Genomic DNA, 57,671 nt, shown 5'->3' on the forward strand with positions numbered 1-57,671 from the left:
TGCTAAAACCAAAGGTAATTACCCTGCGCCGGGTTATATTATCGACGTTATTGAAACAGGCATGAACGAAGGCATGAAAGCGGGCCTTAGAGCCGAAGCAGAAGCCTTTGGTAAGCTAGTGATGACGCCAGAATCTTTCCAACTTCGTCAGATTTTCTTTGCTACGACTGAAATGAAAAAAGAAAATGGTGTTGAAGGTGTTAAACCTGAAAAGATGAAGAAAGTCGGTGTGCTTGGTGGTGGTTTGATGGGCGGTGGTATTGCCTATGTAACGTCGACTAAAGCCGGTGTACCTGTGCGTATTAAAGACGTACGTGCCGATGGAATCGCGAACGCAATGAAATACAACTACGACATCTTAAATAAAAAGGTGAAGAAGCGTTTCATGCGCAACAGCGAAATGCAGAAGCAGTTAGCGCTTCTTACCGGTACACTGGATTACAGCGGCTACCAAGACGCGGATATCGTGGTTGAAGCGGTTTTTGAAGATTTAGACCTTAAGCAGAAGATGGTGGCGGATATTGAAGAGAACTGCAAAGAAAGCACGATCTTCGCTTCGAATACTTCGTCTATTCCAATTACACAAATTGCAGCAAAAGCAGCACGCCCTGAAAACGTGATAGGCCTTCATTACTTTTCGCCTGTAGACAAAATGCCCTTAGCTGAAGTTATCGCTCACGATAAAACGTCGGACCAAGTTATTTCATCAACGGTAGAGTTTGCTAAGAAGCAAGGCAAAACGCCAGTTGTTGTTAAAGACGGTGCGGGCTTCTACGTAAACCGTATTTTGGCCCCTTATATGAACGAAGCGGCAAACTTGATTCTTGATGGTGAGCCAATTGAGCACATCGACAAGTCTTTGGTTAAATTTGGCTTCCCTGTGGGACCTGTGAAACTACTTGATGAAGTGGGCATTGATGTTGGTACTAAGATTATTCCATTCCTTGTAGAGGCATTCGGCGAGCGCTTCACTGCGCCAAGTGCTTTCGATAAAGTACTTGCAGACGGCAGAAAGGGTAAGAAGAACCAGAAAGGGTTCTATTCTTATGAAGGTAAGAAGCCAGGTAAAGAAGTGGATGAGTCAATCTACGAATTACTTGGGCTATCACCATCTGCCAAGCTAAGCGAAAAAGAAGTTGCTGAACGTTGCGTGCTTATGATGCTAAATGAAGCTGCACGCTGTCTAGACGAGGGTGTTATTCGCAATGCTCGCGACGGCGACATTGGCGCTATCTTCGGTATTGGCTTCCCTCCATTCCTAGGCGGCCCATTCCGCTACATGGACACATTGGGCATTAAGCACGTAGTTGCTCGTTTAAACCATTATGCTACAGCAGTAGGTGATAAGTTTGCGCCTGCTGATGTGTTAGTAAAAATGGCGGAAAACGATCAAAAATTTTATAGCTAAGTTTATTAAATGTTAAAAGCCGGGCTCTGCCCGGTTTTTTTATGTCTAATATATGTTTTTGCTGGTTTATTGTTCTATTTTGAGTAGAATTCGCGTGATTAAAAAATGAACGTGTCAAATTGTTGGCGTCAATTATCAATGGGTTAACTTCGATAATTGATGGAAACAAGAAACTTCGCATAACTAAGTTAAACATCTGGAGGCAGTGTGATTTCACTCGTGGTACTAAGCGTTATCTTTTCTCTGTACTTTTATGTAGAAGCGTTTAAATGGGGAATGAACGCGAAGAAGTGGGCAATAGCGGGTTTTGCGTTAGGTCCAATCTTATTACCTATGTTCTCTATCTCTCGCCACATGCATTGGCGCAATGCGGTTGGGTTTAATAATCTTTATATCGCAGCGTAGTATAGCTATTACGCTCTATAGACCTACCCTATTATCTTCAGATATAAAAAAAGAGAGTATGTACTCTCTTTTTTTGAAAATCGTTTCAACTTCAATTAGAAGCCAATACCGCCACCATGGCCGCCACCAGTTTGAGGTCTTACATACTCTAATTGAGTAGTGGTTTCTTTTTGCGACTCAGGAGTTTGTTTAGCGCCTTCTTGAGTGTCGGCAGCAACTGGGGTAGCGGTAGAAAGTACTAGTGCAACTGCGTACTCTTTTAACATGTTGATTTCCTCTGATTATTATTTTGAACGAACAAACAAAGCCGATTTTTTATATTTGTTACCGGCACTTTAACCATTGCTAGTTACGTGCCAATATGTCTAATATTAAATTTAATTCTTTAAAAACAATTGCTTGCTTTGTGTTGAATGTTATTTTGAAAAAAGAGGGAACACTAGTGCCATTATAATGACACTAAAGTCTAATATACGAAGGTTTAAAGGGAAGGGCTTTGCCTCAGCTTGCCGTTTTAGGGGAGCTAAAGGGACAATTAACTCCTCTTATAAAGTGGCAGTGCCTTTTAGAACTGGCTATTACCTAAAAGCGTATGCAGCTTTTGATTTTCTGTAAGCAGCTTTTCAAAACGTTCTGCATTTAATGGGCGGCTGTATAGGAAGCCCTGCAACATCTCGCAGTCGTAGCGACGCAGTATCTCTAGTTGAGACTCTTCTTCTACACCTTCTGCTACAACTTTAAGGCCTAAGTTGTGCGCAATGTTAATAATGGCAGCAGCCATATGTCGGTCTACATTGCTTTTTGCAATGTCATCAATAAAGGCTTTATCGATTTTTAAGGTATTTAAAGGGAAGCGTTTTAGGTACGCAAGTGATGAGTAGCCAGTACCGAAATCGTCTAGTGCTAAGTGAATGCCCCGCTCGCGCAGTCGCGTCATCATTTGCAGGCCGTTTTCAGGGCTTTCCATCAGCGTACCTTCGGTAATTTCGCACTCAAGATGCAGTGGAGACAGACCGACATCGCTTAGTATTCTATTTATTCTGTCGTCCAAATCTGGCAGTTCGAACTGTTTTGCCGAAATATTGACGGCAACGCGCCCGCTAAACAAACCTTGCTTAACCCAGCGTTTAGTATCGGCGCAGGCCTTGCGAAGTACCTGCTCGCCAATCTCAATAATTTGGCCGGTTTGCTCTGCTAACGGAATAAATTGCCCCGGACTTACTATACCTTTTTGCGGGTGTTCGAAACGCACTAGGGCTTCCATACTGACTAACTTACCAGAGGCTATATCCACTTTAGGCTGGTAGTAAACGGTGAAAAGGTCGTCTTTAATACCTTGACGGATCAAGTTTTCAATTTGCAGACTGCCTAACCGCGTTTTGATTCATTTCACCACTAAAGAACTGATAGCTATTGCCGCCATTATTTTTTGCAAAATACATTGCTGTATCGGCATTTTTCAGCATTTCCTGTGGGGATTCACCATCGTCAGGGTAAAAGGCGATACCAATACTCGCGCCAAGCACAAACTCTTGTTTATTGATAATAAAGGGGCGCGACAAGGTATCTAACAAGCTTTGTGCGTAGTGGGTCACCGTATGAATATCGGCGTTATCTTCCATTAAAATACTAAACTCATCACCACCTAATCGATAGCAGGTCGCATTTTTTCCGGTAATGCGCTGTAGTCGCTTAGCAATTTGCTTAATTAAAATGTCGCCGGTTTGATGGCCCAAGGAGTCGTTAATCTTTTTAAAGTTATCCATATCCAAGCAAAGCAAGGAGTGGGCGCTAGATTTACGTACAAGATTCTGATGACTCGCTTGGAAGAACGAACGGTTAGGGAGTTCGGTCAACGGGTCGACATTGGCAAGTTTTAAAAGCTCTTTTTCAGTACTCTTACGAGACGTAATGTCGCTGAATACCCCTACAAAGTGACTTATTTTGCCGTCTTCATCATGCACGGCATCAATATTCAGCTCCATTTCGTAGCGCTCGCCGTTTACTCGCACGCTCTCTACTTCACCAGACCAGTTGCCTTTTGATTTGAGGGTTTTCTTAATTTCCTCGGTAAAGGCATCTGGGTATAAATGAAAATGCATAAAGCTGGCAAGGGCCTGGTCACGCGTTTCACCGGTATAGCTGCAGTAGGCATTGTTAACGCTAATAAACTTGAATTGGGTATTGGTAATAAATACCCCTTCTGAGATGTTCTCTATAGAGCGTTTAAACAAGTTAAGCTGCTCTTCAGCTTCTTTTAAGTGGTGAATGTTTTTGAGCGTGCCCGTCATTCGCACCGGCTGTTCGTTGTGGTCGCGCTCTACCACTTTTCCGCGATCAAGGATCCAAATCCACTGATTTTTGAAGGTTTTAGCGCGGTAGGCCAGTTCGTAAAAATCACTGTTGCCTTCTAAATGCTCTCGCAAAGCGGATTTAACCCGAGTAATGTCGTTAGGGTGAATGTTGGCATCATAAGCGCCAGTAGTACGAATATCGTCTTGAGGGAAATCTAACGTACCCCAAGTGTTTGCTCTGTATACCTGCCCTCGATATACATCCCAGTCCCACAGTTCATCGCCAGAGCTCCACAGGGTAAGCTTTAAACGCTCTTCCGACTCTTTTATGGCCAGTTGGTTCGCCTTTCTTATTTGGTACTGGCGAACAATAAAAGCAAAAATAGCCAATGCAATTAAACCGTAGAAAACAAGGGCTACGGTGTGAAGCCAAGGGGGGCGATCAATGGTTACTTTCAAATTTTTGCTTTCAGACCAAGCTTTACCCGGTTCTTTCGCTTGTACGGAAAATGTATAGTTACCGAAAGAAATATTGTTAAACTGAGCAGTACGTTCTTTGTCGACGTAAACCCAATCACTTTCAAAACCGGTAAGCTTGTACCTATAGGTTACTTGGTCTGGATAAACCGGATTAACAAGACCAAAGGAAATACTAAAGCGGCTTTCATCGTGCTTTAGTGCTAACTGTTCTTCGTACGTGATATTTTCTTTTAACGATAAGTAGCTTGAAGCCTCGTCATTTTCAACTGTTTTGCGTTTGGTCTTAGCCAACGAGCCAAACACACTAACTTGGTAAAGTTGCGGGGAAAGAGTGCGCTTTACTTGGTCACTTTCGCTTATAGCCTGCTTTGAAATTTTAACAAAGCCTTTGTTACCGCCAAAATAAATTGTCTTATCAGAAGTGGCAATGACAGCGCCTTCACCAAGTGAGTTAAATTCTAACTGGGCGTTAGGAATACTATCAGCCTCTCTGAGCGAAGGTAGGTGAACCTTGTGCACGCCCTTTGCATCGGAATACCAAATGTTGTTTTCTACCGCTGTTGTAGAGGTGATAAACCCGCTTTGATTGTCTCTCTTTTGTTTATGAAGTAGAGCGAAGCTTTTTTTATCTAACTGAATAACCCCATCGGAGCGCGTTGTTAACCAAAAACCAGATGACGTTTCATGTACGCCATAGACCAAAGAGTTGATGCCGTTGGACGAATCTAGCACTTGAATGGCCTTTCCCTCATTAACTGAGTATATGACTAGCTTTTCACCGGCCCTAAACCAAATGTTATTATTGTTATCCTCATATATCGCTAGAATATCTCTAGTTTTTTCAGTTGGTGCTGTTTTGATAACTTCTACGTTTCTAACTTCTTCAGAAATAGGGGGGGTGTTTATGGAAAAGACATGCCCAACCCCTACCTGCAACCAAATGGCTGAGTCTCCCTTGAATATATAATCGATAAACGATCCTTTGAAATACTCGCGAACTAAAGCCAAACCATCTTCCGTCTTTTGAAATACGAGTAAGCCAGCTGATGAGGCAATCCAGATATTATCATGGTCATCGATTTCAATATCCCAGTAGTGTATGGCGGGATCCATTTCTTCGAAAAAGTCGAAAAACGAGACATTTCCTGTTTCTCGGGATATTTTACCTAGCCCCTTTTGCTGAGAGATTAGGTAGAGTGTTTTATCGCTGCTTTCCGCAAAGCCCCACAATGTAGAAAAGTTATCGTCGCTATGGCGCTCGGAGTTGTAAACCGGTTGAAAGTGCACGCTTGCATATTCAGGGTGGTACTTAAAAGCGCCGCGATGAAAGGTTGCGGCCCACACCACGCCCGTACGGTCCTCAATTACTCGAAGTACGATTGCCGATGGAATGCCAGTAGAACTATAAATATCTGAATTTAAATGCAAATAATCAGGTCGATAATCAGCCGATATAGAGCTTTCAGCAGCATCTGACAATATAAACAGTCCGATATAAGTGCCCACCCAAATATCTTTACCTACGACAGAGATTGAAAAAGAATTAACCTCTTCGGTGACTCCCAAGTCATCGCTTTTAATGCGCTTTAAAATGCGGCCGTTAGAAGCTAAAACGATAAGGCCCTCATTTGTCGCTAACCAATAATTACCGTTAATCACGGCGATATCGTGAAGGGCACGTATATCTAGAGAAACCCCCCAGGGGTTGACTCTGCTCGCGTTGTGAATTTCCAGCGTTTCAGTATCTATTAGTGCAGCGCCGAATTTATTGGATCCAACCCATATACGGTTGGCCTCTTCAAAAATCACCTTTATAAAGCTTTCTTCTTTAAAGACTTGAGCAAGAACGCTTATTTGTGAAGTTTGTTTTGAATAGCGGTAAAGAAATTTGCGGTCAGCAAAAAGGATGTCACCATTTTTCGCTTCTGAAATTGCCGTGATTAAATCTGTCTTTATTACAGAGTTGTCTTTATTGAAGACTTTGAAGCTATCTGTATCTGGCTGATAAAGCGCCAGCCCTGAATGCGTTCCTACCCATAGTTGTCCTTCGGAATCGACAAATAGTGTTTGAATGTAACCGGAGGGTAAGGAATTGGGATCGACATCTGATGGGTGGTATTGCTTTACGTCATAACCTGAATAGCGATTAAGGCCATTTGACGTTGCCAGCCAAATAAAGCCCATGTCATCTTCCACAATATCTAAAACCGCGGTGTCTGATAGGCCGTGTTGCTTATTTAACTCTGTGAAATGAAGATCAGAAACTTCTATCGCCTTTGCAGGATTAGAGTAAATTCCTGACAAAGCCAACAAAAGAAGCAGCATTGAATAAATTAGGGTTGAGCGCACCTATACACCTTTGGCATACGCCATTTATTATTTTTTTATTTTTACTGGCAGCATCCCTAACGACCAGAATAATAAATATGCCGAATTAACTGAGTCTCCACAAGCACTTTTTAAGGTTTGCAGGGATGATGGGTTACTTATTGAGCAACCTCAGATAAATTCAGCGTCTATTTATCGACACCTCGGTCAAAAACTTGACGTTTATATCTTTTTTAAATCGCTGGTGAGTATGTGTTTTCTATAAGGTGTTGACAATAAAGGGGATATTCTGGAGAGGTTAACCGCGTTATTTAAGAAAAAGCAATGAAGTTAGCGCTAAACTAATGCATAAGATGGTCCTTAAACAAAAAGCAGAGTAGTTGGAAGTGTTTAACAGTGTGATAATTGAAAACTGTGCTTAATAGTACGGTATTTCTTGTTTGAAGTGGGAAATACTGTTTATTGTACGCTTCTCTTGGGTTGGAATAGCTTCGAACTTTCCTTTGGAAAACAGCACAAGTTCTCCACAGCGTTCACGCTTGGCAAGTTGCTGCGCAAAATCTTGAATTTCTTCAAAGCTCAGTGCTTTAACTCGCTCTGCTAGTTTTACGTTTCTATTAAACCCTAAGTCTTGGGTACCCAAGCTCACCCATAGTCGCTGAGATTTCATAGAAAGTGTTAGGTCTCGTTCCTCTAGCTGTTTTATTAGATTTTGTTGAATTGTTGGCCAGTAGAAGCGATAGAACTCAATTTCATTTAGCTGCTGAAACAAGAATTCTGTCATAGCATCTAGCAAATGTTTAGGGCTACATTGCGGGCTTTGAATATAAAACGCCATGCCGGGATGCTGGTTGTGCGGAACATAGCCGGTGCCTACGATATAGCCTAATTGCTGTTCTGTTCTTAATGCATTGAAAAATGGCGCGGCCAGCATTTGCTCTAAAATCATGCAAAGTGCCGTATCGGTAAAGCCCGGGGAGGGAGCTTGAAGATAGAGTACTACCGCAGAGTCATCGTGGTTACAAAGTACCTCATGGTAAAGCGTTCCCCCCACAGGCAGTTTAGACACCGCTCGTGAAAGCGGGCCGCCACCAGCATTAGGACACTGTTCTTGAAGCGCTTTTGAAAATACTTTTGCCTCTTCGCTAGACCAGTTCCCGTGCATAAATGCTTCAATGAAATAATGTTCAAAAGCACGTTTTCTGAAGTTAAGCATTTGCTCATAGGTGATACTATCTATTACATCTAACAGCTCTACTGGCGCTTGGGTGTTGCGCTGGATCAGCACGCTCAATCGTGAAAATAATCGGTTGGTGGGCTTATTTAATAGCGAATTGTGAAGACTCTGAATTTGCAGCGCTTTGTGGTGTTCAAAGGCTTTCTCATCAGGTATGAAATCAAGCACGGCCGCAAGAAGCTGGTTGGCTAATAAAGTTTGTTGATTAGTGAAGCCTCGTGTGTGGAGCGTAAACCCAGCCTGATGTCCGTATATACGATAATGCAGGCCTGCTATTTCAGCTCTGTAATATTTCGCCTGCAGGTAATCATTTAATGCGCCCAGCCAAATGCGTTTCGCAGCAACCGCTAGTAAAGAGTCAGAAAATTTTGCGGCGTCAAAAGAGATATAAATATCGCCTTTAGGGCTATGGAACTGCTGGTCTTGGGCAAACCAAAAGCGATAACCACCATTGTCCACCAATTTATTAGGAATATTAAAGCCAGTCTCAGGCAATATAAGGCTGTATTCGCTTGCTAAATAAGGGTTGGGTGGAGGAAGCTGTAATTCACTAATCGCCTTTGGTGAACCAAGTTCCTGCAATAACTTAGGATCAATTTTATCTACACTGTATTCGGCTTCGTAGAACGCACAAACCTGTGTGGTTTTCACGTCTTTAGAAATAACTTTAAGGCGAATGTTATCTGGAGCAAAAAAGGATAAAGCATGTTCAATAACGCCTTTATCATAGCTGCCTATGGTAGAGCGCAGTTTACCTAATTCGTCTGGCCCAAAAATAAACTGGTGCTGTGCGTATTCGGTCACCAGACTGAGTGGCTTAATATTTTCTTCGTACTCTAACGCTAAAGTATTTAACTTCGATTTTTCGTGAAAGCGCCAATCTTCGTGAGATGCTTCTCGAATTATTGAGATGTAACTAAATAGTGCTTCCAGTACACGGTTTTTGTTTTCCAGCCCGTTTTGGGTAAGCTGGAAACTCACGTTGAAGTCTTTAAATTTGTCTCCCTCAATACCCGAACCTGCAATAAGGTTAAGCGCCCAGTCCTTTTCTTTAAGGTAGGCAAGCAAACTCCCTTCGCCCTCATCGCCAATTAAATGGCTAATGTAATTCAGCGGCTTTGTTACATAATCATTTTGTAAAGCGGGTAGGGCGAATGTCACTATCATCCGCTTTGCCGACTGAAGCGGATGTATGTTTATTTGTATACCCAATTCATTTTGGGTGTAAAGGGCTGGCCAGTCATCTGACGCTAACTGTCCTGACGGCATACTGGCAAAACATTGATGCACTAATGCTTCAAGTTGAGGTAAAGGCATGGTGCTGGCAATACACAGGCACATGTTTTTGGCGCAGTAATAAGTATGGTGAAGTGTTTTGAGTTGTTGTTTCAGCGCAACGCATTCATGTTGAGAAAAGGTATCGCTGTTACCCACTGAGAACTTAGCGAAAGGGTGCTCTGGATTACAGGTTTCTTTGTGAATTTGGTAAAGGCGACGAAGGTCGTCTTTTTTCTTGAACTCAAATTCCGCATGAATGTTCTTTATTTCGTTAGTAAGCGATTCTTCCTCGAACAAAGGTTGCCTAAGCATGTCGGCAAAAGCAGGTAAGGTTTGCGCAATTGCGTCCCCACTACAATTAAAATGATAGTTTGCGTATTCGGTGCCAGTCCAAGCGTTTATGGTGCCCCCATGCTGTTCAATAAAGCCATTTATCGCATTAGGTTTAGGTAAGTGCCGGCTCCCCATGAAAAGCATGTGTTCTAAAAGGTGGGCTAACCCCTGACAATCGTGGGGGTCGTAGAAGTGTCCTGCTCGCACCGCTACAGAAACAAAAGACTCGCTTGCCTCGGGCGTATGACACAGCATAACACGCAAGCCGTTAGGTAAAGTTATGTGGTACGCGTTTTCTAAGTTGATCGTGTTATTCACATTTTCTCATATATGGTCAAAGGCACCTTACTGCTGGAGCATCTATTAAGATAATCTTCACAAAACATTAAATAATAGTCGAAAATTGCCATTATTCACGGTTTTGCGCTAGGCGTAGATTCAGCTCTCTGATATCGTTAGCGTACTTTCATTAATACTATGCGCAATGTTATGTCAGGTCAAAGTAGCAACGACGACATTTATCTTTTCATTATGCGTCACGGTGAAGCAGAAGCACCTCGACTCGATGACAAAAGTAGGCAGCTCACGTCAGTTGGCCGAGAACAAGCCAAGACCGCTGCACTATGGCTAAAAGATCAGTACTGCACCGAAGGCGTTGTTGATTTAGCGCTTGTAAGCCCTTATCGCAGAGCAAAACAAACGTTTGATATGGTGTCGTTAGATGTGGAAGCGAGCAAGGTTGAAAGTAACGACGATATTGTGCCAGAGGGCTCGCCGCGATTGGTAAGTGATTATATTGATGGCTTGCTTCACGCAGCAGTCAATTCTAAGAAGCCCATTAAAAAACTGCTTGTTGTTAGTCATATGCCACTAGTTAGCTATTTGGTTGATGAACTTTGCCAGTCCTACACCACCAGCTTGTTTTCTACAGCGTCAATTGCAGTAATTAAGTACTCTTTGAATGAGCACAAGGGCACCTTAGTTACGCACTATCAAGGTCTCTAACCCTGTCCATGCATTCTCATGTTAATTAATAAAAATTGAACAAATAATTGTTAAGTATATCCCTATCCGGTCGATAGCCTTTTTGAGAGTGTCAAAGTTTATTCTATTGAAGGGTTGGGAAATGGACAGCAAATCTATTCCTGAGCTCCTTAAGCGTTCATTGCAGTCGCATATGGCGGAGGCTGATTTACGTGAAGATGAGGAGACGCAGGATATTATTGCCAGGTTATCTGAACTATCAGATAAAGTCGCTGCTGCGAAAGCAAGAGCGCTGGCGAATCGTGCACAGCGTCTCGCTGACGAAACAAAAGGCTAGCAGATAAGGTCAAAGGAACAATAACCACCCCGTTGCTTAGTGGTCATTGTTTGACTCGTTCGGTGCAACATAATATTCCGGCATAATTCTGACGGTTTTTATCATGCTTTCTGAAATATCCACAATTTCAAGTGGGTAACCTGCCAAACGTACACTGACTTTGTTTTCCGGAATATCTTCAAGATACTCAAGCAATAGCCCGTTAAGGGTTTTCGGTCCTTCGGTTGGTAATTTCCAGTCCATTTCGCGGTTTAATTCACGCACGTTAGCACTACCGTCGACCAGTACCGAGCCATCTTGCTGTACGTGGGCTTCTTTACTGTGGTCGGGAACCATACTGGTTGTAAAGTCACCGATAATTTCTTCTAAAATATCTTCCAGAGTTACTAGACCCATGATATCGCCATATTCGTCTACCACTAAGGCGATGCGCTCTTTCTCTGCTTGAAACTTATACATTAGCGTATGCAGTGGCGTAGATTCAGGGGTGTAGTAAATTTCCCGTACTGCGCGAAGCAGGCTCGATTTGGTAAACTGATCTTTTGATAAAAGCCGCAGAGCATCACGTACGTGTACAAAACCTACCGCGTCATCGACACTATCGCGATATAACAACACTCGGGTGTGCTGAGCATGGGTCAAGGCTTTTTGAATTTTCTTCCAGTCGTCATTGATATCTATAGCAAAAATTTCAGCGCGAGGCACCATGATATCTTCGGCAGTGACGCTTTCTAAATCCAGAATGCTAACCAACATGTCTTGGTGACGCTTAGGGATCATAGCGCCAGCTTCAAACACTACGGTTCTCAATTCTTCTCTACTCAATGAATCATCATTGCCATTTGCCGGGCTAATTTTTAGCAGTGCAAGAATGCCGTTAGTTATACCGTTGATAGCTGCGACAAAAGGGTAGAGTAGGGTGAGTAATGGAAGCAGAATGATAGAACTAGGGAACGCTATCTTTTCAGGATAAAGTGCAGCCAAGGTCTTAGGGGTGACTTCTGCAAAAATGAGTAGAACTAACGTTAGGCCAAAGGTTGCCGCGAACAGCCCCCAATAGTCACCAAATAGGCGAATACAGAGTATAGTGGCAAGCGAAGAAGCCGCTATGTTAACAAGGTTGTTACCGATTAGGATGAGGCCGATTAGGCGGTCTGGTCGTTCTAGAAGCTTAGCAACACGCATAGCTGAGCGGTTGCCTTCTCCCTGCAAGTGCTTAAGTCGATAGCGGTTTATCGACATCATGCCTGTTTCTGAACTAGAGAAATACGCAGATAGTAATATGAGTACGCCGAGCGCGATAAACAGCGTACTCGTTGATATGTCGTCCAATTAAGGTTTTCCTGTACAAACTAAGGCTTCAAATGTATTGATTTGAAGGGGGAGTTTCAAGGGGAAATTGTTGATATCAACCTAAATACTTAGAAAGTTTAGTGTAAAGAGTGAACCGCCTAGCGATGTGGTAGATAGATTCGGCGGCTACAAATATGTTTATTTAAAGAAGGAACTCGCGTACTAACTTGCTGCCAAAATAAGCAAGAGATAACAACGTGACACCCAATACCGTCATCACTATGACTTGGCGTCCTCTCCAACCTCTTAGTTTTTGGCCTATCAGAAGAATAAGAAAAACCACAAGCGCAGCAGCGGAAAGCACCGTTTTGTGCGCATAGGTCTTATTAAACATATCCTCTAAAAAAACAAACCCGCTAATAAGCGAAACAGTCAATAAACAAGTGCCCGCAAGTAATAGCTTAAACAAGATGTTCTCTACCAGCATTAGAGGGGGCAGCGATGAATGGAGCAGCGCGGCACCTTTCTGTTTTAGCCTATAGGTGATGTAAGACATTTGAAGTGCATACAAAAACGCAATGACCAAAGTACAGTATGCAAACAAGGATAGGCTAATATGAATCACTAAGCCGGGCTGCAGTTCAATATGCATGATGTACGACACGGGGATAAACTGAGAAGCAAGCACCGTGAGGCTAGCAAAGCCGAATACGACGGGAAGTAATATCAAATTTGGAATAGAGCGGGCGAAAATGAGCATGGAGATAGTGATTATCCACGACACTAATGAAAGTACATTGGTTACACTCATATCCTGACCTGGCGCTACCATAATGGCGCTGGTAAGAAACGCGATATGTGCGATTGCCCCTACACTAGCGATAGATAGACCTAAACGTTTGTTTGGGCCATCTTGATGTACGAATTTGCCAATTAGCACTGCCGCAGCCAACGCGTAGAGTAAAGCAGCAGAAATGGCGAAAAGGGTGTTCATGATGCGTCCTGTAATAGGTAGGTGATGTCTTCACCGACTGAGTCGGTATTGATACTGCAACTTGCAAGTAAATTCAACCATCTCCTTGATTTTGTTTGTTTCACACCCACTTTTAGTGTGGGTATAGGGTCATGAATAGTTAATTTTTACTCTTGTTCAATTCGAAATTTATACATCAAAGTTCGACAGCCCTTAGCGAAAAAGTTTAAAAATTTAACCGCAATTGTGGGTACGTTACCGTTCGCTTTTACGTTACAATGCGGGCATTACGTCTGAAATAAAAAGAAGTTTCATACTATGTTTGAGAATTTATCAGAACGCTTAGGCCAGACATTACGAAATGTCAGCGGTAAAGGGCGTCTTACTGAAGACAATATTAAAGAAACGCTACGCGAAGTGCGAATGGCACTCCTTGAAGCCGACGTAGCGCTTCCAGTGGTAAAATCGTTTGTTGCGCAGGTAAAAGAGCGTGCTGTTGGCACAGAAGTGACCAAGAGTCTTAAACCTGGCCAAGTATTCATTAAAATCGTTCAGTCTGAACTAGAGTCTGTAATGGGTGAGGCGAACGAAAAGCTGAACCTAGCAACTCAGCCTCCTGCTGTTGTGCTAATGGCGGGTCTACAAGGTGCGGGTAAAACCACCTCTGTAGGTAAACTTGCCAAATACTTAACAGAGCGCGAGAAAAAGAAAGTAATGGTAGTGAGTGCCGACGTATACCGTCCCGCCGCTATCAAGCAGCTTGAAACCCTTGCTGGTGAAGTAAATGTTGCTTTCCATCCGTCAACGATTTTACAAAAGCCGATTGATATCGTTAACGATGCCATTGTCGAAGCTAAGAAGAACTTCTTTGATGTACTACTAGTGGATACCGCAGGTCGTTTGCACGTCGACAACGACATGATGGACGAAATTAAAGAGCTTCACGCTGCCGTTAAGCCTATCGAGACCCTGTTTGTGGTTGACGCCATGACGGGGCAAGATGCTGCGAATACGGCAAAAGCCTTTAACGATGCGCTTCCGCTTACCGGTGTAATCCTGACCAAAGCGGACGGTGACGCAAGAGGTGGTGCTGCGCTGTCGGTTCGTCACATTACCGGTAAGCCAATCAAGTTTATTGGTATGGGGGAGAAGGTTGATGCACTTGAGCCTTTCCACCCTGAGCGTGTTGCGTCTCGTATCTTGGGCATGGGTGACGTACTTAGCCTTATCGAAGAGGTTGAGCGTAAAGTTGATAAGTCAAAAGCCGAAAAGCTGGCCAAAAAGGTACAGAAAGGTAAAGGTTTCGATCTGCAAGATTTTAAAGATCAGCTTGAGCAAATGAAAAACATGGGCGGCATGATGGGTATGCTTGATAAGCTGCCTGGCATGGGCGGTATGTCTGATAAAATTAAAGATCAGGCGAACGACAAGCAGTTCAATCAAATGGAAGCCATCATCAATTCAATGACACCGGCTGAGCGTGCGCGCCCTGATATGATCAAAGGTTCACGCAAACGTCGTATTGCAGCAGGCTCTGGAACCCAAATTCAAGACGTAAACCGTTTGCTTAAACAGTTTACGCAAATGCAGAAAATGATGAAGAAGATGTCTGGCGGCGGCATGAAGAAAATGATGCGCCAGATGAAAGGCATGATGCCTCCGGGTGGTGGCGGCTTTGGAGGCCCTGGCGGTCCGGGCGGCCCAGGTGGATTTGGCGGTGGCGGCTTCGGCGGGGGCGGCGGCTTCCCACCACGCTAATTCGCTATAGTTCTAACACTACCAAAAACCTCAACAGCAGCAATGCGTTGAGGTTTTTTTATTTTTGTTGCATCCAATATCAAATGTGGCTCGTTTGGCTTGTTGAACAGGACGTGAGCAGTATCTATCGCACAGATTCGCGGTTGACAGCGTCTCTTCAAAAACAACAAGTATGGAGATGAAGATGGAATTCAATAAAACTTCGCAGCAAAAAATGAAATTATCATTATTAGCAACGGCTATGGTTTTTGCCTTAAGCGCCTGTGATGGTGACGACGGGACCGACGGTTTGGATGGTGCTGATGGCGTCGATGGCGCACCAGGCCAAGACGGTACACCCGGCTTTGCTGCAGCTACTTTCCTGGTTGCCAATAATGGCGATGATAATCGCAATACGGTAACGGCTGTCGACCAAAACGCTAGCGCGCTAAGTACGGTAACCACTGGCGCTAATGAAGGCATTGTCTTCACCAATAAAGGTTCTCTTATTCAAGCGGGCGACAGTGACTTACCGCTTTTAAGAACGCAGTGTAATTTTGATACACAGACTGATTACATGATGAATAAAGGGCACGAGATAACGGGGGCAGCTACCGGTTTAGTCAACCCCAAAGGTATAGCTTTTGCTGAAAATGCTGGCCTAGTGATGGTGGCAGACTTCAACGGTCAAAAAATAAGCGTGTTTGGTAGTCAAGCAGCAGGGGACGTTGCACCTATTGCTGAGATAATGGTATCTGCAAAACCATGGGATTTGGCCTACGACGAGCAAAGCGATAGGTTATTCGTTGCACTTACCGACGGCACGCTAGCGGTGTACGACAATGTGGCAAGTTCAAATTTTGCGCCTACTGTGATGCGTTCAGTTGTTCCTTCGGACACCGATGGAAATCAAATTTCGATTAATTTGCACGGCATTGTGTATGAGCCTAAATCTAACCGTATTGTGCTATCAGATGTGGGCGATGCTTCTGTGGCCGACGACGGTCAAATATTTGTAATTGAAAATGTTTCTTCAGCAGACGGGGCTGTCGTACCAACCAGAGTAATAGGCGGAGCATCGACCCAGCTTGGTAACCCAGTAGACATTATCCTAACCGGGTCTGATCTTCGCGTCGCGGAAAAATCAAACGACGCCATTCTGGTTTTCTCAAATATTTTCAACGGAGAGAGCGGTGATTTTGCACCGACGTTATCAACGCCATCGGTGAAGCCGGAGTCTTTAGCTGAATTCAAAGAATTAGATGAAATGAAAGACGCTTCGGACGACGGGATAACGACTATGCCTATTAAGGGGCTTTCGGTATCAAGTAATCCTTCAACCGAAGGGGCTACAACAGGTGAGGTTGCCCAATACAGCGCTACATTAACCAGTGACCTGAGCGCTTTTAACGCAGGTATGAGCATTGAAAGTGCCGCGTTTACGGCAAGTGGTGACGGTGTTATCACTTTTGATGATGTGGATACATCAACAGGCGGCTTACTGGTAATCAATCGCTTGAAAACTATGCGCAATGGGATGACGTACAGCGATAGCTACGACCACATGATTATGGGTAGCGAAACCGGACTGATTGCACCGAAAGGGTTAGACATTGTTTCTGAAGCCGGTGTGGTATTTGTGGCTGATGTTAATGAAAACACGCCTGCTGTAAGAGTATTTTCGCCATGTGCATCGGGTAATGTCGCGCCTCTATTAACGCTCGAAGCCGCTGATGGTGGACGTCCTTGGGATGTGGATTACGACCCATCGACTGACAGCGCGTATTTAGCATTAACCAACGGTTCTGTGGCAGTTTTTGAAGAGGTAATGCACAGACTGCAAAGTGGTGAGACCATAATTACAGGTGAAGATAGATTAATCGTACCCGCAAGCGACGGTGCTGCATTTGAGGCGCCAACAAACATCCATGGTATAGACTACGATAGCCAAAGCGATAGCCTTGTTATTTCTGACGTTGGTAGCGCTGCAGATGCAACAGACGGCAAAATTTACGTTATTCCTGGTGCTGGCAACGCAGATGGTTTAACCGATGTATCGGTTAATATTGCGGGCCCGAGTTCGATGTTGGGTAACCCAGTGGATCTGATGCTCAGCAACGGTCATGTTTACGTAGCAGAAAAATCAAACGGTATGATCCTACGCTTCGACAACATTTTAAATTCAGCCTCGGGTGACATTGCGCCGACTTTCAGCATGATGTACCCCGCGCCAGAGTCTGTGAATGTACTAGCTGTTAAATAGGTAAGGTAGTGGTTGGAAGGCGCATAATAGCGCTTTCCAACGTGATAGTTTAAAAACACACTGTCAAAACTAAATGAGTGCGGTAAGTGAACCTGAGTATTGCTTATCGCCTTTTTTAAAAGAACCTTTAAAAACGTCTTTCGACTACTCCCAGTATCCCTTAAAGTGAAAACATCGATTGAGTAGCTTCAATTGTAAATCAAAGCGTACCTTTTCTAATAACGAAGTCAGCAAACTTCACTCGTTCTTCTTGCTGGCGTAATTTATCTATTTCAGCGGTAGAGCGGTAGATACCCCACTTAGGGCGGATAAAGTCCTCGTCAGATACACCTCGCCACATATCGATATCTGTTTCGTTAATGTCGACTATAGTCGCGTCGTCACGAACGCGGGTTATTTGCAAGATGAAGTCGCCTTCTTCGGCAAAGGTTGCTTGCACAAATACCTTAACCCATTCATCGGCGATATCGCTCCAGTTTGCTCGAACTAAATAGACATCGCTGGTGCGAGAACCGTCAGAGTTAAACCCTACACTGTGTCTTACTTGCAGTTCCTTACCGGAGCTGTCTTTTTCTACAGCAGAAAGGGTGATAACGGGCTGGTCGTCGTTACCGTTACTATTGTCTTCACTGTCATTTCGCGCTTTAAGCTGGAAGAAGTGACTAAACCTGCTCGTTAAAGACATATCGCTGTCGACATAGAAATACCATTCAAACTGCATGGTTTCTCCTTCAAACCCGAGTACTTCGACATCGCTTTTGTCATAGGTTTTTATTTCGTTGCGCTGACGGTCAGATTGAACTCCTTTGTTGAAGTCGTCATCTCGGTGGGCTAGAAACACAAAGTGGGGGCCTACAACGCTATCGGTTTCCTCTAAAATATGCGGCGTAGAAGTATGGTCACCAGCGAATAAGTCGGGGGCTTCTATGCTGCCTTCTCCAAACACGCTTTCTATTGATGCGTAGGTTTCGCTAGCGCTGGCAGCGCCCGTGGCGCTCAACATGACTTCAGACTTTAGGGTAAACTCTGCTCGCTCTTCAGTGGGCGTTTCTCCACCACCTTGAGAATCAGGTACAGCCACAGGTTGAGAAGTTGTATCACTCATAGAGCTACTTCCACAGGCCGATACCGCTGTTATCACCAATGCAATTAAAAAGAAGTAGAAAAGTACTTTTAGGGTTTCTTGTAGGGCGTTTTCGTTTTTGTTGTTTGTAGACACGGTTTTTACCAAATGCTTCTTATTGGTTAATAAGATGTTTTAAAATTGGTTAACCAGCAAGTGTAAAAGTTAATCTAGTAAGAAAAATTATTGAAATTTTATTTTTAATTCGAAGCGGCGCAAACCTCGATAAAGAGAAACATCAAATGATTCTGGCGCCATAGCGTGCTTTGTAACCAACAAATCATTGCGCATCTGTGCAAATTCGTGAATTCATAATACACTGACGGGCTACATCGTGCGCATGTGCGCGGCTTCTATTCGATATACCGCTTTTTTGTATATCAAAGCAGGCACAATTTTGTGCTGTGTGAGGATTCACACAGCAGAGTTATTGATACAGGAACACTATGGCAGGCTTAAAACGTATTATTCTTATCGACACGCATTTACCAGGCGTGGTCGAACTAAAGCTTGATGGACACACCAATATTTGTGGTACCAATGCGTCGGGTAAAACCACGCTTCAGCGACTTATACCCGTGTTTTACGGCGAATACCCTAGTCGTGTGGTACCAGCAACCCGTGACAGCTTTGAACGCTGGTACTTACCGCGTTTATCTAGCTTTATTATCTATGAATATACACGCGCTGAAGGCGACCTATGCCAAGCTGTATTAAGCTCAAACGGAACCGGCGTCAATTATCGTTTAATCGGTAAGCCATTTGAAATCAGTGATTATTTAATAGAACAAAAGAACGGTAAACACGCCAGTGTAAGTAGCGCCGAGCTTGCACGTGCCATGAAGCGCAACAACATATTGGTAACCAGCTTACTTAATACCAAAGACTTCCGCGCCATCATTCAAAACGACCACGGTGTGCTTAACCAGAGTAACAATGCCCGTGAGCTATTAGGCTACGCCAAAATCTTCAGCCTTTGCGAACCGTCGAAACACATGCGCCACATCGAGAAACTGGCTAAAGCGGTGCACTCTAAAGAAGGCAAGATGGAAACCATTAAAGCCATGATTGCCGCTATTTTAGAAGAGGATGGGGTTACGCCGCCTACTTCAGGCCTTAGCCGCCATCGGGTTGATGACTGGATTAAAGAATGTCACTTAATTAAACAATTCGACAAAATTCGTCCTGAGTTTTCTAAACTCGAGCAAGCGGACATGGCGCTAACGAGCACTGAGCAAGTGCTTGCTAACCTTAAGCATAGCTTCGAGCTTGATAAGACCTACTTGGCTGCGCGCGTTGAAACAACGAAAAATGAATTGGATGAGAATAGCTTCCAGCGCAAACAAACGGACAGCGAGTGGGGTGATACCCGTGATCACCTAAACCAGGTAATTTCTTCTGCTCGCGCTGATGTTGAGAAGTTCACCAGTGAACTTGATACGGTAGAGCGTGAATTCGATAAGTGGCAAGACGAAAATATTGAGCAGCTTAAAGAAGACGTCGCAAATTTGTCGCAGTGGCAAAATGAAAAAGCCATGGCCGATAGTCGCTATGTACTGCTTACTGAAAAACACCAAGATATTGAGTCGGCCTACAACAAGCGCTTGGCTGAGCTAGGTGAAAAGCTGTCAATTACTCTAGAAGAAATGTCAGCCGCACGCCAAGAAGCCGCAGAAAATAAAGCTGAGCAGCAGCAGAGCGAGCGTGAGGCGTTAAGCCGCATTCAGAGCGACTACAATAGTCAGCTAAGTGCGCTTCAGAACGACTACCAAAATAGTTTAAATGAGCTAAAAGTCGCGGAAGCTGAACTGAAAGCTTCATTGAGTAATGCAGGCTACAACGAGTTTGAACAATCTCAACTCGATATTCTTGATGCGGCCATTAAAGAAGCATCTATCAATGAAGATGCAGCGCGCGGTGAACTGCGACAAGCGCAGCAGGCGCACAGCAAATCAGTTGAGTTTCGTAAAGAATGTTCAAATGCGTTAGATAAAGCACGCAACGCCTTTCAACAAGAAGAAAAAGCGGTTAACAAAATTAATGCGCTTCTTTACCCTGGCGAAGGCTCGCTACTTGAGTTCTTGCGCGCCAACGTCGATGACTGGGAGTTATCCTTAGGTAAAGTTGTTCGCCCTGAGCTACTAGAACGCACTGATTTAGCGCCTGCTATGGCAAAGGATGCACAAGATGCACAGGATGCCAGCGATACCTTTATGGGCGTTAAGTTAGCACTTACTGAACTTGACACCCCAGACTATGCCTTTACCGAGCAAGCCCTTAAGCAGCAATTGCAAGAAGCTGAAATTCGTCAGGCCGCTGCTCTAGCCGCCCAAAACGAATGTGAGCAGCGCCTAGCGAAAGCCAACGAAGACGTGCGCAACGCCGAGCTTGTGGTTACCCAAAAAGACAACGCCGTTAAAAGTGCCGAAGCCAGCCGTAAACGTGCACAGCAAGACCGCGATACGGTACTTAGCGAATATCAGCAGGCGCTTTCTGCACGTAAGCAAAAAGCCAAAACTAAGCTTGAAGCGAATCAGCAGTCTCAAAAGCAAGCAAAAGCTCAGTTTGAGCTTAGCCGAGACGAAATCAAAGATCAGCAGCGTGAAGCCGAAACTGAGCACAAGTTCCATTGGCAGCAGCTCATCGCTGATAGTGAAGCGCGGATTTCTCAGCTTGATAGCGATATGCGAAAAGCGAAGGACAGTGCTGCTCAAGACCGAAAAGATATGCAGGATTGGCTGGAAAGCGAATTGAGCAATCGCGGTGTGGATGTTGATGAAATAGGTCAGCTTAAAAAGCAAATCAATAAGCTTAAAGAAGACATTACGCGCACTGAAACCCACCGTCATAAAGTAGCCGACTATGAACGTTGGTACACTAACGTGTTTACCAAGCAAAAAGTGGTATGGCAAGAAGGTTTGTCTAAGTCGCGCAAGTTACTGGGCGAATCTGAGCGTAATTTAGCCAGCAAACAAGCTACCTATAAAGCTAATCGCGAACAGCTTCAAGAACAGCATGGGCAGCTTGAAACTACGCTTAAAACTGCCAGTGAGCACCTAGAACAGGTTAAAACCTTAAGTAAATCACTTGCCAAGCTTACGCTTCAGGCTGGTGATGAAACGGCTGAAATTAAGCATGACGATGTCAGTATTGGTCAACGTATCTCAGAAGTACAAAGCCAGCTTCAGGAACGTGAAAACTTATTGAGCGATGTACGAGCTTATGTAGAAAGGTTTGATCAGCTTATAGCAGCGCAAGCAGGTACAGGTTTATCCGACACCTGGGAGCGCGCCCGTGAAGAGTGCGCTACGCTGAACGCCCACGGCGTGAAGAGCTTTGATCACCGCCGCATGGTGTCGCACCTTGCACAGCTTCTGAACGTGATTGTTCCGCAAAAGCTGCAAGGCTTACGTGAACAAGGCCGTATATTCGGTGCTGATCTTTCGCAATACTATTTTGTTCTTGCCGATATCGATAAACGCATTGTGTCGCAAAGCCGCCGCATTACCCAAGAGGTAGACGGCGATCTTTCCCTTGATGGTGTATCAGACTCGGCCGTTAAAATTCGTTCACGTATTAGCGAACTTGAATTCTGGCCCGAACTTGAGCAATTCAGAAAGCTCTATGAGCACTGGATGGAAGAGGGGGCTAACGAGTTACCAGAGGAAGAGTACGGTCAAAGTATGCGCCGGGTTCTTGATATTCTTGGCCGTGCAGCGCTTACGGGCGGCATCAGTAAGCTACTTGATATCGAGCTTCATCTACGTGAGGGGAACAGCGACCTTGTTATCCGTACCGACCGCCAGCTTAATGAATCATCAAGCCACGGTATGGCCTACCTTATTCTGTGTAAATTCTTACTCGCTTTCACCCGTCTGCTGCGCGGCGATGCCGACGCCACCGTGCATTGGCCGATCGATGAACTAGGTACACTTCACCAAAACAACGTGAAGAAAATCTTTGAAGCGTGTCAAAACAATAACATTAGTGTAGTCGGTGCATTCCCGAATCCAGAATCGGAAGTATTGACGCTATTCGAAAACCGCTACTTGATAGATAAAGTAACTCGCCAATTGCAGGTAGTTCAACCGAAAGCAAGTTCGATAGGCGCACGCATAAAACTAAAAAAAGAAGCTGAAAAGAACAGTGAAGTAGCAGGCAAGGAGACTTCAGCATGATGACAGAACAAGGCCGTGTACTAAGTGCACTTTTACAAGGCGCGTTTATTTGTCAGGTGACCGATGAAGAGGCGTGGCGTTTTCTTAAATCAAGAGATAACGCTGCACAGCTAGAGCCTCACTTAGCATTGCTGAACCGCACACTCTCAACTACCGCAGAAGGTGATGTTTTCTTTGCTAGCTTTCTCACCATAGGTGAAAACGAACGTAAAGTACTAACCCAGCAGTTTCAAGATACAGCGTCTAATCTAGTGCCTCTGGTAGAGTGGTTATTACTAGTTCAACAAGCAAATGAATCTGACATGCCAATAACCATGGGCAGCGCTATTCGTTTGAACGAGCTGCAAACAACTATTGAAGACACGCCGGCCTATGCAGAGCAACTAGAGAAAATTTCGCGCTATCGTATGTTCGGCTCTACCAGCGTGAACTTAGATGGACAGCTAAAGCAGGTTTTTAAACGCTTAACAGAAATGGGTTACCTGATTAAACCTAACCCGGATAAACAAATCTATTTGGGCACAGGTAAGATAGAACACCTTTACGAAATGCTGCGCTTTATCGACGAAACCGAAGCGCTGAGTTTGTCTGAGCAGGCGGAGGCCGCTATTTCGCAAGGTAGCTTGATATGAGCCAGGTTTTAATTCAAGCGGGGACCAAACTATTAAACGCACTGGGGCGTCACAGCGACCTTATTATGCAGGCGTATGTTAATGGTTCAGTGAAAGAGCGCGACCACAGCCCAAAAGTATTGGAGCAGCTCGTTCAATTGGGCGTCTTATGGCGTCCCGAAGCGCAAAGTGAATTGCGCTTAAAAAGTGCGGTAAGAACGCTTCTAGAAGGAAGCTTGCAAGACGAACGTAACCGTACAATTAATGCGAATATCGGTGCCTCGCTGGCTAGTCTTAAAACGTTAACCGAGCATTATAAAGAAGCGCTTCACTACAATAAATATAATGAAGCAGCAGCCCACATGGGGGATTTAACAGAACACGTCTATCAGCTTTCTGAATCACTAAGTAACAGTGTACGTGTGATGTTCGGCCGTATTAACAATGAATTCGGTTATGTGTCGTCGGTTGAAGCTAAAATTCGCGAAAACGAGCTAGCGCAGGGGCAGGTAACGGATTTGCTCGCTCAGCTTGAGTGTTTCCGCTTCGATGAGTTAAGTGAACTGGCTGGGTCTAACCGCGAGCTACGCCACTTATTGGTAGTATCACTCCAGCAGCGCTTTTCTAAAGCCGCACAAGAGCTATCTGTTGTACAAGCGCGTTTATTAGACCTGTTAGGCCGGTTTAGAGAGTTTCAAGGTCGTACACGGTTACTTAAAGGGTTTTTGCTACACATGGAGCAGCAGCCTGATTTCGCGCCGGGTAACTATGCTAATCTAACCAATGTGCCAGTATTGTTTAATCAATCAGATTCGATTATTGCCAACGCAGCGCCTGATGTGAATAACGTTGAGCATGAAGCTGATTATCAAAGTATTGTGTCGTCGTTGACTCATGTACACAAACGCCAGTCTCAGCACGAAGATACTAAGCCTGTTGACATTGATGTGACCGAGCAATCCACTCTGTCGCTAGAAAAAGATCCCCTTCAGCAGGCAGTTGAAGCCTATTTCTGTGAGGTGATTGATTCAGGCCAGCCTAAAACGGCACTGAATTATTTTGAAGAGCACGCTTTAGACTTTGACCCAGAGGTGTGGATTTATCAGGTAATTGGTGGGTATCAAGCCCTAAACGATGAAGATAAGCAGTTTTTTGCATTAGAATCTCACGGTAATAACGATAAAATCTATACAGGTAACTTCTATATAAATGACATCACGTTGGGCCTGCGTTGATGTCGAATTTTGTGCGCACCTAAATCTCGTCGAATTAAGTCTGGCCCTCGCAAATCAAGAGCGTGCCAGACTTTTTGTTTAGCTGTGATTTGCAGAGAATCAAAGACAACTTCAATATTCGTTCAATTCAATACTCCACAAAAGCCCTTCGTATTTTGCGATGGCTACCACTTGGAACCTGCCAAAAAAGTCCTATAATGCAATAGGTGTTTACACTTATTTAACATCGTGAACTAAAAGCTTCATCGCTGCGTAATGTTACCGTCAATCGAGCGGTCTACATTGTTAGTCCTGTAGCCTTTGGAACCAAAGTAAAGGTTGGCAGGTCTTAAAAGCAGTCAATAAGCGCTTTAATGCGTTCGATGTTTAATAGCTCGATGTAGGCACAGAAAATTTTCGCTACTGCTAGGATGCAGAGCATGTTGTGGTACTGCTGCGTACAGTACGAAGAGGAAGAGAGTTATGCAATTATCAGAACAACAAAGTTTTAACCAAGCCCTTATCAAGCTTTCAGTTTTACTTTATCAAGTCGATGGAATGGTAACATTGACTGAACAAGACTACCTGAATGCTATGGTTGAATCGTTAGATTGGCAAAGCCCAATCTGTCGCGAAGCATTTCTAAACGACACTATTTATCAAGCCCGAAAGGCCATCGACACCGGCGATACTGTCACTTTTTTAAAAAGCCTCAAAAATGATCTATCGTTTGACGCAGACAAAACGTTAGAGGTGGCTATGGCGATTACCGGTGTAGATGGTGAGCGAAGTGAAGAAGAAACCGAGCTTCTATCATTACTTACTCATAAATTACTCGCCAAGGCATTAGTTTCAGGCAAAGATACATTACAATAATTGCTTTAAAGCATCGTAGGTGTCTTTCTAACTAATGCGAAAAAAGTTGCGCCAGCTAACGCGCCCCAAAGTGCGTCCAGAAATACAAGAACACTCATTGAAAGCAGCATATTTATGTGCTGCTTCTCTCGCGTTGTTCGTGTTAAGCGGGTGCTATTCATCCCCCAGTCTCTCAAGTAAGTGCGTCTCAATTTAAGGTAAGTGCACAAGCGTTCCCAGTTGGTGTACAACCCTTCGACGATTATTTAAAAGACGTTGAGGGCTACCTTTTAAAGCACAGGGCATTTATATCCGACAACAAAACGCAAGAAATTGCCATGAACATGCCTTTTGAATGTGGCACACAATACCGTGACATCGGTGTGTTATTGGTTCATGGCCTTGGCGATTCACCTTATTTCTTTCGCGATGTGGCAAACGCCTTGTGTGATGAAGGCATACATGTAAGAACCATCTTGCTACCTGGGCATGGCTCAAAGCCAGGGGACATGCTAAACGTTAACTATGAACAGTGGCAGGCTGAAACCAATCACCACATAAAGCTGTTTTCTGAAGAAGTAGATAACCTCTACATAGGGGGCTTCTCAACGGGGGCAAATTTAACCACTATTGCAAGTTTTTCAATGGCCGACGAGCTCGATATTAAAGGGCTTATGCATTTTTCACCGGCCTTTAAGTCACGCTTTTTTGTGTCCCGTTTGGCGCCTTATATTGATTCATTGTTTCCTTGGCCTAATGTAGAAGAGGAAGATAACCCCAGCCGTTATAATTCCACCGCTATGCCCGGATTCGCTGCCTATCAGGAAAGCGTAAACGTGCTTCAAGAGTTGTTTTCTCAATCAGAAGGAAAGCGAACTTTGAACCTTCCTGTGCTAATGGTGGTGGCCGAAAAAGACAGCGTGGTTGATACCAAAAATATTGCTGAACAATTTAGAGATAATTTCATTCATCCGCGTAAGTGTCTATTGTGGCAGGGAGAGAAGAAACCTGAAGTGCCTGATAATACACTCATCATGCAAACCATGAACTTACCCGAACAGCGAATTAGCGCGGCTTCTCATATGAGTACACTTTTTTCTGAGCATAACTCCTTGTATGGAACGGAAAGTAGGTTTCGCATTTGTGACAACGGCCAAGGGAGTGATGCTGAAGCGCGCTGCAAAGCAGGGGAAGAAGTATGGTATGGACCTTGGGGATTTGAACCAGAGGTCGAAAACAACAGGCTTAGCAGTGATAAAGAAGAAAGAGTGTATGCAAGGCTCACGTATAACCCTTACTTCGAGAGGATGGTAGATCAGCTTCTGGCCTTTACAGGCAAGACTAAAGTTAAAGCTTTTTGTAAGAGCTAGTAAGAAGTTTAGTCCTCATAACGCGATTTATTTGTCTTTCGTATTTCTGCAGTATTTCAACTAAAAACGCCTAAGCCTATGCGTAATAACAATTGTGTTTGTTACTACGCCCGTGGCTGAGGTGTCTCTTTTATTTCTTAACGCTCCCTGACTGGCAAAGCGACTATTTATTATCGGTTTGAAAAGGGTTTAAGCACAAGTCAAGTACGTAAACATGGGGCAAACATTAAGTACCGCTTAAATAGGCGTAGCGCCTATCTAAGCGGGAAAATTTTAAGAGTGCTGAGCGTTCGCTTCTTCCATTTCTTTTTCAAGCTTAGCGCTTTCGTCTGCACGAGGCTTGGTAAAGCGGGCAAGAGCGAGATATAACACAGGCGTAAGGTAAAGAGTAAATACCACCGCGATACCCAGCCCGCCGAACACTACCCAACCAATTGCATTACGTGCTTCAGCACCTGCACCCGTAGATAGAATCAAGGGCAGGCCACCTAGAATTGTAGAAACTAAGGTCATCATAATAGGACGTAAACGCACCTTGCCAGCCTCAACAATAGCATCATAAATATCATAACCCTTATCGCGAAGCTGGTCGGCAAACTCAATCAGTAGAATGGCATTTTTGGCAAGTAGGCCAATTAACATAACTAGTCCGATTTGCGAGTATATGTTAATACTAGTGCCGGTTAAAAACAGCGCGTAGACCGCAACTGCAATACCAAAGGGCACGGTAAGCATAACAACAACGGCGCTATTCACACTTTCAAATTGGGCAGCTAGTACAAGCAAAACGATGACAAACGCTAAAATATAAGTAAGCGCGACCTGTTTGGACGTTTCTTCAAAGGTTTGTGCTTCACCTAAAAAGACCAACCCGATGCCATCGGGCAAAGTATCAAGCGCTAGCGTGCGTATTTGATCTACCACCTCACTAAGTGCCACATCTTCTGGTAGTTCCATTTCCACTTTTATTGCCCGTCGCTGGGCTTGACGTTCTAGTTCAGCAGCAACGCCTTCTTCGCTAATAAATGCCACACTAGAAAGCGGTACTAAATTTCCATCAACGCTTTTTACATACAGGCTCGTAAGCTCTGACGGGTCTAGCGTACTGCGATTATTAGTTTGCAGCATAATAGGAATGGCCTGATCGCCTACGTTTAAATCGGCAATGTCATCGCCATTAACGGCAGCGCGCAGCGTACTGGCGATGTCGGTAAGGGGCACGCCTAACTCCTCTGCACGACGGCGGTCTATATTTACGCGCATTTGTGGTTGGGTAGGGTCGTAGCTTATTCTGGGTCTGCCAAGCTCAGGAAGTTTTTCCTCAAGCTGGCGGGAAAAGTTTTGCGCTGCTAGAAATATGTTTTCATAGGTATCACCGGTAAGCGCAATCTCCAAACCGCCACCTTGACCGCGCAAGTTAAGGCTATTGCCTCCAAAAGCGTTTCCAGGTGCACCAGGTATCTGCTGAAGCTTAGGACGAATTTCGTTGACGACATCTTGAAGTGATTTGTCACGTTCATCCCAATGCTTAAGCGGTGCGGTAATAAATACAATGTTCGGATCCCATGAGCCAACTACCGTGTAAATCGAATCTATGGTGCCGTTTTCAACATAAGGAAGCAGCAGCTCTTCCATTTTTTCTGCTTGTCTATCCATAAAGTTCAGCCCAGCGCCATCAGGGCCGCGGGCAAATATCCGAATTGTGCCTCTGTCTTCGCTTGGCAAAAGCTCATTATCGATATTTTGTGACAATATATAAGCGCCACCGCCAGCGGCTAGGCTAAGTATGCCCACTACCCAGCCATACTTAAGGGCTTTTAGCAGTGAAGCTTGATATACACCAAGGCACGCATTACCAAAGCGTCCAAAGGTTTTACTAAACAAGCCGCCGCTTTTTGTTTCTTTTACTTTTAGGCGTGCGGTAAGCGCAGGTACCAAGGAAAGTGCAACAAAAGAGGAGATAACAACTGCACCAGCTAATACTCCACCAAACTCTCTAAACAGACGCCCAGCGGTTGAAGGAAGGAATGCAATGGGAATAAATACAGAGGCAAGTACTGCGGTGGTTGCCACTACGGCAAAAAATACTTCACGTGTGCCGATTACGGCTGCAGCACGAGCACCTAACCCCATACTTCTGCGACGCTGAATATTTTCAGAAACAACAATCGCATCGTCCACAATCATACCCGTGGCCAAAACGAGGGCGAGCAGGGTAAGGATGTTAATTGAAAAACCCATACCCCAAATAATTGCCAAGGCACCCGCTAGCGATACAGGAATAGAAAGCGCCGGAACAATGGTTGCGCGCCATGAACCAATAAATACCAATAACGTCACCACCACTAAAGCGACGGTAAGGCTAAGCGATATCACAACTTCTTTCACAGAATCTCTAATAAACTCCGCGTCGTCTGCCGTTACCGTGATGTGCATGTCGGTAAAGCGCTTGTCGAGATCTTTGACCATGGCGAGCACTTCATCAGAAATTTCTATGGTATTAGAGCTAGCTTGTCGAATAACGCCCACACCGATTACTGGTGTGCCGTCTAAGCGAACCACGCTGGTGGTATCGGCGGGGCCAAAGTAAACACTGGCGACATCATTAATGCGAATATCACCACTTACAACAATATTGCCAACATCTTCTGCCGAGACTGACGTTGCATCAGCTCGCACAATAAGCGCCTGTTCTGCCGATTGTATACTGCCTGCGGGAACATCAAAAGGCGCGAGCGATAGGGCGTCGGCTATATCACTCATGGAAAGACTAAAGCTGGTAAGGCGAAGCGGGTCAACGGATACGCGCAAGACACGTTCTCTATCGCCGTTTAGGGTAACATCCGCAACACCGGGAATGCTGAGAAACAAAGGCGCTACGTCTGTATCGACGCGCTCGGTGAGTGTTTCCATATCCAGGGTATCACTAGAGATAGCAAGGCTAACTACCGCTTGAGCATCGCTGTCTGCGCGAATGATTGCCACTTGCTCTACGTCCTCAGGAAGTTGACGCTGTACGCGACTTACAGATTCACGCACTTCATTGGCGGCATCTTCTAAGTTGACGCCAGGGCGAAACTCTACACGTACGCGGGCAGAGTTTTCTTCGCTTTGCGCGTATATATTTTTCACACCGCTAACGCGGGCAACTGCACCTTCCAGTCGGCCAGTAACTTCCGCATCCACGGTTTCAGGGGAAGCGCCGGGAAATTGCGCTGTAACCGTAACGCGAGGGGTATCAACATCGGGGAGTTCTCGAACCTCAAGCCCGCTTAAAGCGGCAAGGCCTGCAATGGCAATAAGCAGATTGAGAACAACGATTAAAACTGGGCGTCGTATTGAGAGTGAGGGAAGATCACTAACTGTAGACGATAGATTTGGATCACTCACCTTGAGGCCCTCCGGCCAATTCAGTAGTAATTTCTTGGCCTGTACGTAAGCGCTGTACGCCTTCTGAAATTAATGCGTCGCCTTCTTTAATATCGCCGGATACTAAGATAGTTCCTCTTAAACGCTGATGGACACTTACATCCACACGTTTGGCTTTCCCATCTTCAGCAAGCCAAATATACGCACCGGTTGCTCCCCACAGTAACGCGGCTTCAGGCACGGCAGCGTAGCGATCACCTTCAATGCTTAAGTTAACTCTAAAACTCATACCCGGACGGAATTTATCAGATGAGTTATCTAAAAGTGCGCGTGCACGAAGGGTGCGGTCAGCTTCATTAATACGAGAATCGACTTGCGCTATTTCGGCTTTCACCAGTTGTTCTTTATCGCTCCAAGGTTCAAGTGTGACGTTCGGCGCATTGAGCAAAACAGGAAGGGCGGCTTCAGGGGCTTTGAAATTGATAAAAAGCTTGCTTCTATTATCGAGCGTGGTGATAACCGTTTGTTCGTTAATCCGATCGCCTACCTCTACGTCGGTAATTCCAACAATGCCGTCAAAAGGCGCGACAATATGTCTGTCTTCTAAATCTGCTTTCGCTTCTTCTAATGCGACCTCAGCAAGATCACGCTGAGTGCGTGCTAGGTCTAGTTCGCTAACGGGTACTGCACCTTGCTTATAGCTTGAGGCTAAGCGCTCTACCGTGCGCTGGGCGTCTTCTAGAGTAAGTTTAGCGCGCTTTAATGCAGTTTGTTGTCGTCTATCGTCAAGGCGAACCAATACCTTGCCTTTCTCCACCGATTGGCCCGGTACGAAGTTAATTTCTGTTACTTCATCAGAAACGGCAGGATATAACACGATAGAGCGTACGGCTTCTGCACTGCCAACCGCTTCAACTTTTCGTGTTTCGTTCATAAATTGAATGGGCTTGGTCACAACAAGCTTCGCTTGTCTATCTCCCATAAACTGCGCGTTCGCAGTTGATACCATCACTAAAAAAAGAGCACAAAGACGTGTCCATGTCTTTAATGCATCATAGACTGAATATTTCATTTTAAACCCGTAGCGTTAGTTAAGTTTACTCTGCTCATCGCTGTAGAGAGCAGTAAACCCTTTATTTTTGTATGACCAAAACGGATGTTTAATAGCCGATTGGTTAACCTAATTGTTTGTACCGTATAGCACCACAGGCGGTTCAGCTAAGCAATTGCAGTTCAGCGTATTCCCTGTACAGGGTATCGCTTTTCATCAAAGTAGCGTGATTGCCACTTCCTACAACCTTGCCTTTATCCATAACCAAAATACGGTCAGCATGCTGTACTGTTGCAAGTCGGTGGGCTATGACGATGCTGGTTTTGCCTACCATTAGTCTATCTATCGCTTGCTGAACCATACGTTCACTCATGGCATCAAGCGCGCTCGTCGCTTCATCGAGCAGTAAAATTGGGCGGTCGGCCAAAATAGCGCGAGCAATAGCAATACGTTGTTTTTGGCCACCAGAAAGCTTCACGCCCCTTTCGCCTAACTGGGTGTTATAACGTTCATCAAGGCTATCAATAAATTCGTGAGCAAAGGCTTGCTTTGCCGCATTTACTACGGCTTCATCGGAGGCTTCAGGGCTGCCGTAACGAATGTTCTCCATTACGGTATCTGCAAATACTACGGGCTCTTGAGTGACAATCGCAATATGCTGCCTCAGTACATTAACGGGCATTTTGTTAATCGGCATCCCGTTAAACAGAATTTGCCCGCTACTTGGGTCGTAAAAACGCATTAGCAATTGAAAGAGGGTGGTTTTACCTGCGCCACTCGCGCCAACTAAAGCAAGGCGTTCTCCAGCTTGTATATCAATGTCCAAGTTATCAAACAAAGGTTTACTATCTGGATATGCAAAGGAAACTTTGTCCAACTGAATTCGAGGGGCAGCCTTGGAAATTGAAACCTTATTTTCAACCTCTTTGACGTTAGATTCTACTGTGTGCTTAGGCTCGGTAATTTTGTTTGCCTCATCTGATACAGGTTTAATAGCTGACTCAGTAGTAAATAGTTCGTATAAACGCTCGCTCGCCCCCACACCACGCTGTACTTCGCCTATGACTTCACTAATAGTAGCCACACTGCCGCCAGCCATAACGGCATAGAAAAGAAAGGCAGAAAGCTCGCCTACTGTCATGGTTCCGTCAAGTACTTGCCTTGCGCCTACCCAGGCAATAAAAATAATAGCTGTCATGCTGATACACATAATGCAGCCAATCAGTAATGAACGGTAATGGATACGCTTTTTGGCTACATCCATGGCAAGCTCAACTTTTCTAGAAAAGTGCAGGCGCTCAGCATTTTCAGCGGTATAGGCCTGTACGGTCATAATTTCATGTAAACTTTCATCAATTCGTGCACCCAAATCTGCCACTTTGTCCTGGCTTTCTTTGGCATAACGGCGTACTTGAGGCGCCAGTACTTTGATAGGAACCAGCACCGCGGGTACTGCAACAATTACACAGAAGGTAAGAAGGGGACTGGAAAAGGTCATAAGGGCCAGTGCACCAACAAAAGTCACGACCGAGCGAAGGGTCATCGACAAACTCATTCCCACCACAGTCTGGATGATTGTCGTATCGCTGGTAAATCGAGATATTACTTCTCCTGTTCGAAGTTCTGCGAAAAATGACGGCGGAAGCGAGAGAAGATGCGCATATACCTGGTTTCGAATATCTGCGCTAACCCGTTCGCCGAGCCAAGTCATTAAGTAAAAGCGCGCATAAGTTGCTAAACAGGCGATGATGGTTATAGCAAGAACCATAACCGTAGCTTTGTTTAAGGTGTCGGCAGCGTTTTCGATAAAGCCGCTATCTATCGCGTACTTAATGCCTTGTCCAAGTAAAAGCCATGCGATAGCTGCGGTAAAAAGGGCGATGACAGCGCCTACAACTCTTGTTTTATATTGAAGTAAATGTGAGCCAATCCACTTTAAGACTTGCTTTGTTGATACGGTTGGTAGCGGTGTCGTCAAAATTACCTCGTTGCGTGCGTTACTTCGTTATAGCGCTGTCTCTAGAGCGCCATTTGACATTGATGATTGGATTATACGGTAAAGCGTGTACATTGGACGTAACCAATGCGACTACAGCGGCAGTATTTACGCTGGGATGAGAATTGAGTGAAGTATTAAACAATTAACGCAGTAAATTAATAAAGCTAAATATTTGTAGCGTTAACTTGCGTGAAAAATTAAGTGTTTTCGTTAGACAGCGGCCAGCAAAGGTGACAATGATGGAAGAGAAGCGAACTTTATATTACGTGCACGACCCCATGTGCAGCTGGTGCTGGGCGTTTGTTCCCACTTGGGAAAAAATACAAAGTGACTTGCCCAGTGATATTGAGGTTGTCTATTTACTTGGCGGTCTTGCACCAGATAGTGATGTGCCGATGCCTGAACAAATGCAGCTTACTATTGCTGGATACTGGAAAACTATTCAAGAACGAGTGCCAGGCACCCAGTTTAATTACGACTTTTGGACACAATGTCAGCCCCGCCGTTCGACCTATCCTTCGTGTCGAGCAGTTATTGCGGCTAAAGCGCAGGCTAAAGATAGTGATGAAGCAAAAATAGTAGAGAAAGCAATGATCAAGGCAATTCAAGAAGGGTACTACTTGAACGCAAGAAACCCCTCGGATTTTGATACCTTGATAGCATTTGCTGAAGAAATAGGGCTTGATGTCGAGCGCTTTAAATTAGCGCTTAATAGTGAAAGTACTGTTGAGAAACTTAACGAAGAAATGCATATGGCTCGTAGTATCGGCGCCCAAGGTTTCCCCAGTTTAATACTCAAATCCGGCAAACCTGCCGAGGCAAGAGAGACAGAGTCGCAAGAGCTTAAAAACGCACAGTGCCAAAACGTTCCCTACGACTATAATGACGCAAGTGTAACCTTGCGCCATTTATAACCGTCGTTTAAAAATGGGATAGGTTTAAACGGTGTCTTCTTTGCATTGTTCTAAACGCGTATTACCAACAAAATATTATAAGTTAAACAAGACTTTTACTTGCATTGAACGGTGATATCCGTATAATTCGGCGGCCTTCCAATTGGCGTCTAATTTTTAGTCGCTGAATGAAGGCTTAAGTTAACGGTAACGCTACAACGAGTTTGAGGCATTTATGGTTACTATTCGTTTACAGCGTGGTGGCGCGAAAAAGCGTCCATTTTATCAACTAGTGGTGGCTGATAGCCGTCGTGCAAGAAACGGTCGTTTCATTGAAAACATCGGTTTCTTCAACCCAACTGCACAAGGTCAAGCGGAACGTCTTCGCGTAGATCTAGAGCGTGTAGATTACTGGGTTGGCGTAGGCGCGAGCTTATCAGATCGCGTTTCTAGCTTGGTAAAAGAAGCGAAAAAATCTGCAGCGTAAGCTGTTATTAACTGGTGGTATAGATGAGTCTAGCGTCTGACAAAGTGATTGTTGGCAAAATTGGCGCACCGTACGGTGTTAAAGGTTGGGTCAAAATCAACAGCTATACAGAAACGCCAGAAGGTATTTTCGAGTACACGCCATGGTTTCTTGGCGAAGAAAAAGAATACCAAATTGACCAGTGGCGACCGCACGGTAAAAGCCTCGTTGCAAAAATTGTGGGCGTTGATAGTCGAGATGATGCCGAGCGCATCAAAAACTTGGATATCAACATAAATGCTTCACAGCTGCCTGATTTAGGCGACGAAGGGGTTTATTGGCGTGAGCTCACCGGCATGAAAGTGGTAACAACGCAAGGTTACGACTTGGGTGTGGTGAAAGAAGTGTTTAATACAGGTGCTAACGACGTGATCCACGTTAAAGCGAATGTAGGCGATGCTTTTGGTCAAAAAGAAAGACTATTACCTTTTGTGTTCGACGAAGTCGTACAAGAGGTGGATAAAGAAGCGAAGGTCATTAAAGTTGACTGGGACCCGGGGTTTTAAGTGACACCGGAAAAGTGGTTTGGCGTTGTTAGCCTGTTTCCAGATATGTTTGCCCCTTTTACCCAACAGGGTGTGATAGGACGAGCTGTTAAGTCTGGAACGGTATCGGTTGACACCTTCAACCCCCGTGACTTTACACATGATCGCCATCGTACAGTAGACGATCGCCCCTACGGAGGCGGCCCCGGTATGCTGATGATGGTAAAACCGCTAACTGACGCGATACAAGCCGCCAAGAAAGTGGGTGGCGAAAAAAGTAAGGTGATCTACTTATCACCACAAGGGAAACCCCTTGACCAAGCAGGCGTACAGCGCCTTGCTAACATTGACCGCACAATTTTAATTTGCGGCCGATATGAAGGCATCGACGAGCGAGTAATTGAAAGCCATGTAGATGAAGAAGTCTCTATTGGTGATTACGTGCTAAGCGGCGGTGAACTGCCAGCAATGGTCCTTATGGACGCGGTTGCTCGATTAGTTCCTGGCGTGTTGGGGCATAAAGCTTCAGCAGTTGAAGATTCTTTCACTGACGGTCTTTTGGATTGTCCGCACTATACGCGGCCCGAAATACTCGATGGTCAAAAGGTACCTGATGTGTTGTTAAGTGGGGACCATGAAAAAATTAGGCAGTGGCGATTGATGCAATCATTAGGTAGAACCTGGCAGCGTCGCCCTGAATTGTTAAATCACCTAGCTCTGACTGAGGAGCAGCAGCGTTTGCTTGAATTATTCCAAGCGCAACTGCAGCAAGATGACAGTTAACTAGGACGAGAGGATATGATGAGCAAAGTCAGTCAAGATATCATCAAAAAAATCGAAGAAGCACAGCTAAAGACTGATGTTCCTGCGTTTGGTCCAGGTGACACAGTAGTTGTTAAAGTTCGCGTTACCGAAGGTGACAAAGAGCGTCTTCAGGCATATGAAGGTGTTGTTATCGCTAAGCGTAACCGTGGTCTGCACTCGTCTTTTACCGTGCGTAAAATTTCTAGCGGCGAAGGCGTTGAGCGTGTGTTCCAAACACACAGCCCGGCAGTTTCTTCAATTGAAGTTAAACGTCGCGGTGCGGTTCGTCGTGCTAAGCTTTACTATCTACGTGAGCGTTCAGGTAAATCTGCACGTATCAAAGAGAAGCTTAACTAAGATTACTAATCCTTGCGTTATTGTTAACTTCGAAAAAGCCCGCTTCAAGCGGGCTTTTTTGTGCCTGAATTTCGATCTTTTTCCTGTTCTATCCATTACATACATTAAGGTTTTTTAATAGAGTGTAGAATGACTTCCGAATATTTTATTGTGCTAGGCATTATGGGTGTTGCCTTCTTCGCCATATCAGGTGCACTGCTAGGACACGAGAAAAATATTAACGGTTTTGGAATAGTGGTAGTGGGCGTTATGACGGCGCTTGGCGGAGGTACGCTAAGAGACTTACTTTTGGGAAAGCCGATATTCTGGGTAGAAGCCTCCGAATACATTCTAGCAACTTACAGTGCGATCTTCGTAACTGTGATATTGATACGATATTTTCCATCCCCTTCAAATTTCTACTTCATTCTGATTGATACCATAGGGCTCGCTATATTTAACGTAATAGGTATCGAAAAAGCCTTAATTAGCGGTACAGGGATGATTGTCGCTTTAACCATGGGAATGACCACAGGCATCTTTGGTGGCTTGATGAGGGACGTGGTGTGCAGAGAAGTGCCTTATGTTATGCGTGGAGATGTCTATGCGAGCGCCTGTTTTGCGGGGGGGTTGACGTATGCTGCGCTATTTGCAGTAGATATCCCCTATATTTGGTGTATTTTAGGCTCAGTTGGCGTAACCGTTTTACTGCGGATAGCATCACTTCATTGGGGAGTGAATGTAGACTTGTTCAGAAAAAGGACGTCGAAGCTTTCAGAAAAAAACACTAACGATAAATGAGTTTATATAAAAAAATTACTGCGTAAGGCTATGTTAACCTCTTGGCTTACATAGCCCTGTTAAATGTAATACCCGTCCTCAAAGACAATTAAGCCATAAGAGAAAGCGCCTCAATAAGTGGCTTATTTTCGCTGTCTATAGTGTGAATAATATGTTTGTGCAGTCGTTTTTTGTGCTCACCAAATATACCTCGCTTTTTATCAAAGGTTTTTGCGTAGTTCAATGCACCTTCCAGCAAGCTTTCCTGTGTATCATATGCCTTCTCTATTACATGATCTTTCTCTAACTCTTTACCTGAAACCCGTCTTCCAGAAAGCTTCATTTCGTTAAACCGATAATAAGGCATCGCCTTTTTAACAAACTCAATCATTCCCGGTAAAAAAGGAATAGACAAGTCTACTTCAGGGAAACAGAAGAAGCCTTTGTCTGAGCGCATGAATCTAAAGTCGCAAGCACACGCCAAAATTGCTCCATTGCCAAAGGCGTGACCATTGATGGCAGCGATAACAGGAAGCGGGTAGAGGAGCAGGGTTTTAAAGACATCGTCCATGTCATGCATGAACTGCTTTATTTCTTCTGTGCGACCCGCTTTCATAGCCGGCATCAGCCAATCGGTATCGATGCCTAAGCTAAAGCATTTCTCATCGTTTGATGTGATCACCAGTGCTTTACAGCTTTCATTGCTTTTAATAGCACCTAAAGCTGAAAGCATCTCTTTTGCAAATACAGGGTTATGGCGGTTTTCACCATCTGTCATGGTTAGTGTAGCTACGTCGCCAGTATAGGTGATGGTTAAATGTTGCATTGTGTTCTCGTTATTATTCCTTTGTGGCAATCATACAAAACCTAGCCAATAAATGAGAAATTTAGCTTACTTATGCCCGTCAATAACCTGAGATAAATAAATTTAAGATGCATAAATTTAAGGTGCACGGAGATGTGCATCAGTAACGTAAGCTTGCTTGGCTTCTTCGGGGATCAAAAGTGAAGAAAATATATATTAAATTCATTGCTAACCAATTGGGATTATCGGTGTTGATGTTTGCTGCTTGGAGCTTTTTTGCTGGTATCGAGAATGCCAGAGAGATGTTATTTGTAATAGCAGTATTATCGAGTGCGATGGCTGGTGAAGTACTTATGGGTGACGCTTACAATATGGGGAAGCTAAGTAAAAAGGATTAAACCTCACTGCCGATTAAAATTTGAGCTTTAAATATGGGGCATTGCCATTTAGTCATGCTCATTTGCTTCGAATCTACCCTAGATTAAAGTATTATTCGTTATTGCTTGCGCTATTATTCGTAAGTTGTTAAAAAGTCAATGACGTTAAAGAAATATAGAAAAAGCTGGTTGTACAATAAAGTTTACATGCAGATTGCACACTCTTTTGGCGTTTAATTTTCCGTTTTTATTTGTAGTTAAGAGAGTAAGAGAACTCCCATGATCAAGGACACCGTAAATAATGTTCACGTAAGTACAGAAGACGTACTTATTACCCCAGAAGCGCTTAGTGCTGAATTGCCTGTATCAGACAAAGCGTTAGCGGCCATTTCTGAGTCTAGAAAGATTGTTTCAGATATTATTCATCGCCGCGACCACCGATTACTCGTAGTGTGTGGTCCATGCTCCATACACGACATCGAAGCAGCCAAAGAGTATGCGCTTAAGCTTAAAGAGCTTCATGAGTCATGCAAAGACACGCTGTTTATCGTTATGCGTGTGTACTTTGAAAAGCCGCGCACTACAACGGGTTGGAAAGGTTTAATTAATGACCCTCATATTGATGGTACGTTTGATATTGAAACCGGTCTTCGCAAAGCGAGAGAGCTTCTAATTTGGTTAGCTGAGCTGGAATTGCCTGTTGCTACAGAAGCACTAGATCCAATAAGCCCTCAATACCTTGCTGAGCTATTTAGTTGGTCTGCTATTGGTGCGCGTACTTCTGAATCACAAACTCACCGCGAAATGGCCAGTGGTCTGTCTATGCCAGTGGGCTTTAAAAATGGTACAGATGGTAGCCTTGATATTGCAATTAACGCGCTGAAATCAGCGGCGTCAGGTCACCGTTTTATGGGAATTAACAAGCAAGGGCAGGTAAGCATTATCGGCACCAGTGGTAACCCAGACGGCCATATCATTTTGCGCGGTGGTAAGCAGCCAAATTACGATTCGGTATGTGTATCAGAATGCGAAATCGAGCTTCAGGATGCTGGATTGACTGCGGGGTTAGTGGTTGATTGCAGCCATGCAAATTCTTCTAAAGATTACCGCCGCCAGCCGTTAGTTGCGCAGAACGTGGTAAATCAAATCCTAGAAGGTAATCAGTCTATCATTGGCGTTATGCTGGAAAGTCATTTGAAGCCCGGTAACCAAAAAGCGGAAGGTAAGAAACCCGAAGAACTAGACTACGGAGTTTCAATTACAGACGGTTGTATCGATTGGGAAACAACAGAAAACTTAATCTCTCAAACCAGAGATAAATTAATAACTGTGTTACCCTTACGCCAAAATAAGCGCACGGTGGCCTAGTAAGAAATGACGCCTAATGGGCAATATAAATATTGCCCGTAAGCCCCGTGCCATTTGATTCAAGGATAAGACAGAATGGCCGATTTATCGCAGCACTTAAAACAGTTAGATACGCTGCGTGAAGGTATCGACGAGCTGGATTCCCAGCTTGTCGAATTACTTGCTAAACGCAATCAAATCACAACCCAAGTAGGCCAGATCAAGGCTCAAGCAGGCATGCCTGTTTACGTGCCAGAGCGCGAGAAAGCGTTGATCGCGTCTCGCCGCGCTCAGGCTGAAGCGCTAGGGGTTTCTCCCGAACTTACTGAAGACCTTTTACGCCGCGTAATGCGAGAGTCTTACCATACGCAGAACAACAAATACCGCTGTGTGAAACCTGATGTCGACAACGTTGTTGTCATAGGTGGAGCAGGGGCGCTTGGTCGTGTGTTTGTGAGCTTGTTCGAACGAAGTAACTACAATGTTTCAGTTGTGGAAAAAGACGACTGGGAAAGTGGTAGGGCAGCATCTTTGTTAAGTTATGCTTCATTGGTCGTCGTAGCTGTACCTATAAACTTAACAGAAGCCGTGATCAGCAAGCTAACTATGCTACCAAAAGATTGTGTGCTCGCAGATATAACCAGTATTAAAGCTAAGCCTTTAGAGGCGATGCTTGCCGTACACAGTGGCCCTGTCGTTGGGTTACACCCTATGTTTGGCCCAGATGCGCCAGGCATGATTAAGCAGGTAGTCGTAGTGTGTGATGGTCGTGACAGCGACAAGTACAGTTGGCTGATTGAACAAATGCGAATTTGGGGTGCCACAGTTCACGACTCGAGCGCACAAGAGCACGATCAAGCTATGGCCTATATTCAGGTCATGCGCCACTTCAACACCTTTGTATACGGGCAACATTTGAAAGGTGAAGATCCTAACCTTGAATCCCTGACCATGTTTAGCTCACCTATTTATCGGTTAGAGCTAGCAATGGTTGGAAGACTGTTTGCCCAGTCCCCGCAGCTCTATGCTGATATCATCTTTAACAACCCTGACAACTTTGCACTGCTACGTCGTTTTTACGAGCGCTTTGGTATCGCCTTATCGTTACTTGAAAACGGAGACAAAAAAGGGTTTGTCGAGCAGTTTATGAAAGTTGGAGCATGGTTTGGAGATTATGCGAAGAAGTGCTTAGTAGATAGCAAACAAATGTTATTGAAGGCTGATGATGGTCAACTTCTAAGAGATAAGTAAACTAAAAGAATGAATAAGAAGGCGAGCAATGAGCTCGCCTTTTTTGCATTAGTTTGTCAATGCGCTTGCCGCTGCCACTTTAGTTGGGCTAATTTCCTCACTTGGGTAACATCCCAGCACTTTGATGTAGCGCGTAATACCTCGCAATGCATCCAGGGCATTTTGTACGGGGCCGTCTTCTACGTTGCCTTCCACATCAATGTAAAACATTTCTTCCCACGGGTTACCAGGCATTGGGCGAGACTCGAGCTTAGTCATATTTATGCTGTTTTCTCGAAGCACGAGCAACGCTTCAACAAGCGCTCCTGGCTTTTGAACGGTAGACATAACAAGCGTAGTTTTAGCCGGCACCTGTAAAGGCACCACAACCGGATTACGTGCCACAACGATAAAGCGACTATGGTTTTCCTTTTGGTTGGCCAAATTACTCTTAATTGCCATAAGGCCGTAAAGATTTCCGCCAGCTTCGCTTCCTATAGCAGCAACATCGTCGCGTTTTAGCTCGCTAACCGTCAACATGGCAGAGCTAGTACTATCCATGGTTTTCACTTCAACGTTACCGAGTTCCGCTAAGAAGTGGCTGCATTGGGTAAATACCTGTGGATGCGCATAAAGCGTTTTAATCTTATCTATTCTTGTGTTCGTTCCCACCAATAAGGTATGTCGAATTGGGTGGGTAAGCTCGCCGATAATACTTAGCTGAGTATGCTGCAGCTGGTCGTACACTTCATTGATACTGCCTGATGTTGTATTTTCTATAGGCAAAACTGCGTAATCGGCTTCTGTGCTTTCAACTTTGTGAACAATTTCAGCGAAGCTTTGACAGCCAATTTCAAGCAATTCGCCAGGTCTGCGTGAGAAATACTTCTGCGTAGCTAAATATGAATAAGAGCCCTTGTCGCCTAAAAACGCCACGCGGTTCAATGGCAGGGTGCTGCCAGGGTTAGCGCGCTCTGCAAGCATAGCTTGTTGATTTAAAACAGAGTCTTCGATAATGACATGAAAAATCTGTGTTACATAATGAGGGTCCAAGCCGATATCTTGCCCTTCTTTTATTAGGCGAACTAATAGCTGTTCTTCACGCTTTTGATCTCTTACAGGAATGTGGTGCTTTATCTTTGTCTCAGCAACTTCGTTGGTTAATTTTCTGCGTTCCGAGAGTAGTGTGAGTAATTCACTGTCTAAAGCGGTAATGCGCTCTCTAACAGTATCTAGTGCATTGTCTGACATAGGGTTCCCGTGTGAGTCGTGTAAAAATGTTGCTAAAAAAAAACCTCCCTAAAGGGAGGTTTTCATGCATGTAGACTGCGCCTCCCTAATTAAAGGATGTAAACGCAAAAAAGAAAAATGCTACGTGCTTTATATTCTGTTTCATAACCATGAATGTATGTTGAAGCCCTATTTGTGTCAACTCATTTTTACGAAATGTATAGTTGTTTTTGATATGAGGGACTTGAAAAAGAGCTAAAAATAAGTTTGCCGCAAATCGCTAACTTTTTGTGACATGCGGCCATAGCTTTTATAAGCTTCAGTGAAAGCTAGTTACCTAGAAGTGCAGAGAGCATTTGGCGCACTTCATTTGGCTCAAACGGCTTGTCGCATAACGCATTGACTCCAGTTTGCTGGATGTTTGCCATGTGTGCGCTATCTGCTGATTCAGACGTCACCATAATAATAGGAATGTGGGTAGTTTCTGGGTTAAAACGAATGAACTCAGACAACTCTCGACCATCCATTTCTGGCATGTTGTAGTCAGTCACAACGAGATCGAAAGCTTGGTCTTTTATCAAAGTAAGTGCTGCGGCACCATTTTCTGCCTCTTGAATTCGCTGTAGCCCCATTCCTTCAAGCACGCGTCTAATGTGATTCCTTGCAAGCTTGCTGTCATCAACTAGCAGCACTCGAACATCGTGTACGTCGAATAAATCGAGTTCTAATTCATCGTGGTTTATAAGGTCAAGGCTAGCATTTAGCGCACGAGACAAGTGAAGAGGCTCAAACGGTTTGGGAAGGATAGCGGCAACACCTGCTTGTTTAAACTCTTCTAACTTGCTCAATCGGTTTTCACTAGATACCAGCATAAATGGAATGCTCTTAAATTCATCATCTTCTTTGATGAATTTAAGAAGTTCTAGTGCGGTTCCATCTTCATAGTACATCGCACTTACAATTAAATCGGCGCCATGAGCTTTAACCGCGGAACGGGCTTCGGAAAGGGTACTGACTGGGTCAATTTCCTTAACGTTTTCCTTTAACAGCAACGTAGTAATAATTTTTCGTTGTGTATCAGAAGGCTCAACCAAAATAATATGTAAATCAGAAATTGACAGCTTTTCCATTTCAGACTCTTTTTGTTATATGTTTATGAAAAAGTGAGAGCGAACCGGTAGTTTTTATCGCTAACCACCTGCAAGCTTAACTTTGTACCCTTTATCGGTAAGTAGCGATCGCAGTTTTTCTCTGTCATCGGTTTGAACCTCAATGACTCCTTCTTTCACTGCTCCGCCGCAACCGCATTTCTTTTTTAGTTCTGAGCCTAATTTCTTTAATTCATCCGAAGGAAGATCCAGCCCTTTAATTAATGACACGCCTTTCCCTTTGCGACCTTTTGTTTCTCGATGAATACGAACTACGCCGTCAGTAGACACTGACCGTTGCTCAGCTTTTTGCTCAGGCTTTATTTTGCCGCTCTGTGTGCTGTAAACCAATAGAGCGTCTTGCCAATCTTGCATAAATACCTCAATAAATCCTGTAAAACCATCTTTAATACACTAAACAAAGTGTAATCATACGAAAGTTTAATTAGCCTTCGATGGCGATGTAGAAAAGTTCAACTAGAATAAGGATAGCAAAGATAAAAGCATGTATTGAAGCATTTCTGCTGACATTTTAAGGAAAGCATATGGAAATAACGTCAAGCTATCAGAATCAAGGGAAAGTATTAGTTATAGATGTGGGTACAAAGTTCGACTTCAGCAAAGTAGAAGACTTCAGAAACGCCTACAGTGAGCTTAACAATGATGTGAGTCATATCACTGTTGACCTGTCTCGTACAGAGTATATGGATAGCTCAGCCTTAGGCATGTTGTTGAATATGCAAAAAACGCTAGCCGAAAGAACGCTTACGTACAGTATTGAAAATGCCAGACCTCAAGTGGCTAAGATCCTCAAAATATCTCGGTTCGATAAGAAGTTCGACATTAAATAGCCTGTAGAAAGGACCCTCTTTTGAAAATCCTTATTGTTGATGATGAGGCAATCAACCGTACTTTATTGACTAACATGCTTTACAACGCAGGCTATAAAAAATGCGTAGAAGCCGTTAATGGCGTAGAGGCGATTGAAAAGTTTATTGAGGAGCAGCCAGATCTCGTGCTGCTTGATGTGGTTATGCCTGGTCTGTCAGGCTTCGATGTTGCGCCTAAAATTCGACAACTCGCAAAAGGCCCTTATCTTCCCATTCTTTTTATCACGGCTTTAGAAGATAAAGACAGTTTAGTACGCTGTTTGGAAGTAGGAGGCAATGATTTTGCAACTAAACCTTTCGACCGTCATATTTTAATAGCCAAAATTCGAGCGCATTTAAAAATACGCGCGCTCAGTGAATACGTTGAAGAACAAAACAAAACGCTACGACTTTTCAACCAACGGGTGGCGCGCGAACACTCCATCGTAGAACACATATTCAGTCATGCTATTGTTAATCGCCCGGAAGTGCAGGCTCACTTCGACTGTTTCCTCAAACCTGCTGAAACCTTTAACGGAGACTTGTTTCTGTGTGAGGCAAGCCCAAGCGGTGGTATTTATTTCATCGTGGGAGACTTTACCGGTCATGGTCTTGCCTCAGCCATTGGGGCGCTGCCTGTGACACGTGCGTTTCAAGAGTTAAGTCAGCAAGGCGTATCTGTTTCTGAAATTGTGAGTGAACTAAATCAAATACTCATCAGGTTTTTACCCAGTGACATGTTTATGGCGGCAGTGATTGGTGAAATTAATGCTCAAGGGAATCGTATAAACTTATGGCAGGGCGGGATGCCTGCAGTGATTATTCCCGCTAAAACAAATATGGCGTTGCGTAAGTTCTCTTCTCGCCATATGGCCTTGGGTATTTTGGAAGAACATGAACTAAATACGGATACTGACACGATCAACTTGGGGCATAACGAGCAATTAGTTGTATGCAGCGACGGGCTTATAGAAATCGCCAACGGCAATGGTGATATGTTGTTAGAAGAAGGGTTAGTCGAGATAATAAAAGAACAAATGACGGAGAACGGCGCTATCAAGGCAAAGTCTTTATTTGACCGAGCCAAAGCACACTTTACGACATCTACATTTCATGATGATGTGACCTTGGTTGTATTTACTTCAAAACCAATAAAGATGCCGGTACAAAGCCAAGTCGAAAGTAGTTTTCCCTCAGTACATGAAGTTGTTCTTGAGGCAAAACATCTTAAGGAACCCGATGTTCTGCCTCGTGTACTGCAATTAACCGGACAATGTGAGGGGATTCAAGGTATTCGCTCCATTGTGTACACGGTTTTATCCGAATTATTCAATAATGCACTTGAGCACGGTATCCTAAACTTAAATTCAAAACTGAAGCGTGATAGCGGGGGCTTTCAACAGTATTACGAAAAACGCGAAGCGTCATTAAAAGTGTTGGAACATGGGCACATTATCATCAGAGTAGAGTCCTTACCCATGAAAGGCGAAGTGCTGATCTCGGTTGAGGACAGTGGGCAAGGGTTCCAATGGGAAGATAAAAATCATTTAGCAGGAACACGTTCATCTAATGACGAGTGTTACGGTCGAGGCATTCCCCTTATCAATGCCCTTTGCGAAAGAGTATGGTTTGAAAATAACGGAAGCAAAGTTCTCTGTCTGCTAAGTACCCGAAATTAGCCTATGGCTAGTTATACGCTTTTAGTATTGTTAGCGTGGTTTATATAGCCTCCCCCTAGAGTTATCTAAAGAATACAGCAACTAATCGAAATCTCCTTTCACTTAGTATGAATTAGCTAAATACTCAGTTTCCTTTAGTAAAAACTGTGTTGCCATAACTATAAACCTGAGGGCTTATGCTGAAATCATTTCTTAAACTCTTTGAAGAGTCACACAAAAAAGCGGAACCTGCCTATACAATCGAACTTGCCACCGCTGCCTTACTTAGCGAATTGGTCAATGCAGATAATCAGGTGACCGATACGGAAAAAGAAGCATATGAAAAACAGCTTAAACGTCTGGTAAATGTCGATGATGAGGCAATGGAGCTTTTGCTGCAGCGAGGGCACCAAACAGCGGATGATGCAGTGGACCTTGTTCACTTTACTCAGGTTCTTAATAATCATTATTCCGCGGAGGAAAAAGTTAGTGTAATTAAAAGCCTTTGGGTTATCGCGTACGCCGATAATTCCCTAGCGCCGCTGGAAGAAAGTACAATACGACAAATCGCCGATTTATTGTATGTCCCTCACAGCCAGTTCATCAAAACAAAGCTCGAAGTCGTTGAAGGTACAAAATAATTAATGTCTAGTGCATTGAAATCAATACCTTTAAAAATCCATTTTTAATTCTTGAGTCCGTGACATACTATTGCAGCTAGAATAATAAAAAAGTGGCTGTGTTAAGGGGATTGTTATCCTTGCATGTACCGCTTTAATCAAAGTAGTAAGCAAGGACACACTTGTGTTGAAAACATTGAAAGTCTCCATTGGGTTTGCTGTTGCCTTATCCTCGGCAGTTTTATTCATCTCAATCGCTATGGTTAATAAATCAGATAATAGCGAGACTGTAATTGAGGTTGTTAAAAACAACACCGCCGCTTTAAGTAATTCTCTTGCGCTACAACTATCAGTGATGATGGAAAGAAATCCTGGTAACGACGCTCTACTCTCTTCGCTGTTTCAACCCGCAAAAGAACATGAAAATGTTTTATCAGCAGCCCTTTACGACAATAACTATAATGTTATTTCTGCAATTCAACCCGAAAGAGTGCTTGAAATAAGCGACCCTGCGGTGCCCAAAACACCTCAAAGTGTTCCTTATGGTATAAACCAATACGAAGGTGTCATTGTTGCCCATCAAATTGTTGGTAGTAGCCTTTATCCCATGGGGCACATTGTTATTTACGCTGACACCACCAAGGTTCAAACAACAAATAGTGCTCGGCAGTTTTTAGAACAAATACCAGTTTTTATAGCACTTTGGCTATTGTGTACTGGCGTATGTATTTTCATAGTATCCCGACTAATTTCACCTTTGGCCTCGTTAGGCCGGTTTACACAAGACGTGTTTGAAACCAAAGATTACGCGCTACGAAGCTCAATAAACTCATCTAATGAGATAGGCAAGATTGCCACTAATATTAATAGCTTATTAGATGCTATCGAAGTTGAGTTACTGGTGAACTTTGAACAAAAACAAACCTTGGTCGACCAGCAAGAGACGATGTCTCGCCTTGCAAATTTCGATAGTTTGACAGGGTTACCTAACAGGCAGTTTGTTCTTGATAATTTGAGACTGGAATTAGCCCGAGCAAAAAGAAATGACGAAGATCTATTGTTGCTATTTTTCGATCTCGACGGCTTCAAAGGGATAAATGATTCGTTAGGGCACGAAACCGGCGACCTTATTTTAATAGAAGTTGCAGATCGCGTGCAGTGTTTACTTAGAGACGGTGACTTATTTGCTCGTTTAGGCGGCGACGAGTTTTTAGTCCTCCCAGATAGAGATGCGACTGCAGAACAAGCAAAGAGTTTAGCTACGCGACTAATTACAGCGTTCAACGAGCCCTTTGAACTCAGAGGGCTTTCCCTTACCGTGGGGTTGAGTGTTGGCGTGGCTACTGCGTCTGATGCAGGATATGATTTAAGTGAACTTATGAGTAACGCTGACTTAGCCATGTATCGTTCAAAAGCAAAGGGAAGGGGAAGTTACACATTATTTACGCCGGATATGGTGGAATCTCACAAGCGTAAACTGCATCTAGCCAATGGTATTGAACAAGGTATAACCAACGATGAGTTTGTTGTTTATTACCAAGTAAAAGTAAACAACAACGGTAACGTAATTGGCGTTGAGGCATTGATTCGTTGGCAGCATCCTGAGTTTGGCCTTGTCATGCCAAACGAGTTTATTCCTATCGCAGAGCAAGGCGGGAAGATCACTGCCATTACGCAATGGGTCATCAATCGTGTTTGCATGGATATGCCTGACCTCAAGCGCTGGTCAAAGGGAGCTTTTAGGGCTTCTATTAATCTATCCGGTCATGATTTGAGAAGCAATCAACTGTTCGATTATATCTACAATACTTTTGCGCTCTATGACGTAAACCCCGAGAATATCGAATTTGAAGTTACCGAAAGTGCTTATCTTGAAAACTTCTCCCTTTCCAATAAGTTTTTCAGGCGCATTAGTAATATGGGATGTGCTATCGCGCTTGATGACTTTGGTACCGGTTATTCGTCTTTGAGTTATCTCACTCAAATCAATATAGATACCCTCAAAGTCGACAGGCAGTTTGTGATGGAGCTTCAATCTTCAGAACGCAGCCGACTAGTAACAGGCGCTATTATCGATTTGGCAAAACGACTATCACTTTCTGTTTGCGCTGAAGGAATAGAAAACCTTGAACAATGGCGCTATCTGATAGAGCACGGCTGCGATAACGTTCAGGGTTTTATGTTCAGCAAACCTATTCCCATCAACGACCTTGTTACTTCTCCTTGCCATTTTAAAGCTGAACAGTTTAGCTGATGCTAAAATATGTATGTCGGTATTGTTGCCGACATGCACTTACTACCAGTGTTTCTTTATTGCAACACCTGTCCATGAGTTACCCACATTAAAAGTTCGACATTCTCTTAAAGTGATGATTTGTAATGGTTTTTTATTATGGCCTGAAAATCGCATATTAAGTTTCGATGTACTAATGATGTGGTTAATCGAAGACTAATGGTAATATCCATATGCCTTAACTATTCTTTGGTGGAAGAATCCATAGGATACACATTGGTGAATTGAGAAGGATTTTGAAAAGCGTTTAGCGGAGGATTCATGATGAAACGTCTCGAAAAAGTTTTCTTAGCACTTTGTGCCGTTGCAGCTGTACAGGCTATTTCAGTAGCCGATGCGCATGCTACACCAGCGCGCACGCTTATGCAGAAATTAGATATAGACAAAGATGGTCTTATTTCACTTAAAGAAGCAGTAAGACACACAGAACTACTGCGAAACTTTGGGCTGATTGACGACAATGAAGACGGTAAGCTTTCCGAAGCCGAGTTGGCAAAGAGCAAGCTTACGCCAGGTAACAAAAAGCTCACCGCGAGTGAGTAGAAAAGAATATCAACATCAATGAGGGTAGGGTTCTGATAAACAAGGTATCGTTTGGTGAGCGCTTGGTACAACTTGGTTCACTAAGGCAGTTAACGTTAGGAAGTTTTGTACTGGCCCTTATTCCCCTTATTGCGCTTCTTTGGCAAAGCCAAAGCGACTTAGCCAAGGTAGGTCAAATGACTACCCTTGAAACACGCTTTGTAGTGGATGTCGTAAGTGATATGCAACGTCTGGACAATGCAGTGGTGGATGTTGAGCGCAGCATCAGACAGTTTGCCGTTTTACGTAACGACAGGGTGGCGCAGCTCTCTGATAATGCCATAGACCAGTTTGCTGTGGCGGCCGATAACTTGTGTCAGGCGCTTTCCGTGCCAGCAACCTGTTCCCGTTTATCTGAGCAGCTTAATCAACTCGCTGAATACCGTGCCATTGAAGATCAGCTGCTGCTCAATGCGTATTTAGCATCAGTAGGAGATAGTGTCGACCAGCTGCGCGACGATGTAGAAGCGGCCATTACAGAACGGGTTAAAGTACAACAAGACGACTTAAACGCCATGCAGGCGAAACAGGCATGGTCTACCGCAATGCTGGTTAGTGTGTCGCTACTCCTCATATTGATGGGAAGCCAACTGATTGTAAACCCCGTTAATAACCTCAAAAAAATTATTCGGATCATGGCACATAGCGATGGTCAGCTTCCGCCATTGTCTAAGCAGGCACCTAGGGAACTTATTGATGTAGAAAAAGATTTGCATTGGCTTTATGAGCGTTTGCAGCAGCTGGAGCACATCAGAACCGCACTATTAAGGCATGCCGCACACGAACTAAAAACACCCCTAGCAAGCATTAAAGAAGGGTGCAGTTTGTTATCAGAAAACGTGGTAGGCGAATTAAATAACGCTCAACGAGAGGTACTGTCATTACTTACTGCAAGTACCCAGCGTCTTAATACTCTGGTTGAGAAACTACTCGACTACAACCTGCTACTACAACAAGCGCAGCCTAAAATTGTTGAAAGTAATGCAAATAAATTAGTTGAAGCCTGTTTAGAGGATTACGCACTTGCCATTCAAGATAGAGAGGTAGACGTGAATATCTCCTCACCTTCAATACATGTAGACGAGGAATTATTCAGAAGAATACTTGATAATCTAGTGTCCAATGCTGTAGCACACGGAGCAGTTGGACGACCGATAAATATTAGCCTTTATAACAAAAATGATAACCTTGTACTGGATGTCGCCAACAGAGGAAAACGCATAGCGCCGGAATCAGTACACACGCTGTTTGAACCTTTTATCCGCGGGACCGAGCCGAGAAACGACAATGTTATCGGAACGGGGTTAGGATTATCAATTGTTGCCGATTGCGCTCGACTAATGCATGGTGATGTAAAAGTGGTAGATGTAGACTATGCCGATGTTTGCTTTAGAGTGACCATTCCGCAACAGGAAAAATAAAATGAGAATAAGTGGTTTAATTGTTGCCTTACTGGTACTGACAGGATGTCAGAGTTTAACCAGAAACAGCAGCAACACGGGTGAGCCAGAAAAAGTGACACCCGTAGCAAAGATAGAACGCGGTATCTGTTTGTTTAACGAGCCGCCCCCAGTTTTTGAACACAATTGCGATGCAGCCTATTGGCTTAATACGTGGATTGCAGCAGCCAACCAACCTTGGATGGAGCGTAAGCAGGCTTTAAAAGCATTGGGGGATTCAGCGTTTGACACCATTCATGCTTACATCTTAACGCTACCCACTGATACCCCTTATCAAGATAGGTTGCGCGGACAACTAGCATTAAATGATATCGCGGGCACATTCACGGCAGAAGCCCAAGAAGTAGTTAATGTTATTGCTGCTTCGCAAAACAATCAGATAATGCAGCTTGAGTCTGCAATGGTGGTGTTGGAACAAGAAAATACATCTCGTGGAGAGAAGGTTAAGGCGCTAGAACAAGAAGCCGTTAACCTGCGTAAAAAATTAGAAGAACTGTTGCAAATAGAAGCAACACTGATGGACAAAAACAGGAGTACACAACAGTGAGCGAAAAGGCGAGTAGTAACCCTAACTTATTGTTGGTTGATGATGATAAAAGCTTATTGCGTTTGTTGACCATTCGCCTTGAAGGCGAGGGGTACAATGTGACCGCAGTGGAAGACGGTCAATCGGCGCTGAGAAAACTACAGAACGATAACTATGATGTTGTATTAAGCGATCTGCGCATGCCGGGCTTAGACGGTTTGAGCCTATTCGAAGAAATAATGGGAATTAGAAAAGACATTCCTGTAATTTTAATGACGGCGCATGGCACTATTGCAGATGCGGTTGCTGCCACTCAGCGCGGTGTCTTTGGTTTCTTGCCGAAACCCGTTGATCACGATGAATTACGCGCATTGCTGCAAAAAGCCTTGAGTCAATCTCAAGCTGCACAGCCGGGGGATTGGGCAAAAGACATAATCACCCGTTCACCAGAAATGCTTAATGTCCTTGACCAAGCGTTTCGCATTGCTCAGCGTGAAGTGTCTGTGCTTATTAGTGGCGCAAGCGGTACAGGTAAAGAGTTGCTGGCTAATGCTATTCATAAAGCGAGTAACCGCAGTGACAAGCCATTTGTAGCGATTAACTGTGGTGCGCTACCTGAAAACTTACTTGAATCTGAATTGTTTGGTCACGCAAAGGGCGCGTTTACTGGCGCCGTAGCAGCTCACCCTGGCTTATTTAGAGAAGCCGACGGTGGTACGCTATTTCTAGATGAAATTGGCGATATGCCAATGACACTTCAAGTTAAGCTTCTTCGCGCATTGCAAGAGCGCCAGATTCGTCCGGTAGGCAGCAGTAAACACGTAGATATTGATGTACGTATCATTTCTGCCACGCACAAAGATTTGCATAAAGAAATGGAAGAGGGTACCTTCCGCGAAGACTTGTACTACCGCTTGAATGTAGTCAACCTTAAGCTTCCATCACTGAAATCGCGTAGTGAGGACATTCCACTTTTGGCTCGCTCGCTGCTTCAGCAAAGTGCACAGCGTCATGGTGTCAATGTAAGTCAGTTCTCTGACGATGCAATGCAGCAGTTAGTGACCTCATCGTGGCCGGGTAACGTACGTCAACTTGTAAACGTGGTTGAGCAATGCGTAGCGTTAACGCAAACACCTGTCATCCCTCTACATTTAGTAGAACAAGCTCTTTCCGCTACTAAGCAGAGTTGGCCAACGCTTACTGAGGCACGCGATGCCTTTGAACAGCAATATCTTCATAAGCTTCTTAAAATGACAGATGGGAATGTAACGCGCGCTGCTGAGCTTGCAGGTAGAAACCGCACGGACATGCACAAACTTATGAAAAAGCATGATTTAGATGCCGCTGATTTTAGATAGAAATAGTTAAGCTGAAAGAGTTATCAAACGCATCACTTTTTAGTGATGCGTTTTTGCTTTGCGAAACGAAAAGCGGGGGTATCGGGTTAATTATGCTGTAACGTATTCTGAAAAAATAATGGCTTCAACAGCGCGAGCATAGTTTTTTAAGCTCACTATTTCAGTCTCTGAAAAATCTCTTGGTTCATCAAAAAGGAGACATAAGGTACCTAGTTCATAGCCGTCTTTATTACGTAAAATTGCACCCGCATACGCACGAATATATGGCTTGCCAGTAACCAACGGGTTATTAGCGAATACTTTGTCAGCTTTTGCATCAGGTACTATTAAATATTCCTCTTCTGCAATGGCATAAGTGCAAAAAGAGATGTTACGGGGTGTTTCTGTAGCGTCCATGCATTGACGCGACTTAAACCATTGACGGTCTTCAGCAACCAGGCTTACCAAGCAGGTTTTAGCACTAAATTCTTCCTGGACTTTTTTAGTAAGCGCATCAAGTTGTTCGCTGGGGGAGGAGTCTAATATATCTAACGATTCCAAAGCAGCAAGACGTGCTTTTTCGTATTCATGATTCATTGAGGGGGTCACGATAAAAAGTGGTTAATACAAAAATTAATAACCGCTGTAGTTTACCTTTAAATCAGAAAAATACTATCTATTAAGGAGTTATTGTCTAAAACAAGGCGTTTTGAGCTGGCTGATTTTTAATTGAAAGGTTGTCTAACCGGTGGGCTATCTCTTCAGCGTTGTACAAATCAATAAACTGTTGCGCCAGCCATGGTGCGTCTTTGTTGTCAGGGCGGTGACAAAAAAAGTACACGTCCTTTCCTTCTCTTTGCCAAATCTTCACTTTTTTCACCCAAGGCAATAAACAGCGCTGGTTGTCATCATCAATATCATTACCGACAAAACGCACAATGGGGGTATGTCCTGTAGCGATAACGTTTACCGGTACACGGGGCTTTTTCAGCCTGACTTCTTCTAGCATAGCCTGCTTATCTGCCCCGCCTGCATTTAAAGGCCCGCTAAATAAAGCTCGGGTGTCCATAATGATTCTATTCACACCGTGGCGGATCAAAAGTTGGTTAAGCGCCTTTTCCTCATCCCCCTTTGCAAAAAATGCCAGGTGGCGCACTTCAACCGCTATGTTTAATTCTTGGGGTAACGCCGCTAAAAAGGCATCCAAAATAAATAGCTTTTCCGGCCCAAAAGAAGCGGGCAGTTGCAGCATCATGACTCCTAGCTTTTCTTTTAACGGGCTTAATAAAGCAAGCTGTTGGGCAACCTCTTCATCACAATGCTGCAATTGATGTACATGAGTAATGTTCTGGTGAAACTTGAAAGTAAACCTGAAGTGGTCGGGGACTGAGTCGCACCATCTCGCTACCGCGTCCTCGTGAGGAAGTGAGTAAAATGTGGTATTCCCCTCCACCGTATTACACTCCTTGGCATACAGCGACAGTCCATTATCAGACTTGGGATAATTAGCAAACCAGGTGCTTGGCCAATGGCTGTGTTGCCACATTGGTAATCCAATATAGAGATTTCCTTGTGATATGGCTGATTTGTGCATATTTGTCATTGGGCTTTATCAAGCATTTGTTTATACTATGCGGCCTTTAAATCATTACATTATGCATGTTGTGGGCGGGCCAGCTAATTGGCCAGCAAGTTTACGCGATTTTTGGCAAAGTCTTAAGCCCAAAAATAAGCGGTTTTGAACGCCAATTCACTGCATGCGAAGCAAGAAAAAACATCAGGGGTCAAGGACCATGCGCACAGATTACTGTGGGAATATCGATTCATCATACATTGGACAAGAAGTTACCCTTTGCGGGTGGGTTAATAAGCGTCGCGATTTGGGCGGTGTAATTTTCATCGACTTACGCGACCGCGAAGGTATCGTACAAGTGGTGTTCGACCCAGATTTACCAGACGTGCTATCGGTAGCTAATACGCTACGTAGTGAATTCTGCGTAAAGCTAACGGGTAAAGTACGTGCGCGCCCTGAAGGACAAGTAAATAAAGACATGCGCACTGGCGAAATTGAAATCCTAGGCACAGGCCTTGAAGTGATCAACAAGTCTGACGTACTTCCACTGGACTGGAACCAAGAAAACTCAGAAGAACAGCGCCTTCGTTATCGTTATCTAGACCTTCGCCGTCCTGTAATGAGCCAGCGTTTACAGTTCCGTGCAAAAGTAACTGGTGCTGTACGTCGTTTCCTAGAAGAAGAAGGTTTCCTTGATATTGAAACGCCTATTCTTACTAAGGCAACGCCAGAAGGTGCACGTGACTACCTAGTGCCAAGCCGCACGCACAAAGGTGAGTTCTTTGCACTTCCGCAATCGCCACAGCTTTTTAAACAGCTTCTTATGATGTCGGGCATGGACCGTTACTATCAAATTGTTAAGTGCTTCCGCGACGAAGACTTACGTGCCGACCGTCAGCCAGAATTTACCCAAATCGATATTGAGACCACGTTCTTAGATGCCGATGGCGTAATGTCTATTACCGAGCGCATGATCCGCGACTTGTTCAACAAAATGCTAAACGTTGACCTTGGCGACTTCCCGCGCATGACGTACAAAGAAGCCATGACGCGCTTTGGTAGCGACAAGCCAGACCTACGTAATCCGCTTGAGTTAACAGACGTTGCAGACTTGCTTGCTAACGTTGACTTTAAAGTATTCAGCGGCCCAGCCAACGATCCGAAAGGTCGCGTCGCGGCTATCCGTGTACCTGGCGGTGCGTCACTTTCGCGCAAGCAAATTGACGAATACACCAAGTTCGTAGGTATTTACGGCGCGAAAGGCCTAGCATGGATTAAAGTTAACGATGCTGGCGCTGGTCTTGAAGGCCTACAGTCGCCAATCCTTAAATTCCTAACGGAAGACATCACTAACGCCATGCTAGAGCGCACTGGCGCACAAAGTGGCGATATTCTATTGTTCGGTGCTGACAGCTACACTGTGGTTACCGAAGCGATGGGCGCACTTCGTCTTAAGCTTGGTGAAGACTTTGAGCTTCTTGAAGGCGAGTGGAAGCCACTTTGGGTTGTTGACTTCCCAATGTTCGAAGAATTTGACGGTCAGCTACACGCTATCCACCACCCGTTCACTGCGCCACGTGGTTTAACGCCAGAAGAACTTAAAGCTAACCCAGCTGAAGCCTTATCTGACGCTTACGATATGGTATTGAACGGCGTTGAATTAGGCGGTGGTTCTGTACGTATTCACAATGAAGACATGCAGTCTACAGTATTTAACATTCTTGGCATTGACGATGAAGAAGCGAAGAACAAGTTTGGCTTCTTGCTTGACGCGCTGCGCTTTGGTGCGCCGCCGCATGCAGGCCTTGCGTTTGGTCTAGACCGTTTGGTAATGCTAATGACGGGCGCAACCTCTATTCGCGATGTAATGGCATTCCCGAAAACGACCACAGCGGCATGCCCGTTAACATCGGCGCCTAGCCCTGCAAACCCACAGCAGCTTGAAGAGCTAGCTATTGCAACGGTGAAAAAGCAATCGTAATTTATGGCGTATAAGAAGCCTGAATCTGCACTGGTAGTGTTGTATGACCAACACTACCGAGTGCTGCTTTTGCAACGACAAGACGACCCCACCTTTTGGCAGTCGGTAACCGGCGCGTTAGAAGAGGGGGAGTTACCTTTAGAAACGGCATATCGTGAAGTGTGTGAAGAAATTGGCATCGATGCCAAAGCGCACGGCTTTGTGGTTAACGACCACGATAAACAGAACCAATATGAAATTCGTAGCCGCTGGCTACATCGCTATCCTCCTGGTACTGTGCACAACACAGAGCACGTATTTTCCCTTCAAATAAACAGCGATTTACCCATTGTCCTAACAGAGCACTTGCAGTACGAATGGGTGACGAAAGACGAAGCGCTCGCGCGTTTATGGTCTCCTTCTAATAAAGAAGCGGTATCTTTGTTTGTACCGAGTGTGCCTTAATGGTTATACTGGGTATAGATCCAGGTTCTCGGATCACAGGCTACGGTTTAATTGCACGTAAGCAAGGTAAACTGGTGTATGTAGCAAGCGGATGCATTCGCGTTGGAACGGCAGATTTGCCTTCTCGTCTTGCTAATATCTTTACCGGGGTTGGCGATATTATTCGTCAATATAAACCCGACCAGTTTGCTATTGAACAAGTATTTATGGCGAAAAACCCTGATTCAGCGCTGAAGCTTGGTCAGGCCAGAGGTGCCGCCATTGTGGCAGCCACCCAAGCGCAACTTCCTGTTGCTGAATACAGCGCAAGGCAAATTAAGCAGTCGGTAGTGGGAAAAGGTGGTGCAGATAAAACGCAAGTTCAGCACATGGTAAAACACCTGCTGAATTTAAGCGGCACGCCACAGGCTGATGCTGCCGATGCATTAGCCGTTGCCTTGTGTCATGCACACACTGAACAGAGCCTGATAAACATGGCAGGGCAAGCCCGCAAAACTGTACGCGGACGCTTGCGCTAATCCTGCTCGAAGCTCACGCTTTTACAGAGATAATTCATGATTGGACGAATTCGCGGTACGTTGGCTGAGAAACAGCCTCCAGAAATTCTTGTAGATGTAGCCGGTGTTGGCTACGAAATTCACATGCCTATGACCAGTTTCTACCAGCTTCCCGCGGTGGGTGAAGAAGTGGTGGTGTACACACACTTTGTGGTTCGCGAAGACGCCCAGTTGCTGTTTGGTTTTGCTGATAAAATGGAAAGAGGCTTATTTCGCGAGTTAATAAAAGCGAACGGTGTAGGCCCTAAACTGGGCTTAGCTATTTTATCAGGTATGTCGGCTGGGCAGTTTTTGGCAAGTGTGCAAAATGAAGACGTTTCGGCACTCGTCAGTTTACCGGGCATTGGTAAGAAAACCGCCGAACGTTTAGTGGTCGAACTCAAAGACAGGCTCGCTAAGTTTGGTAAAGCGCAAAGCATTGTGATGCCACCGCCTAGCAGTGACCTGTTATCGAATAACACAATTGTTGAAGTAAACGACGCCCGTGAAGAGGCACAAAGCGCACTTATCGCATTAGGCTATAAGCCAGCACAGGCCAGTAAGCTGGTTGAAAGTGTATACACTGAAGGTATGGAAAGCGAAGCGGTAATTCGCGATGCCTTAAAAGCCGCTATATAATAGCCCGTAGTGAAGGCAGCGATAATGTCGTTATGCTGTCTTCGTGTTATTCCCTAAAGTAGAACTATCATG

Annotated in this window: 47 protein-coding genes and 1 pseudogene (2 of these 48 running past the window's edge); 33 read left to right on the forward strand and 15 right to left on the reverse strand. The window is 44.4% G+C overall.

Annotation, left to right across the window (positions count from 1 at the left end; genetic code table 11):
• Both fadJ and ACYX4W_RS09290 read left to right on the forward strand, forming a co-directional pair.
• A protein-coding gene (gene fadJ, locus ACYX4W_RS09285) for a fatty acid oxidation complex subunit alpha FadJ (protein WP_476075458.1) crosses the window boundary here: on the forward strand, positions 1 to 1,408 show its 3' portion. The gene continues 734 nt to the left of window position 1, outside the view; 1,408 of the gene's 2,142 nt are visible here — the last part of the coding sequence; its start codon lies off the left edge, out of view; the stop codon is at positions 1,406 to 1,408.
• Between the two features lie 207 nt (positions 1,409 to 1,615).
• A complete protein-coding gene (locus ACYX4W_RS09290) occupies positions 1,616 to 1,813 on the forward strand; it encodes a hypothetical protein (RefSeq protein ID WP_461851276.1) in 198 nt (65 codons plus the stop codon).
• A gap of 95 nt (positions 1,814 to 1,908) precedes the next feature.
• On the opposite strand, the gene ACYX4W_RS09295 is transcribed toward ACYX4W_RS09290, so the two are convergent.
• From ACYX4W_RS09295 to ACYX4W_RS09305, 3 genes and pseudogenes are all read right to left on the reverse strand, one after another.
• Complete coding sequence (locus tag ACYX4W_RS09295; protein WP_476075349.1) at positions 1,909 to 2,079, reverse strand: hypothetical protein; 171 nt, start codon at positions 2,077 to 2,079, stop codon at positions 1,909 to 1,911.
• 299 nt (positions 2,080 to 2,378) lie between these two features.
• Positions 2,379 to 6,936: pseudogene (locus ACYX4W_RS09300) on the reverse strand (EAL domain-containing protein).
• 397 nt (positions 6,937 to 7,333) lie between these two features.
• Positions 7,334 to 10,081 carry an insulinase family protein gene (locus tag ACYX4W_RS09305; RefSeq protein ID WP_476075350.1) on the reverse strand — a complete coding sequence of 916 codons (2,748 nt, stop codon included), beginning with the start codon at positions 10,079 to 10,081 and terminating at the stop codon, positions 7,334 to 7,336.
• Between the two features lie 171 nt (positions 10,082 to 10,252).
• On the opposite strand from ACYX4W_RS09305, the gene sixA reads away from it, so the two are divergent.
• Complete coding sequence (sixA, locus tag ACYX4W_RS09310) at positions 10,253 to 10,768, forward strand: phosphohistidine phosphatase SixA (RefSeq protein WP_476075351.1); 516 nt, start codon at positions 10,253 to 10,255, stop codon at positions 10,766 to 10,768.
• A gap of 121 nt (positions 10,769 to 10,889) precedes the next feature.
• Positions 10,890 to 11,084 carry a hypothetical protein gene (locus ACYX4W_RS09315; protein ID WP_118489834.1) on the forward strand — a complete coding sequence of 65 codons (195 nt, stop codon included), beginning with the start codon at positions 10,890 to 10,892 and terminating at the stop codon, positions 11,082 to 11,084.
• Positions 11,085 to 11,120: 36 nt separating this feature from the next.
• Here the strand turns inward: ACYX4W_RS09315 and ACYX4W_RS09320 are convergent, their stop codons facing one another.
• Positions 11,121 to 12,416, reverse strand: coding sequence for an HlyC/CorC family transporter (locus ACYX4W_RS09320; protein WP_118489833.1), 1,296 nt, complete (start codon positions 12,414 to 12,416; stop codon positions 11,121 to 11,123).
• A gap of 163 nt (positions 12,417 to 12,579) precedes the next feature.
• Entirely contained in the window at positions 12,580 to 13,371 is a 792-nt protein-coding gene (locus ACYX4W_RS09325) for a cytochrome C assembly family protein (RefSeq protein ID WP_474807932.1), read from the reverse strand.
• 297 nt (positions 13,372 to 13,668) lie between these two features.
• Here ACYX4W_RS09325 and ffh point away from each other — a divergent pair, with 297 nt between their 5' ends.
• Both ffh and ACYX4W_RS09335 read left to right on the forward strand, forming a co-directional pair.
• Positions 13,669 to 15,108 carry a signal recognition particle protein gene (gene ffh, locus ACYX4W_RS09330; protein WP_269916103.1) on the forward strand — a complete coding sequence of 480 codons (1,440 nt, stop codon included), beginning with the start codon at positions 13,669 to 13,671 and terminating at the stop codon, positions 15,106 to 15,108.
• Positions 15,109 to 15,292: 184 nt separating this feature from the next.
• The gene (locus ACYX4W_RS09335) at positions 15,293 to 17,350 is read left to right on the forward strand and encodes a hypothetical protein (RefSeq protein ID WP_476075352.1); all 2,058 of its coding nucleotides are present in this window, start codon (positions 15,293 to 15,295) and stop codon (positions 17,348 to 17,350) included.
• Positions 17,351 to 17,549: 199 nt separating this feature from the next.
• Here ACYX4W_RS09335 and ACYX4W_RS09340 read toward each other — a convergent pair whose 3' ends face one another.
• Complete coding sequence (locus ACYX4W_RS09340; protein WP_476075353.1) at positions 17,550 to 18,569, reverse strand: heparin lyase I family protein; 1,020 nt, start codon at positions 18,567 to 18,569, stop codon at positions 17,550 to 17,552.
• Between the two features lie 350 nt (positions 18,570 to 18,919).
• On the opposite strand from ACYX4W_RS09340, the gene ACYX4W_RS09345 reads away from it, so the two are divergent.
• The 5 genes from ACYX4W_RS09345 (at position 18,920) to ACYX4W_RS09365 (ending at position 26,701) form a co-directional block, all read left to right on the forward strand.
• Positions 18,920 to 22,651, forward strand: a complete 3,732-nt coding sequence (locus tag ACYX4W_RS09345) for an ATP-binding protein (protein ID WP_476075354.1) — start codon at positions 18,920 to 18,922, stop codon at positions 22,649 to 22,651.
• Positions 22,648 to 23,283, forward strand: coding sequence for a condensin complex protein MksE (locus ACYX4W_RS09350; RefSeq protein ID WP_014978725.1), 636 nt, complete (start codon positions 22,648 to 22,650; stop codon positions 23,281 to 23,283). Before ACYX4W_RS09345 ends, ACYX4W_RS09350 begins: the two co-directional genes overlap by 4 nt.
• Complete coding sequence (locus tag ACYX4W_RS09355) at positions 23,280 to 24,497, forward strand: phosphoenolpyruvate carboxylase (RefSeq protein WP_474807924.1); 1,218 nt, start codon at positions 23,280 to 23,282, stop codon at positions 24,495 to 24,497. Before ACYX4W_RS09350 ends, ACYX4W_RS09355 begins: the two co-directional genes overlap by 4 nt.
• Positions 24,498 to 24,959: 462 nt before the next feature.
• A complete protein-coding gene (locus ACYX4W_RS09360; RefSeq protein ID WP_025254566.1) occupies positions 24,960 to 25,352 on the forward strand; it encodes a TerB family tellurite resistance protein in 393 nt (130 codons plus the stop codon).
• Positions 25,353 to 25,669: 317 nt separating this feature from the next.
• Positions 25,670 to 26,701 (forward strand): alpha/beta hydrolase, encoded by a 1,032-nt coding sequence (locus tag ACYX4W_RS09365; protein WP_476075355.1) that lies wholly within the window; start codon positions 25,670 to 25,672, stop codon positions 26,699 to 26,701.
• Between the two features lie 273 nt (positions 26,702 to 26,974).
• On the opposite strand, the gene ACYX4W_RS09370 is transcribed toward ACYX4W_RS09365, so the two are convergent.
• The 3 genes from ACYX4W_RS09370 to ACYX4W_RS09380 all read right to left on the reverse strand — a co-directional run bounded on the left by ACYX4W_RS09370 (position 26,975) and on the right by ACYX4W_RS09380 (position 33,099).
• Complete coding sequence (locus tag ACYX4W_RS09370; protein WP_476075356.1) at positions 26,975 to 30,091, reverse strand: efflux RND transporter permease subunit; 3,117 nt, start codon at positions 30,089 to 30,091, stop codon at positions 26,975 to 26,977.
• Positions 30,084 to 31,142, reverse strand: coding sequence for an efflux RND transporter periplasmic adaptor subunit (locus ACYX4W_RS09375; RefSeq protein ID WP_476075357.1), 1,059 nt, complete (start codon positions 31,140 to 31,142; stop codon positions 30,084 to 30,086). The genes ACYX4W_RS09370 and ACYX4W_RS09375 overlap by 8 nt, the downstream gene beginning before the upstream one ends.
• A gap of 142 nt (positions 31,143 to 31,284) precedes the next feature.
• Positions 31,285 to 33,099: an ABC transporter transmembrane domain-containing protein gene (locus tag ACYX4W_RS09380; protein WP_476075358.1), complete on the reverse strand. Its 1,815-nt coding sequence runs from the start codon at positions 33,097 to 33,099 to the stop codon at positions 31,285 to 31,287.
• A gap of 260 nt (positions 33,100 to 33,359) precedes the next feature.
• On the opposite strand from ACYX4W_RS09380, the gene ACYX4W_RS09385 reads away from it, so the two are divergent.
• From ACYX4W_RS09385 to ACYX4W_RS09410, 6 genes are all read left to right on the forward strand, one after another.
• Positions 33,360 to 34,034, forward strand: a complete 675-nt coding sequence (locus ACYX4W_RS09385) for a DsbA family protein (RefSeq protein ID WP_476075359.1) — start codon at positions 33,360 to 33,362, stop codon at positions 34,032 to 34,034.
• Positions 34,035 to 34,248: 214 nt separating this feature from the next.
• The gene (rpsP, locus tag ACYX4W_RS09390; protein WP_105931878.1) at positions 34,249 to 34,500 is read left to right on the forward strand and encodes a 30S ribosomal protein S16; all 252 of its coding nucleotides are present in this window, start codon (positions 34,249 to 34,251) and stop codon (positions 34,498 to 34,500) included.
• Positions 34,501 to 34,523: 23 nt separating this feature from the next.
• A complete protein-coding gene (rimM, locus tag ACYX4W_RS09395) occupies positions 34,524 to 35,045 on the forward strand; it encodes a ribosome maturation factor RimM (RefSeq protein WP_179982811.1) in 522 nt (173 codons plus the stop codon).
• Complete coding sequence (gene trmD / locus ACYX4W_RS09400) at positions 35,046 to 35,807, forward strand: tRNA (guanosine(37)-N1)-methyltransferase TrmD (protein WP_334057805.1); 762 nt, start codon at positions 35,046 to 35,048, stop codon at positions 35,805 to 35,807.
• An 18-nt stretch (positions 35,808 to 35,825) separates the two neighbouring features.
• Positions 35,826 to 36,185, forward strand: coding sequence for a 50S ribosomal protein L19 (rplS, locus tag ACYX4W_RS09405; RefSeq protein WP_024015986.1), 360 nt, complete (start codon positions 35,826 to 35,828; stop codon positions 36,183 to 36,185).
• Between the two features lie 129 nt (positions 36,186 to 36,314).
• Positions 36,315 to 36,965 (forward strand): trimeric intracellular cation channel family protein, encoded by a 651-nt coding sequence (locus tag ACYX4W_RS09410; RefSeq protein ID WP_474807912.1) that lies wholly within the window; start codon positions 36,315 to 36,317, stop codon positions 36,963 to 36,965.
• Between the two features lie 88 nt (positions 36,966 to 37,053).
• Here the strand turns inward: ACYX4W_RS09410 and ACYX4W_RS09415 are convergent, their stop codons facing one another.
• Positions 37,054 to 37,770 carry an enoyl-CoA hydratase/isomerase family protein gene (locus tag ACYX4W_RS09415; RefSeq protein ID WP_474807910.1) on the reverse strand — a complete coding sequence of 239 codons (717 nt, stop codon included), beginning with the start codon at positions 37,768 to 37,770 and terminating at the stop codon, positions 37,054 to 37,056.
• 179 nt (positions 37,771 to 37,949) lie between these two features.
• Between ACYX4W_RS09415 and ACYX4W_RS09420 the strand changes: the two genes are divergently transcribed.
• The 3 genes from ACYX4W_RS09420 to tyrA all read left to right on the forward strand — a co-directional run bounded on the left by ACYX4W_RS09420 (position 37,950) and on the right by tyrA (position 40,724).
• Positions 37,950 to 38,147, forward strand: a complete 198-nt coding sequence (locus ACYX4W_RS09420; protein WP_474807909.1) for a hypothetical protein — start codon at positions 37,950 to 37,952, stop codon at positions 38,145 to 38,147.
• 258 nt (positions 38,148 to 38,405) lie between these two features.
• A complete protein-coding gene (locus ACYX4W_RS09425; protein WP_474807907.1) occupies positions 38,406 to 39,494 on the forward strand; it encodes a 3-deoxy-7-phosphoheptulonate synthase in 1,089 nt (362 codons plus the stop codon).
• 75 nt (positions 39,495 to 39,569) lie between these two features.
• Positions 39,570 to 40,724, forward strand: a complete 1,155-nt coding sequence (gene tyrA, locus ACYX4W_RS09430) for a bifunctional chorismate mutase/prephenate dehydrogenase (protein ID WP_474807905.1) — start codon at positions 39,570 to 39,572, stop codon at positions 40,722 to 40,724.
• Between the two features lie 48 nt (positions 40,725 to 40,772).
• Here tyrA and pheA read toward each other — a convergent pair whose 3' ends face one another.
• The 3 genes from pheA to yciH form a co-directional block, all read right to left on the reverse strand.
• Positions 40,773 to 41,954, reverse strand: a complete 1,182-nt coding sequence (gene pheA / locus ACYX4W_RS09435; protein ID WP_474854487.1) for a prephenate dehydratase — start codon at positions 41,952 to 41,954, stop codon at positions 40,773 to 40,775.
• Between the two features lie 308 nt (positions 41,955 to 42,262).
• Positions 42,263 to 43,063 carry a response regulator gene (locus ACYX4W_RS09440; RefSeq protein ID WP_118489812.1) on the reverse strand — a complete coding sequence of 267 codons (801 nt, stop codon included), beginning with the start codon at positions 43,061 to 43,063 and terminating at the stop codon, positions 42,263 to 42,265.
• A gap of 60 nt (positions 43,064 to 43,123) precedes the next feature.
• Positions 43,124 to 43,456 (reverse strand): stress response translation initiation inhibitor YciH, encoded by a 333-nt coding sequence (gene yciH, locus ACYX4W_RS09445; protein ID WP_269916119.1) that lies wholly within the window; start codon positions 43,454 to 43,456, stop codon positions 43,124 to 43,126.
• Positions 43,457 to 43,626: 170 nt separating this feature from the next.
• On the opposite strand from yciH, the gene ACYX4W_RS09450 reads away from it, so the two are divergent.
• From ACYX4W_RS09450 to ACYX4W_RS09485, 8 genes are all read left to right on the forward strand, one after another.
• Positions 43,627 to 43,932 (forward strand): STAS domain-containing protein, encoded by a 306-nt coding sequence (locus tag ACYX4W_RS09450; RefSeq protein WP_179982820.1) that lies wholly within the window; start codon positions 43,627 to 43,629, stop codon positions 43,930 to 43,932.
• Positions 43,933 to 43,952: 20 nt separating this feature from the next.
• Positions 43,953 to 45,629, forward strand: coding sequence for a SpoIIE family protein phosphatase (locus tag ACYX4W_RS09455; RefSeq protein WP_476075360.1), 1,677 nt, complete (start codon positions 43,953 to 43,955; stop codon positions 45,627 to 45,629).
• Between the two features lie 176 nt (positions 45,630 to 45,805).
• Positions 45,806 to 46,249, forward strand: a complete 444-nt coding sequence (locus ACYX4W_RS09460) for a tellurite resistance TerB family protein (protein ID WP_476054601.1) — start codon at positions 45,806 to 45,808, stop codon at positions 46,247 to 46,249.
• Between the two features lie 163 nt (positions 46,250 to 46,412).
• Complete coding sequence (locus ACYX4W_RS09465) at positions 46,413 to 48,482, forward strand: putative bifunctional diguanylate cyclase/phosphodiesterase (RefSeq protein ID WP_476075361.1); 2,070 nt, start codon at positions 46,413 to 46,415, stop codon at positions 48,480 to 48,482.
• Positions 48,483 to 48,782: 300 nt separating this feature from the next.
• On the forward strand, positions 48,783 to 49,064 hold the full coding sequence (locus tag ACYX4W_RS09470) for an EF-hand domain-containing protein (RefSeq protein ID WP_476054599.1): 282 nt from the start codon (positions 48,783 to 48,785) through the stop codon (positions 49,062 to 49,064).
• 62 nt (positions 49,065 to 49,126) lie between these two features.
• Positions 49,127 to 50,524, forward strand: coding sequence for a sensor histidine kinase (locus ACYX4W_RS09475; RefSeq protein WP_476075362.1), 1,398 nt, complete (start codon positions 49,127 to 49,129; stop codon positions 50,522 to 50,524).
• Between the two features lies 1 nt (position 50,525).
• Complete coding sequence (locus ACYX4W_RS09480; protein WP_476075363.1) at positions 50,526 to 51,110, forward strand: hypothetical protein; 585 nt, start codon at positions 50,526 to 50,528, stop codon at positions 51,108 to 51,110.
• Positions 51,107 to 52,447, forward strand: a complete 1,341-nt coding sequence (locus ACYX4W_RS09485) for a sigma 54-interacting transcriptional regulator (RefSeq protein WP_269916126.1) — start codon at positions 51,107 to 51,109, stop codon at positions 52,445 to 52,447. Before ACYX4W_RS09480 ends, ACYX4W_RS09485 begins: the two co-directional genes overlap by 4 nt.
• A gap of 90 nt (positions 52,448 to 52,537) precedes the next feature.
• Here ACYX4W_RS09485 and ACYX4W_RS09490 read toward each other — a convergent pair whose 3' ends face one another.
• Positions 52,538 to 53,023: a GAF domain-containing protein gene (locus ACYX4W_RS09490; protein WP_476075364.1), complete on the reverse strand. Its 486-nt coding sequence runs from the start codon at positions 53,021 to 53,023 to the stop codon at positions 52,538 to 52,540.
• Between the two features lie 97 nt (positions 53,024 to 53,120).
• Positions 53,121 to 53,972, reverse strand: coding sequence for a DUF72 domain-containing protein (locus ACYX4W_RS09495; protein WP_476075365.1), 852 nt, complete (start codon positions 53,970 to 53,972; stop codon positions 53,121 to 53,123).
• Positions 53,973 to 54,219: 247 nt separating this feature from the next.
• On the opposite strand from ACYX4W_RS09495, the gene aspS reads away from it, so the two are divergent.
• From aspS to ruvB, 5 genes are all read left to right on the forward strand, one after another.
• A complete protein-coding gene (gene aspS, locus ACYX4W_RS09500; protein ID WP_014948860.1) occupies positions 54,220 to 55,980 on the forward strand; it encodes an aspartate--tRNA ligase in 1,761 nt (586 codons plus the stop codon).
• 3 nt (positions 55,981 to 55,983) lie between these two features.
• On the forward strand, positions 55,984 to 56,424 hold the full coding sequence (gene nudB, locus ACYX4W_RS09505; protein ID WP_476075366.1) for a dihydroneopterin triphosphate diphosphatase: 441 nt from the start codon (positions 55,984 to 55,986) through the stop codon (positions 56,422 to 56,424).
• Positions 56,424 to 56,942, forward strand: coding sequence for a crossover junction endodeoxyribonuclease RuvC (gene ruvC, locus ACYX4W_RS09510; RefSeq protein WP_014948862.1), 519 nt, complete (start codon positions 56,424 to 56,426; stop codon positions 56,940 to 56,942). Before nudB ends, ruvC begins: the two co-directional genes overlap by 1 nt.
• A gap of 36 nt (positions 56,943 to 56,978) precedes the next feature.
• Positions 56,979 to 57,599, forward strand: coding sequence for a Holliday junction branch migration protein RuvA (gene ruvA, locus ACYX4W_RS09515; RefSeq protein WP_269916132.1), 621 nt, complete (start codon positions 56,979 to 56,981; stop codon positions 57,597 to 57,599).
• Positions 57,600 to 57,668: 69 nt separating this feature from the next.
• Positions 57,669 to 57,671, forward strand: the start of a protein-coding gene (gene ruvB, locus ACYX4W_RS09520) for a Holliday junction branch migration DNA helicase RuvB (protein WP_476075367.1). It continues 1,002 nt past the right edge of the window; the window shows 3 of its 1,005 coding nt (coding positions 1-3); it begins with the start codon at positions 57,669 to 57,671; its stop codon lies beyond the right edge, outside the window.

The sequence above is a fragment of the Alteromonas sp. ABH4_454 genome, assembly GCF_056311775.1.

Excerpts from the sequence above, each read along its gene's own strand:
- ffh (WP_269916103.1), top strand. The coding sequence starts at position 13,669 with ATGTTTGAGAATTTATCAGAACGCTTAGGCCAGACATTACGAAATGTC.
- ruvA (WP_269916132.1), top strand. The coding sequence starts at position 56,979 with ATGATTGGACGAATTCGCGGTACGTTGGCTGAGAAACAGCCTCCAGAA.
- aspS (WP_014948860.1), top strand. The coding sequence starts at position 54,220 with ATGCGCACAGATTACTGTGGGAATATCGATTCATCATACATTGGACAA.
- rplS (WP_024015986.1), top strand. The coding sequence starts at position 35,826 with ATGAGCAAAGTCAGTCAAGATATCATCAAAAAAATCGAAGAAGCACAG.
- ACYX4W_RS09365 (WP_476075355.1), top strand. The coding sequence starts at position 25,670 with ATGAACATGCCTTTTGAATGTGGCACACAATACCGTGACATCGGTGTG.
- ACYX4W_RS09360 (WP_025254566.1), top strand. The coding sequence starts at position 24,960 with ATGCAATTATCAGAACAACAAAGTTTTAACCAAGCCCTTATCAAGCTT.
- pheA (WP_474854487.1), bottom strand. The coding sequence starts at position 41,954 with ATGTCAGACAATGCACTAGATACTGTTAGAGAGCGCATTACCGCTTTA.
- ACYX4W_RS09425 (WP_474807907.1), top strand. The coding sequence starts at position 38,406 with ATGATCAAGGACACCGTAAATAATGTTCACGTAAGTACAGAAGACGTA.
- ruvC (WP_014948862.1), top strand. The coding sequence starts at position 56,424 with ATGGTTATACTGGGTATAGATCCAGGTTCTCGGATCACAGGCTACGGT.
- ACYX4W_RS09495 (WP_476075365.1), bottom strand. The coding sequence starts at position 53,972 with ATGTGGCAACACAGCCATTGGCCAAGCACCTGGTTTGCTAATTATCCC.
- ACYX4W_RS09450 (WP_179982820.1), top strand. The coding sequence starts at position 43,627 with ATGGAAATAACGTCAAGCTATCAGAATCAAGGGAAAGTATTAGTTATA.
- rimM (WP_179982811.1), top strand. The coding sequence starts at position 34,524 with ATGAGTCTAGCGTCTGACAAAGTGATTGTTGGCAAAATTGGCGCACCG.
- ACYX4W_RS09440 (WP_118489812.1), bottom strand. The coding sequence starts at position 43,063 with ATGGAAAAGCTGTCAATTTCTGATTTACATATTATTTTGGTTGAGCCT.
- ACYX4W_RS09335 (WP_476075352.1), top strand. The coding sequence starts at position 15,293 with ATGGAATTCAATAAAACTTCGCAGCAAAAAATGAAATTATCATTATTA.
- ACYX4W_RS09315 (WP_118489834.1), top strand. The coding sequence starts at position 10,890 with ATGGACAGCAAATCTATTCCTGAGCTCCTTAAGCGTTCATTGCAGTCG.
- ACYX4W_RS09375 (WP_476075357.1), bottom strand. The coding sequence starts at position 31,142 with ATGAAATATTCAGTCTATGATGCATTAAAGACATGGACACGTCTTTGT.
- sixA (WP_476075351.1), top strand. The coding sequence starts at position 10,253 with ATGTCAGGTCAAAGTAGCAACGACGACATTTATCTTTTCATTATGCGT.
- ACYX4W_RS09490 (WP_476075364.1), bottom strand. The coding sequence starts at position 53,023 with ATGAATCATGAATACGAAAAAGCACGTCTTGCTGCTTTGGAATCGTTA.
- ACYX4W_RS09385 (WP_476075359.1), top strand. The coding sequence starts at position 33,360 with ATGGAAGAGAAGCGAACTTTATATTACGTGCACGACCCCATGTGCAGC.
- ACYX4W_RS09410 (WP_474807912.1), top strand. The coding sequence starts at position 36,315 with ATGACTTCCGAATATTTTATTGTGCTAGGCATTATGGGTGTTGCCTTC.
- ACYX4W_RS09295 (WP_476075349.1), bottom strand. The coding sequence starts at position 2,079 with ATGTTAAAAGAGTACGCAGTTGCACTAGTACTTTCTACCGCTACCCCA.
- ACYX4W_RS09480 (WP_476075363.1), top strand. The coding sequence starts at position 50,526 with ATGAGAATAAGTGGTTTAATTGTTGCCTTACTGGTACTGACAGGATGT.
- ACYX4W_RS09325 (WP_474807932.1), bottom strand. The coding sequence starts at position 13,371 with ATGAACACCCTTTTCGCCATTTCTGCTGCTTTACTCTACGCGTTGGCT.
- rpsP (WP_105931878.1), top strand. The coding sequence starts at position 34,249 with ATGGTTACTATTCGTTTACAGCGTGGTGGCGCGAAAAAGCGTCCATTT.
- ACYX4W_RS09460 (WP_476054601.1), top strand. The coding sequence starts at position 45,806 with ATGCTGAAATCATTTCTTAAACTCTTTGAAGAGTCACACAAAAAAGCG.
- tyrA (WP_474807905.1), top strand. The coding sequence starts at position 39,570 with ATGGCCGATTTATCGCAGCACTTAAAACAGTTAGATACGCTGCGTGAA.
- ACYX4W_RS09355 (WP_474807924.1), top strand. The coding sequence starts at position 23,280 with ATGAGCCAGGTTTTAATTCAAGCGGGGACCAAACTATTAAACGCACTG.
- ACYX4W_RS09350 (WP_014978725.1), top strand. The coding sequence starts at position 22,648 with ATGATGACAGAACAAGGCCGTGTACTAAGTGCACTTTTACAAGGCGCG.
- ACYX4W_RS09470 (WP_476054599.1), top strand. The coding sequence starts at position 48,783 with ATGATGAAACGTCTCGAAAAAGTTTTCTTAGCACTTTGTGCCGTTGCA.
- ACYX4W_RS09415 (WP_474807910.1), bottom strand. The coding sequence starts at position 37,770 with ATGCAACATTTAACCATCACCTATACTGGCGACGTAGCTACACTAACC.
- yciH (WP_269916119.1), bottom strand. The coding sequence starts at position 43,456 with ATGCAAGATTGGCAAGACGCTCTATTGGTTTACAGCACACAGAGCGGC.
- ACYX4W_RS09345 (WP_476075354.1), top strand. The coding sequence starts at position 18,920 with ATGGCAGGCTTAAAACGTATTATTCTTATCGACACGCATTTACCAGGC.
- nudB (WP_476075366.1), top strand. The coding sequence starts at position 55,984 with ATGGCGTATAAGAAGCCTGAATCTGCACTGGTAGTGTTGTATGACCAA.